Annotated in this window: 57 protein-coding genes, 1 tRNA gene and 3 other annotated features; of the genes, 14 read left to right on the top strand and 44 right to left on the bottom strand. The window is 36.5% G+C overall.

Annotated features, from left to right (window positions below; genetic code table 11):
• Window positions 1-46 precede the first annotated feature (46 nt).
• The 20 genes from rplT to rplU form a co-directional block, all read right to left on the bottom strand.
• Window positions 47-403, bottom strand: coding sequence for a 50S ribosomal protein L20 (rplT, locus tag FZC40_RS11140; protein ID WP_207724275.1), 357 nt, complete (start codon window positions 401-403; stop codon window positions 47-49).
• Between the two features lie 24 nt (window positions 404-427).
• Entirely contained in the window at window positions 428-622 is a 195-nt protein-coding gene (rpmI, locus tag FZC40_RS11135; RefSeq protein WP_148567099.1) for a 50S ribosomal protein L35, read from the bottom strand.
• A gap of 113 nt (window positions 623-735) precedes the next feature.
• Window positions 736-1,332 carry a translation initiation factor IF-3 gene (gene infC, locus FZC40_RS11130; RefSeq protein ID WP_207724274.1) on the bottom strand — a complete coding sequence of 199 codons (597 nt, stop codon included), beginning with the start codon at window positions 1,330-1,332 and terminating at the stop codon, window positions 736-738.
• Between the two features lie 132 nt (window positions 1,333-1,464).
• Window positions 1,465-2,259, bottom strand: a complete 795-nt coding sequence (locus FZC40_RS11125; protein ID WP_148604326.1) for an ABC transporter ATP-binding protein — start codon at window positions 2,257-2,259, stop codon at window positions 1,465-1,467.
• 1 nt (window position 2,260) lies between these two features.
• The gene (locus tag FZC40_RS11120; RefSeq protein ID WP_148604323.1) at window positions 2,261-3,157 is read right to left on the bottom strand and encodes an ABC transporter permease; all 897 of its coding nucleotides are present in this window, start codon (window positions 3,155-3,157) and stop codon (window positions 2,261-2,263) included.
• A gap of 40 nt (window positions 3,158-3,197) precedes the next feature.
• On the bottom strand, window positions 3,198-4,184 hold the full coding sequence (locus tag FZC40_RS11115) for an ABC transporter substrate-binding protein (RefSeq protein WP_148604321.1): 987 nt from the start codon (window positions 4,182-4,184) through the stop codon (window positions 3,198-3,200).
• Between the two features lie 89 nt (window positions 4,185-4,273).
• Window positions 4,274-4,516 (bottom strand) — a binding site (T-box leader).
• A gap of 86 nt (window positions 4,517-4,602) precedes the next feature.
• Complete coding sequence (gene thrS, locus FZC40_RS11110; protein ID WP_148604319.1) at window positions 4,603-6,519, bottom strand: threonine--tRNA ligase; 1,917 nt, start codon at window positions 6,517-6,519, stop codon at window positions 4,603-4,605.
• A 53-nt stretch (window positions 6,520-6,572) separates the two neighbouring features.
• Window positions 6,573-6,784: a binding site (T-box leader), on the bottom strand.
• Between the two features lie 59 nt (window positions 6,785-6,843).
• A complete protein-coding gene (locus tag FZC40_RS11105) occupies window positions 6,844-8,553 on the bottom strand; it encodes a B12-binding domain-containing radical SAM protein (protein ID WP_148604316.1) in 1,710 nt (569 codons plus the stop codon).
• A gap of 23 nt (window positions 8,554-8,576) precedes the next feature.
• Window positions 8,577-9,674, bottom strand: coding sequence for a redox-regulated ATPase YchF (gene ychF, locus FZC40_RS11100; protein WP_148604314.1), 1,098 nt, complete (start codon window positions 9,672-9,674; stop codon window positions 8,577-8,579).
• Window positions 9,675-9,699: 25 nt separating this feature from the next.
• Window positions 9,700-10,065 (bottom strand): FtsX-like permease family protein, encoded by a 366-nt coding sequence (locus FZC40_RS17655; RefSeq protein ID WP_148604312.1) that lies wholly within the window; start codon window positions 10,063-10,065, stop codon window positions 9,700-9,702.
• A gap of 164 nt (window positions 10,066-10,229) precedes the next feature.
• Window positions 10,230-10,373, bottom strand: coding sequence for a hypothetical protein (locus FZC40_RS17155; protein ID WP_186843814.1), 144 nt, complete (start codon window positions 10,371-10,373; stop codon window positions 10,230-10,232).
• A complete protein-coding gene (locus FZC40_RS17585) occupies window positions 10,373-10,633 on the bottom strand; it encodes an ATP-binding cassette domain-containing protein (RefSeq protein WP_279233333.1) in 261 nt (86 codons plus the stop codon). Before FZC40_RS17585 ends, FZC40_RS17155 begins: the two co-directional genes overlap by 1 nt.
• A 23-nt stretch (window positions 10,634-10,656) precedes the next feature.
• Window positions 10,657-11,001 carry a ribosome silencing factor gene (gene rsfS, locus FZC40_RS11085; RefSeq protein ID WP_148604310.1) on the bottom strand — a complete coding sequence of 115 codons (345 nt, stop codon included), beginning with the start codon at window positions 10,999-11,001 and terminating at the stop codon, window positions 10,657-10,659.
• Complete coding sequence (gene yqeK, locus FZC40_RS11080) at window positions 10,998-11,588, bottom strand: bis(5'-nucleosyl)-tetraphosphatase (symmetrical) YqeK (RefSeq protein WP_148604308.1); 591 nt, start codon at window positions 11,586-11,588, stop codon at window positions 10,998-11,000. Before yqeK ends, rsfS begins: the two co-directional genes overlap by 4 nt.
• Window positions 11,585-12,217: a nicotinate-nucleotide adenylyltransferase gene (gene nadD / locus FZC40_RS11075; RefSeq protein ID WP_148604306.1), complete on the bottom strand. Its 633-nt coding sequence runs from the start codon at window positions 12,215-12,217 to the stop codon at window positions 11,585-11,587. The genes yqeK and nadD overlap by 4 nt, the downstream gene beginning before the upstream one ends.
• Window positions 12,218-12,233: 16 nt before the next feature.
• Window positions 12,234-12,593, bottom strand: coding sequence for a YhbY family RNA-binding protein (locus FZC40_RS11070; RefSeq protein WP_148604304.1), 360 nt, complete (start codon window positions 12,591-12,593; stop codon window positions 12,234-12,236).
• 51 nt (window positions 12,594-12,644) lie between these two features.
• Entirely contained in the window at window positions 12,645-13,928 is a 1,284-nt protein-coding gene (gene obgE / locus FZC40_RS11065) for a GTPase ObgE (protein ID WP_148604302.1), read from the bottom strand.
• Window positions 13,929-14,040: 112 nt separating this feature from the next.
• On the bottom strand, window positions 14,041-14,328 hold the full coding sequence (rpmA, locus tag FZC40_RS11060) for a 50S ribosomal protein L27 (protein ID WP_148567082.1): 288 nt from the start codon (window positions 14,326-14,328) through the stop codon (window positions 14,041-14,043).
• A 12-nt stretch (window positions 14,329-14,340) separates the two neighbouring features.
• Window positions 14,341-14,673: a ribosomal-processing cysteine protease Prp gene (locus FZC40_RS11055; protein WP_148567081.1), complete on the bottom strand. Its 333-nt coding sequence runs from the start codon at window positions 14,671-14,673 to the stop codon at window positions 14,341-14,343.
• A gap of 8 nt (window positions 14,674-14,681) precedes the next feature.
• A complete protein-coding gene (gene rplU, locus FZC40_RS11050) occupies window positions 14,682-14,999 on the bottom strand; it encodes a 50S ribosomal protein L21 (RefSeq protein ID WP_148567080.1) in 318 nt (105 codons plus the stop codon).
• Window positions 15,000-15,011: 12 nt separating this feature from the next.
• Window positions 15,012-15,079 (bottom strand) — a sequence feature (ribosomal protein L21 leader region).
• Between the two features lie 168 nt (window positions 15,080-15,247).
• Here rplU and srtB point away from each other — a divergent pair.
• On the top strand, window positions 15,248-15,964 hold the full coding sequence (gene srtB, locus FZC40_RS11045; RefSeq protein WP_148604299.1) for a class B sortase: 717 nt from the start codon (window positions 15,248-15,250) through the stop codon (window positions 15,962-15,964).
• A gap of 81 nt (window positions 15,965-16,045) precedes the next feature.
• Here srtB and FZC40_RS11040 read toward each other — a convergent pair whose 3' ends face one another.
• From FZC40_RS11040 to FZC40_RS11010, 7 genes are all read right to left on the bottom strand, one after another.
• Window positions 16,046-16,528 (bottom strand): nucleoside-diphosphate kinase, encoded by a 483-nt coding sequence (locus tag FZC40_RS11040; RefSeq protein WP_148604297.1) that lies wholly within the window; start codon window positions 16,526-16,528, stop codon window positions 16,046-16,048.
• 995 nt (window positions 16,529-17,523) lie between these two features.
• The gene (locus FZC40_RS11035; RefSeq protein WP_148604295.1) at window positions 17,524-18,210 is read right to left on the bottom strand and encodes a TIGR03936 family radical SAM-associated protein; all 687 of its coding nucleotides are present in this window, start codon (window positions 18,208-18,210) and stop codon (window positions 17,524-17,526) included.
• The gene (locus tag FZC40_RS11030) at window positions 18,203-20,050 is read right to left on the bottom strand and encodes a TIGR03960 family B12-binding radical SAM protein (protein ID WP_148604293.1); all 1,848 of its coding nucleotides are present in this window, start codon (window positions 20,048-20,050) and stop codon (window positions 18,203-18,205) included. Before FZC40_RS11030 ends, FZC40_RS11035 begins: the two co-directional genes overlap by 8 nt.
• 154 nt (window positions 20,051-20,204) lie before the next feature.
• On the bottom strand, window positions 20,205-20,636 hold the full coding sequence (locus tag FZC40_RS11025; RefSeq protein WP_243135799.1) for an EamA family transporter: 432 nt from the start codon (window positions 20,634-20,636) through the stop codon (window positions 20,205-20,207).
• 14 nt (window positions 20,637-20,650) lie between these two features.
• Window positions 20,651-21,391: a protein kinase family protein gene (locus FZC40_RS11020; RefSeq protein WP_148604291.1), complete on the bottom strand. Its 741-nt coding sequence runs from the start codon at window positions 21,389-21,391 to the stop codon at window positions 20,651-20,653.
• Window positions 21,385-22,089: an ABC transporter ATP-binding protein gene (locus FZC40_RS11015; RefSeq protein WP_148604289.1), complete on the bottom strand. Its 705-nt coding sequence runs from the start codon at window positions 22,087-22,089 to the stop codon at window positions 21,385-21,387. The genes FZC40_RS11020 and FZC40_RS11015 overlap by 7 nt, the downstream gene beginning before the upstream one ends.
• A 275-nt stretch (window positions 22,090-22,364) precedes the next feature.
• Entirely contained in the window at window positions 22,365-23,621 is a 1,257-nt protein-coding gene (locus FZC40_RS11010; RefSeq protein ID WP_243135798.1) for an MFS transporter, read from the bottom strand.
• Between the two features lie 257 nt (window positions 23,622-23,878).
• On the opposite strand from FZC40_RS11010, the gene FZC40_RS11005 reads away from it, so the two are divergent.
• Window positions 23,879-24,775 carry a DUF445 domain-containing protein gene (locus FZC40_RS11005; RefSeq protein ID WP_148604286.1) on the top strand — a complete coding sequence of 299 codons (897 nt, stop codon included), beginning with the start codon at window positions 23,879-23,881 and terminating at the stop codon, window positions 24,773-24,775.
• Window positions 24,776-24,806: 31 nt separating this feature from the next.
• Window positions 24,807-25,829: a branched-chain amino acid aminotransferase gene (locus tag FZC40_RS11000; RefSeq protein ID WP_148604284.1), complete on the top strand. Its 1,023-nt coding sequence runs from the start codon at window positions 24,807-24,809 to the stop codon at window positions 25,827-25,829.
• Window positions 25,830-25,996: 167 nt separating this feature from the next.
• Here FZC40_RS11000 and FZC40_RS10995 read toward each other — a convergent pair whose 3' ends face one another.
• On the bottom strand, window positions 25,997-26,578 hold the full coding sequence (locus FZC40_RS10995) for a flavin reductase family protein (protein WP_148604281.1): 582 nt from the start codon (window positions 26,576-26,578) through the stop codon (window positions 25,997-25,999).
• Between the two features lie 154 nt (window positions 26,579-26,732).
• Between FZC40_RS10995 and FZC40_RS10990 the strand changes: the two genes are divergently transcribed.
• On the top strand, window positions 26,733-26,915 hold the full coding sequence (locus FZC40_RS10990; protein ID WP_148567070.1) for a hypothetical protein: 183 nt from the start codon (window positions 26,733-26,735) through the stop codon (window positions 26,913-26,915).
• A gap of 278 nt (window positions 26,916-27,193) precedes the next feature.
• Here FZC40_RS10990 and FZC40_RS10985 read toward each other — a convergent pair whose 3' ends face one another.
• Complete coding sequence (locus FZC40_RS10985) at window positions 27,194-27,577, bottom strand: HD-GYP domain-containing protein (protein ID WP_148604279.1); 384 nt, start codon at window positions 27,575-27,577, stop codon at window positions 27,194-27,196.
• 379 nt (window positions 27,578-27,956) lie between these two features.
• Here FZC40_RS10985 and FZC40_RS10975 point away from each other — a divergent pair, with 379 nt between their 5' ends.
• From FZC40_RS10975 to FZC40_RS10960, 4 genes are all read left to right on the top strand, one after another.
• Entirely contained in the window at window positions 27,957-28,835 is an 879-nt protein-coding gene (locus FZC40_RS10975; protein ID WP_148604277.1) for a LysR family transcriptional regulator, read from the top strand.
• Window positions 28,836-28,854: 19 nt separating this feature from the next.
• Window positions 28,855-29,433, top strand: coding sequence for a hypothetical protein (locus FZC40_RS10970; protein ID WP_148604275.1), 579 nt, complete (start codon window positions 28,855-28,857; stop codon window positions 29,431-29,433).
• Between the two features lie 328 nt (window positions 29,434-29,761).
• A complete protein-coding gene (locus tag FZC40_RS10965) occupies window positions 29,762-31,093 on the top strand; it encodes a hypothetical protein (RefSeq protein WP_148604272.1) in 1,332 nt (443 codons plus the stop codon).
• A gap of 359 nt (window positions 31,094-31,452) precedes the next feature.
• Window positions 31,453-32,835: an LPXTG cell wall anchor domain-containing protein gene (locus FZC40_RS10960; RefSeq protein ID WP_243135801.1), complete on the top strand. Its 1,383-nt coding sequence runs from the start codon at window positions 31,453-31,455 to the stop codon at window positions 32,833-32,835.
• A 267-nt stretch (window positions 32,836-33,102) separates the two neighbouring features.
• On the opposite strand, the gene FZC40_RS10955 is transcribed toward FZC40_RS10960, so the two are convergent.
• The 6 genes from FZC40_RS10955 to FZC40_RS10930 form a co-directional block, all read right to left on the bottom strand.
• Window positions 33,103-33,600, bottom strand: coding sequence for a chemotaxis protein CheW (locus tag FZC40_RS10955; RefSeq protein ID WP_148604268.1), 498 nt, complete (start codon window positions 33,598-33,600; stop codon window positions 33,103-33,105).
• A gap of 25 nt (window positions 33,601-33,625) precedes the next feature.
• Entirely contained in the window at window positions 33,626-35,920 is a 2,295-nt protein-coding gene (locus FZC40_RS10950) for a methyl-accepting chemotaxis protein (protein WP_148604265.1), read from the bottom strand.
• 370 nt (window positions 35,921-36,290) lie between these two features.
• Window positions 36,291-36,392, bottom strand: coding sequence for a universal stress protein (locus tag FZC40_RS10945; RefSeq protein WP_148604263.1), 102 nt, complete (start codon window positions 36,390-36,392; stop codon window positions 36,291-36,293).
• A gap of 47 nt (window positions 36,393-36,439) precedes the next feature.
• Window positions 36,440-37,147: a response regulator gene (locus FZC40_RS10940; protein ID WP_148604261.1), complete on the bottom strand. Its 708-nt coding sequence runs from the start codon at window positions 37,145-37,147 to the stop codon at window positions 36,440-36,442.
• Window positions 37,140-39,851 (bottom strand): sensor histidine kinase, encoded by a 2,712-nt coding sequence (locus FZC40_RS10935; protein ID WP_148604258.1) that lies wholly within the window; start codon window positions 39,849-39,851, stop codon window positions 37,140-37,142. Before FZC40_RS10935 ends, FZC40_RS10940 begins: the two co-directional genes overlap by 8 nt.
• A gap of 462 nt (window positions 39,852-40,313) precedes the next feature.
• The gene (locus FZC40_RS10930; protein WP_148604255.1) at window positions 40,314-42,209 is read right to left on the bottom strand and encodes an APC family permease; all 1,896 of its coding nucleotides are present in this window, start codon (window positions 42,207-42,209) and stop codon (window positions 40,314-40,316) included.
• A gap of 343 nt (window positions 42,210-42,552) precedes the next feature.
• On the opposite strand from FZC40_RS10930, the gene FZC40_RS10925 reads away from it, so the two are divergent.
• From FZC40_RS10925 to FZC40_RS10905, 5 genes are all read left to right on the top strand, one after another.
• A tRNA-Ser gene (locus FZC40_RS10925) sits at window positions 42,553-42,641 on the top strand.
• Between the two features lie 168 nt (window positions 42,642-42,809).
• Window positions 42,810-43,715, top strand: a complete 906-nt coding sequence (locus FZC40_RS10920; RefSeq protein WP_148604253.1) for a DMT family transporter — start codon at window positions 42,810-42,812, stop codon at window positions 43,713-43,715.
• A gap of 158 nt (window positions 43,716-43,873) precedes the next feature.
• Complete coding sequence (locus FZC40_RS10915) at window positions 43,874-44,329, top strand: ferritin-like domain-containing protein (RefSeq protein ID WP_148604251.1); 456 nt, start codon at window positions 43,874-43,876, stop codon at window positions 44,327-44,329.
• Window positions 44,330-44,588: 259 nt separating this feature from the next.
• On the top strand, window positions 44,589-45,209 hold the full coding sequence (locus FZC40_RS10910; protein ID WP_148604249.1) for a pepsin/retropepsin-like aspartic protease family protein: 621 nt from the start codon (window positions 44,589-44,591) through the stop codon (window positions 45,207-45,209).
• Between the two features lie 130 nt (window positions 45,210-45,339).
• Complete coding sequence (locus FZC40_RS10905) at window positions 45,340-46,182, top strand: pentapeptide repeat-containing protein (protein ID WP_148604247.1); 843 nt, start codon at window positions 45,340-45,342, stop codon at window positions 46,180-46,182.
• 470 nt (window positions 46,183-46,652) lie between these two features.
• Here FZC40_RS10905 and FZC40_RS10900 read toward each other — a convergent pair whose 3' ends face one another.
• From FZC40_RS10900 to cooS, 3 genes are read right to left on the bottom strand one after another with little or no spacing between them, the layout of a single operon-like run.
• Window positions 46,653-47,885 carry an NAD(P)/FAD-dependent oxidoreductase gene (locus FZC40_RS10900; RefSeq protein WP_148604244.1) on the bottom strand — a complete coding sequence of 411 codons (1,233 nt, stop codon included), beginning with the start codon at window positions 47,883-47,885 and terminating at the stop codon, window positions 46,653-46,655.
• A complete protein-coding gene (locus tag FZC40_RS10895) occupies window positions 47,882-48,331 on the bottom strand; it encodes a 4Fe-4S dicluster domain-containing protein (protein ID WP_148567042.1) in 450 nt (149 codons plus the stop codon). The genes FZC40_RS10900 and FZC40_RS10895 overlap by 4 nt, the downstream gene beginning before the upstream one ends.
• 12 nt (window positions 48,332-48,343) lie before the next feature.
• Entirely contained in the window at window positions 48,344-50,227 is a 1,884-nt protein-coding gene (gene cooS, locus FZC40_RS10890; protein ID WP_148604243.1) for an anaerobic carbon-monoxide dehydrogenase catalytic subunit, read from the bottom strand.
• An 882-nt stretch (window positions 50,228-51,109) separates the two neighbouring features.
• On the opposite strand from cooS, the gene FZC40_RS10885 reads away from it, so the two are divergent.
• Complete coding sequence (locus FZC40_RS10885; RefSeq protein ID WP_186843813.1) at window positions 51,110-52,411, top strand: EAL domain-containing protein; 1,302 nt, start codon at window positions 51,110-51,112, stop codon at window positions 52,409-52,411.
• A gap of 79 nt (window positions 52,412-52,490) precedes the next feature.
• On the opposite strand, the gene FZC40_RS10880 is transcribed toward FZC40_RS10885, so the two are convergent.
• The 6 genes from FZC40_RS10880 to FZC40_RS10860 all read right to left on the bottom strand — a co-directional run.
• Window positions 52,491-53,879, bottom strand: coding sequence for a uroporphyrinogen decarboxylase/cobalamine-independent methonine synthase family protein (locus FZC40_RS10880; protein ID WP_243135797.1), 1,389 nt, complete (start codon window positions 53,877-53,879; stop codon window positions 52,491-52,493).
• Window positions 53,880-54,190: 311 nt separating this feature from the next.
• Window positions 54,191-54,313, bottom strand: coding sequence for a hypothetical protein (locus tag FZC40_RS17580; RefSeq protein ID WP_279233332.1), 123 nt, complete (start codon window positions 54,311-54,313; stop codon window positions 54,191-54,193).
• A gap of 9 nt (window positions 54,314-54,322) precedes the next feature.
• Window positions 54,323-55,489 carry a uroporphyrinogen decarboxylase family protein gene (locus FZC40_RS10875; protein ID WP_148604239.1) on the bottom strand — a complete coding sequence of 389 codons (1,167 nt, stop codon included), beginning with the start codon at window positions 55,487-55,489 and terminating at the stop codon, window positions 54,323-54,325.
• A 145-nt stretch (window positions 55,490-55,634) separates the two neighbouring features.
• Complete coding sequence (locus tag FZC40_RS10870) at window positions 55,635-56,618, bottom strand: uroporphyrinogen decarboxylase family protein (protein WP_148567038.1); 984 nt, start codon at window positions 56,616-56,618, stop codon at window positions 55,635-55,637.
• Between the two features lie 56 nt (window positions 56,619-56,674).
• Window positions 56,675-57,301 carry a corrinoid protein gene (locus tag FZC40_RS10865; protein ID WP_148604237.1) on the bottom strand — a complete coding sequence of 209 codons (627 nt, stop codon included), beginning with the start codon at window positions 57,299-57,301 and terminating at the stop codon, window positions 56,675-56,677.
• A gap of 65 nt (window positions 57,302-57,366) precedes the next feature.
• A partial coding sequence (locus FZC40_RS10860) for a pterin-binding domain-containing protein (protein WP_475638845.1) occupies window positions 57,367-57,671 on the bottom strand: 305 nt, incomplete at its 5' end.

The following is a 57,671-nucleotide window of genomic DNA, read 5'->3' as shown; positions in this document are numbered from 1 at the left end:
AAAAACTTCCCAAGTATGGAACTACATTGAGAAGTTTTATTTAGTTTTATTGGTTCAAGTTTTTCTTAGAGATATCCACTAAGTCTTTAAAAGCATCGGCATCATTCATAGCCAAATCTGCTAAGATTTTACGATCAATTTCAACACCTGCCTGCTTCAAGCCAAACATGAATTTGCTATAGCTTAAGTCATACATTCTTGTTCCAGCATTGATTCTGGTAATCCAAAGTCTTCTAAAATTTCGTTTCTTTTCTTTACGACCGACATATGAAGATCTGAGTGCTCGCATAACGGCTTCATTTGCTGATCGGTACAACTTACTTTTAGCGCCATAATAGCCTTTTGCAAGTTTAAGTATTTTTTTATGTTTTCTTTTGGCGTTAACGCCTTTTTTTATTCGCATTATTAATTCCTCCTATCTTCAAAATTATCTTTTAATCATTTTCTTTACAACCTTAGCATCACCAGGTGCTAAACCTGTTGCTTTTCTAAGATTTCTTTTTCTCTTACGGCTCTTCTTATTAAGAATATGGCTTTTCCCAGCCTTAAACCGTTTAATAACACCTGATTTTTTTATTTTAAAACGCTTTGCAGCTCCACGGTGTGTTTTCATTTTTGGCATAACTATTTCCTCCTCCCTGTACAAGGTATCTTTTATAATAAACTATATCCGAGAAATCCAAGTCTATGTAATCCAAGTCATTACAACAGATATACTCAATTAACAACTACAACTTACTTATCTTTTTTAGGGGCTAAATACATAACCATGTTTCGACCCTCAATCTTAGGTTGCTTTTCAACCACTGCGATATCGGCAACACGTACAGCAAAATCAAGCAATACGCCTTTTCCCTGTTCTGTATAAGCCATTTCGCGACCTCGAAAACGAATAGCTACTTTAACTCGGTTACCTTGTTCTAAAAATTTGATGCAATTTTTAAGTTTGACATTAATATCATGTTCTTCGACTCTAACCGACATACGAATTTCTTTAATAACCACAGCTTTTTGATTTTTTTTAGCTTCCTTTAATCGTTGAATTTCTTCATATCGAAATTTTCCGTAGTCAAGAATCTTACAAACCGGCGGTTTGGCATTTGGCGAAACTTTTACTAGATCCAAATTTTTTTCTTCGGCTAATTGTAGGGCATCTTTTGTATTCATAACTCCTAACATTTCACCTGCTTCATCAATTACACGGATTTCGCGATCACGGATCTCGTTATTAATTTCGTGTTGAACATCTTTGCTAATAGTAATATACCTCCATATATAAAAATTGCAGGTAGATACACTCCACCTGCAAAAATACTTACGAACATTGTTCATACATATTTACCTATTCCCATAAGAAATGAGGTGAGAAGTGTAATTCCTCTACTTTGTTACTTGAATATTATACGTTCGTTTTATTCTTTTGTCAATCATTTTTTTATTCTTTTAGTAAAGTTGCTAAATCAGTTATGAAAGCAAAGCACGATCATTTGCAAATTCTTCACCGCTGGCTTGGCCAAAACGTTTTAGCAGATTTTCCACCGTCAGATCTTTTTTTTCTTTACCCTTGATATCTAAAATAACTTTTCCTTCATGCATCATGATCAAACGGTTTCCATGCTCAATGGCATGACGCATATTGTGAGTAACCATCAAGGTTGTTAAGTTACCATCTTTGACAAATTGGTCGCTCAGCTTTAAAACCTTTTCGGCAGTTTTAGGATCAAGTGCAGCAGTATGTTCATCTAAAAGTAACAGTCTGGGTTTTTTTAGTGTTGCCATTAAAAGGGTTAATGCTTGTCTTTGACCACCAGACAAAAGGCCAACCTTATCACTTAAACGATCTTCCAAACCCAACTCCAAATGACTTAAGTAATTTTTGTAGATTTGTCGTTCTTTGTTACTGATACCCCAGCCTAACCCGCGAAACTTTCCACGACGGTAAGCGAGGGCTAAATTTTCTTCGATGCCCATATCGGCAACAGTGCCCTTCATTGGATCTTGAAACACCCGGCCAATAACTTCTGCCCGTTTATATTCAGGTAGTTTTGTGACATCTCTTTCACCAATCAGGATAGAGCCCTGATTGATTCCGTATACGCCAGCTACGCAATTAAGCAAGGTGGACTTTCCTGCGCCATTTCCTCCAATTACTGTTACAAAATCTCCCTCTTCTAGAGTAAGGCTGAAATTGGACAAAGCAATATTCTCATTAACAGTTCCTTCATTGAAGATTTTTGTGATTTCTTTAATTGTCAACATTTTATAGATCTCCTCCTTTTATGGATCTTTTAATGGGACGGAGATATGATTTAAACACTGGCAAAGACAATGCAATGGCAACGGTTATGGCAGTAAATAGTTTTAAATCATTGGCAGGCATACCCATCTTTAATACTAAAGCAATGATGATACGATAGGTTATGGCACCAAGCACTAGAGAAATAAGGCAATTGAGAAAGTTCCGTTTGCCAAAAATAACTTCTCCAATAATGACTGATGCCAAACCGATAACAATGGATCCAATTCCCATTTGCACATCTGCAAAACTTTGACTTTGGGCGATCAATGCTCCACAAAGTGCCACTAAACCATTGCTGATGACCAAGCCAAGCGTAATCATGTTATTGGTATTAATTCCCTGGGCACGAGCCATTTGTGAGTTATTTCCGGTAGCTCTAATAGCACAACCAATTTCTGTGCCAAAGAACCAATAAATGATGCCGCTGATAATCAATACGCTAAGAAAGGCAAACAGCATCACTGCATTAGTAGTGCTCAACCCTAAATTTTCCAAGGGCGTGTAAACAGTATTCATGCGCAGAAGCGACAGGTTAGCTTTTCCCATAATAAGCAAATTGATAGAATACAAGGAAATCATCGTTAAAATACCAGCCAGCAATGCTGGTATTTTAAGTTTCGTATGAAGAAATCCGGTTACAAAACCTGCCGCCATCCCCCCCAACAAAGCCAAGAATGTAGCCATATAGGGGCTCATGCCGTTACTTATCGACGTTGCTGCAATGGCCGCTCCCATAGCGATACTTCCCTCAACTGTCATATCGGCAATATCAAGAATTCTAAATGTAATATAAACGCCGATTGTCAGTATTGCCCATATGAGACCTAGCGAAATGGCGCCTAGTAAAATTTGTAACATTTTTTTTCCTCTTTCTGTATTAAATTATAATGAATAACTCTTATTTAGTTACATACTGTTGAAGATCCGCTGGTATAGTAATGCCTAGCTGTTCTGCTACAGCGCCATTGATTGTAAAATCAAATTTTGTTGCCGTTTCAATTGGCATAGTAGCCGGTTTAGCTTCACCTTTAATAACCTTAACAGCCATCAAGCCCGTTTGATATCCTAAATCGTAGTAATTGATACCTAATGTTGCTAATCCTCCAGATTCAACCATTGAAGATTCACCACAGATTACTGGTGTTTTAGATACAGAAGTTACGCTTTGTACCTGAGGCATAGCTGAAGCCAATACATTATCTGTTGGAATATAAATAGCATCACACTGGCCAACGATGGTTTGAGTTGCCTGCTGAACGTCGTTTGAATTGGAAATAGTTACTTCAACATATTTAAGGCCTAACGCTTCAATCGCTTTTTTTGCAATACTTGCTTGTAAGACTGAATTTACTTCGCTTGAAGTATAGATCACCCCGACAGTTTTAGCTGTTGGTACTAATTTAACCAACAAATCAATTTGTTCTTTAATGGGATTCATGTCTGATGTACCACTGACATTTCCTCCCGGAGCATCATTGGAATTAACTAATCGAGCAGATTCATAATCGGTAACAGCAGTTGCCAGAATTGGAATCTCCGTGGTTTTTCCGGCGATAGCTTGGGTAGCAGGGGTTGCAATGGCCAAAATTAAATCTTCTTTGTTGCTGACAAAACGATCACAGATCGTTGCAAGGTTACTTTGGTCTCCTTGAGCATTCTGCAAATCAATGGTAATATTATTACCATCTTTATAGCCATTATCTGCCAAAGCGGCAACAAATCCTTCCCGGGAAGAATCCAGCGCAACGTGATCCATATACTGAATAATTCCAATCTTGAAGTTTGCTGAATTTGAGCTTTTTTCACTGCTTGTACAACCTGCTCCTAATGCAACCATTGACATAGCGAGAAGAACAATTATTATTCCTTTTCCATACTTTTTCATTTCTTTCCTCCATTTTATTTAATAATATATATTCAATCAAACCTAAATCGGTTGAATTGTTTTTATTTACAAAAAAAACGTCCCTGTATAACAGGGACGAATATAATTCGCGGTACCACCTAGTTTTCAATGTTTACACATTTATCTCAGCAAGCAACTAACATCGCTTCTCCACAATAACGGTTGGAATCCGACATAGCCTACAGGGCAATTGCCATTCGGTATGCAGCTCTCAAGATGTATTCACCGTACATATCCTACTTCCTCACACCTACCGAAAGCTCTCTATAAGGATCTTCATACAGCTACTTGTTCTAGGTCATAACTTTATAATATTTTTTATTATATTTATCATCACTGTTTTTGTCAACTGTTATTATAAGAAAAAACATTTATTTGATATGCTTTGCTTGAATTATTAATCCAATGTTAATGATTTAGTTATAATCTTCTCAGTTAATTTTTTCTTCAAATCTTCCAGACTGATGAGGCTGACATCTCCACTATCACGAACCCGCAGTGCTAAATCACCGCCTGCAGCTTCCTTATCGCCTACAACCAGCATATAAGGTGTTTTTTGCATTTGTGCATCACGTATTCTGTAACCTAATTTTTCATCACGCGTATCAACTGATGTTCGAATACCAATGGCAGAAAGTTCACCAGCGACATTTTTTGCAAAATCATGATGGACATCAGCAACCGGAATAATCATTACCTGAACAGGGGCTAACCAAACAGGGAATTTACCTGCAAAGTGTTCAATGATAATACCAAAGAATCGTTCAATACTGCCAAATATTGTGCGGTGAATAATAACGGGTCGATGTTTTTCACCATCAGGTCCAATATAATTAAGATCAAAGAGTTCCGGCATTTGAAAATCTAGTTGGATGGTTCCACATTGCCAGGTACGTCCCAAACTATCTTCCAAATGAAAGTCAATTTTAGGACCGTAAAAAGCGCCATCGCCAGGATTAATGCGATAATCAATTCCTTTTTTCTCTAAAGCTTTTCTTAATGCTTCAGTTGCAGTTTCCCATACTTCATCAGATCCAATGGAATTTTCAGGTTTCGTTGATAACTCAACTTTGTAGCTAAATCCGAATATTTTATAAATATCATCAGCCAAATCAATGACATTAATAACTTCTTCCTCAATTTGATCCGGGGTCATAAAGATATGGGCATCATCCTGGGTGAACGCACGAACCCGCATCAGTCCATGAAGAGCACCATGAAGTTCATGTCGATGAACCAGACCCAGTTCTCCCATTTTTAATGGCAAATCGCGATAAGAATGACCTTTCGTTTTATAAACCAACATTCCGCCGGGACAGTTCATCGGTTTAATCGCATATTCACTCTCATCAATTTCAGTGAAATACATATTTTCCTTGTAGTGATCCCAATGTCCGGAGCGTTTCCAAAGATCGGAATTAAGAATCGTTGGGGTTTTTATTTCCTGATAGCCCCTGCGCTGATGTTCTTGTCGCCAGAAATTTTCCAATTCATTCCGAACAATCACACCTTTAGGGTGGAAGAACGGGAAACCGGGACCTTCTTCATGCAGTGAAAAGAGATCAAGTTCTTTTCCCAATTTACGGTGATCGCGCTTTTTAGCTTCCTCTAATAAGGTTAAATACTCTTCCAATTGGCTTTTCTTAGGAAAAGCAATCCCGTAGATTCGTTGAAGCATTTTATTCTTTTCATCTCCATGCCAATATGCACCGGCAAGGCTTAAAAGTTTAATAGCTTTGATCGGACTTAAATTTTGAATATGAGGTCCGGCACAAAGATCAGAAAATTCTCCTTGTGAATAAAAACTGATAATAGCATCTTCAGGAAGGTTTTCAATCAATTCAGCTTTGTATGTCTCACCTTCTTTATTTACCTTGGCAAGCGCTTCATCACGGCTGAGCTCATAGCGATTGAGTGCCAAACCTTCTTTGACAATTTTCCCCATTTCCTTTTCAATTTTTTCCATTATTTCAGGTGTGATGATAACATCAATATCGATATCATAATAGAAGCCATTGTCGATAGCCGGCCCAATGGCAAGCTTTACCTGAGGATAAAGACGCTTAATGGCTTGGGCAAGCAAATGGGAGCCAGTATGCCAAAATGCATGTTTACCACCTTCATCTTCAAATTTCAACAAATTTAATGTGGAATCTTCGGTGATCGATTGGCGAACATCCACTAATTTCCCATTAAGTTCTCCTGCAAGGGTATTTTTTGCAAGACCTGTGCTAATGTCATTGGCAACTTCAAGTACGGTAATTCCGGGTTCATAAGTCTTTATGGATCCATCTTTTAATGTAATAGCAATCATTTCTATCTCCTTTTTGATTCTGTTCTTAAATAAAAAAAGACCCTTTGTAAAAACAAAGGGACGCATGTACGTGGTTCCACCCAATTTGATCCATAGCTATGAATCCACTTAAGTTCTGGATAACGGTCAGCTCCGAAAAACCCTACTATTTTCAGGTCTTAACTCCAAGGTGGTTTTCAATCATCTTTTGTCTAAGCAATCACAGCCAAGTTGCCTACTCTCTGAAACAATAATATAATTTACTCGTCCTTATCAACATCTTTTATTATTTAATATTTTTAATTATATCCTTTCTGAAAAAAAGAATCAATACTTTTAAGAAAATTATTCCATTAACTGATAGGTTTTTTCTTTAAAAATAATCAGACGATCCGAATTATTTTCAGAAATGGCAATTCCGGTTAAATGATGAATAAACTCACTAGAAAAACGTTGGAATTTTACTTTAGCAAAGATTTTTTTTGCAGGTAAATTGATATATTCCGGTAAATAGCGGGCAATGTTAGCCGGGCTTTTTAAAAAATCAAAAAGCCATTCTTTTTCGGGTGCGGTATCCTTCATATATTCCGGAATTTTCATTGTTCCCAAGTTAAGAAAATCAAACTTAACCCATTCAGCTAATTGCTCCCCTAAGTCACAAATCTTAAAAAATTCCAGGAGTATTTCAAAAAGCTGATCTCTGGATTTTCCAGCGTCATAATAACCATGAGTTGTCCAAAAATATGAAAAGCTTTCAAAGAAATCAAAGCTTGACTTGAAAAGTTTCTTCTTTAAAATATAGCTCATGGTTCTTTTAAAAGAACCACTGTTGAAATAACGATCAACTAACATTTCAATATCTCGGAGACGATAAATTTCGTCGCAGCTGATGTACTTATTGGAAATAATTTCATAAGGTGGAAATTTGGTATACTTATATTCATGAATTTGTTCCTCAAAACGGATTCGGGTCCCTTTTAAACACTTGAGAAATCCAAGCTGAAGCATGTCCGGTTCTAGTGCAATAATGCGATTAAAGGAAGTTTTGAAAATATCATAGGTTTCAAAGGGCAAACCCGCAATAAGATCCAAATGAATATGAATATTTTTATTCGCCAATAGTTTTTGAACATTTTCTTCTGTTTTTGTTAAACTAATTTTTCGGCCAATGGCTTCTAAGGTTGTAGAATCAGTACTTTGAACGCCAATTTCGAATTGTATTAACCCGGGAGATGCTTCTTTTAGAATTCGAACCATTTCATCATCAATAAGATCTCCCGTCATTTCAAAATGAAAATTCGTCTTTCCGCCACGAAAAATCAAATGCCTGAAAATTGCTTTTGCCCGTTTCATATCACAATTAAAGGTGCGATCCACAAGTTTAACCTGTTTCACACTTGCGTTAATAAAAAAATCAATTTCTTTGAAAACTCGTTTCAAAGAAAGCATCTCCACACCATGAATGGTTGATGACAGACAATAAGAACAGGAAAATGGACAGCCACGCATCGTTTCATAATAGATGATTTTGTTTTCAAGTTTAGGCAAATCCTCCTGAGCATAGGGAAAGGACAAACGATCTAATAAAATCGGTTTTTCGTCTAAATTTGTATTAATTCCCCCAAGCTGGTTTCTAAAGCAAAGTCCGGGTATTTGATGAAATATATTTTCAGTGTCTTCCGCTTCAAGAAGCTTTCCAAGTTTGGTTTCTCCTTCTCCCTGAATAATCAAATCAACAAAACAATAATCGCTTAAAAGGACTTGTGAGTCAAAGCTAACCTCGGGCCCTCCCAATAATATTTTCGAATGTGGCCGCGCTTTTTTTACGATCTCCGCCAGTTTAAGAATCAATTCCATATTCCAGATATAACATGAAAAACCGTAGATTTTGGACTCTGTAGCTAATAAATGCTGAACAATACGATGCAAAGAATCGTTGATGGAAAGCTCAATAATTTTCACATCGAATTGAGTAAGCTGAGCTTTTAAAGAGCGCACGGCCAGATTTGTATGAATATATTTTGCATTTATAGCAACAAGGACAAGATCTTTCACGGTAACCTCCAAGGGTAGTTTGTTTAAACGTTGAATCTAAAGAAGGTGACATCTCCATCTTTCATAATATAATCTTTTCCTTCAATTCGGGTGATGCCTGTTTCTTTGGCTTTTACATCAGAACCTGCCGCTATCAATTGATCATAGCTGGTGATTTCTGCACGGATAAAACCACGTTCAATATCACTGTGGATTTTTCCAGCTGCCTGAGGGGCCTTGGTTCCTTCGGTGACTGTCCAGGCTCGACACTCATCAGGACCGGCGGTTAAAAAGGTAACCAGACCCAAAAGCTTATAGCCTGCCTGAATGACCTGATCAAGGCCAGAGGACTCTAAACCAAGTTCGGCCAAAAATTCAGCTTTTTCTTCATCATCAAACTGAGCAATTTCCTCCTCGATTTTAGCTGAAATCTTAATAATTTCCTTATGCTCACCGGAATAATTTTCCGATATCGTTGCTTTTAGTCGTTTGACCATTTCATTATCTTCAAGCAAATCATCTTCAGAAACATTGGCAATGTAGAGAACCGGTTTGGTTGAAATAAGTTGAAGGGTCTGAATAAATTCCCACTCGTCGGGAGCAAAATTACTTTCATTGGGCATTTTACCCCCTTCAAGAATTTCTCTCAGACGCAATGCGATTTCTACATTTGCTTTTTCCTGCGCATTTGTTTTCGCGAGCTTTTTATTTTTATCAATACGTCGGTCCAGAATTTCAATATCTGCAAATATCAGTTCAAGATTAATAGTTTCTAGATCATCAATAGGATCAATTTTACCTTCAACATGAACCACATTATCGTCTTCAAAACAACGGACAACATGGGCAATTGCATCGACTTCACGAATATGGGATAAGAATTTATTACCTAGTCCTTCCCCTTTACTGGCTCCTTTTACAAGACCTGCAATATCCACAAATTCAATGGTGGTTGGAACGACTTTTCTTGAGTCATACATTTTTTCTAATACAGTTAATCGCGGATCAGGAACAGTAACAACTCCAATATTGGGATCGATGGTGCAAAACGGATAATTAGCTGATTCAGCTCCGGCCTTTGTTAGTGCATTAAAAATGGTGCTTTTTCCAACGTTGGGTAAACCAACAATTCCTATTTTCATAAATTATCTCCTTAAAATAAAGTTATTATTTAATACTGGTGGTTGACAAGCCTGCCACTGAGTTTGCAGTCAGCAAAGAAATACTAAGACTAAGCCCTGCTGACAGGACCTCCATTCCGATAACCGGAATGGCCGTTTTTCGATATGATATCCCATAAACCACGCTCAGACCAATGATGGTGATAAATATCTGCCAAATATTAAAGATGCTAAAAATGCTACCTAAAAATATAAACATATTTCGGATATCTGATATGGAGGCGCCAATAACCTTCATAATTCCGATTTCTTTGGTACGTTCATAAATAGACATGGTCATGGTGTTGACAATACCAATGCAAGCGACAAGGAGTGAGACTCCACCAATTCCACCTAATAGGATTTGAAACATCTAAAAAACACTTCCCATTGAATCCAAAATCTGTTGATGAAAAATACGGTAAAATTCAAATCTTCAATTTCGGCTGTTACTGTATTGACTACAGATGAGTCTTCAACCGTAACTAATGCTTCAGAATAGCCTTTCTTTTTAACATTGGCTTTTACTCTTGTTTGTCACTCATTTAGTTCAGTTACCAAGTTATAATCAGCGATAATAGAATGATCTTCCGATCCAACGGTTGCTTCAAAAACACCGGTAACCTTTACTTTTTCGGTACGGGTTTCATCCTCCCCGTCAGCATTCGTTTTCGTAATCACTATGCTGATAAACTTGGATGGTAGTCACAGTTCCGATGACAACACCAATTATTGTCAAAATGGTTCGAAACTTTATGCGCCAAAGATTCTCCCACTAGAACGTTTAAAAAGGTGGATTTTCCCGATCCAGAAGGACCAAGAAGCGCCACCATTTCACCTTGTTCAATGCTTAGGTTAATTCCTTTGAGTATACTTATACTATTTTTACCGAGTTTGAAATCTTTATGTAAGTCTTTGACTGTAATAAAAATTGAGCTCACCCCTTTCAAATTATAAAAACTAATTATCTGGTGATGGCGCTGCTTTCCCAGAGTTTTTCTAAATTATAAAACCCACGTTCATCAGCATGGAAAATATGAACAATAACATCATAGTAATCTAAAAGAATCCAACGACCTTCGCGCTGTCCTTCAATGCCTTTAGGAAATATATCCATTTTTTTTGTTTCATATTCAATATTGTCAGCAATGGCCTTTACTTGTCGTTCAGAGTTTCCGCTGGCAATCACAAAATAATTTGCGATCGACGACATTTCCGTGATATTGATGATTTCAATATCAAAACCATTTTTATCTTCAATCCAACCTTTAATTTTTTCAACAAATTCTTCCGGAATAATAATAATCACTCACTTTCAATTTTATTTTTTTTAATTTCTTTAATAATTAAATCATTTCGTGCACAAATGGTGCTTTTATGAATAAGTGAACCCATTTGTGCTACATGACAGATGCTGTTTGTCATAGCTTGCATAGTCGCTTTATCTAAATTAAGAAGTGCCGTCTTTCGAATCGCTTCAACACCAGGGTAGGTTCGACCTTTTTCGATAAAATCCGCCAGATAGATAATTTTATCGAGCGTTGTCATGTCTTTGCGACCAGTCGTATGGTAACAAATGGCATCTTGAATCTCTTTGTCTACAATACCGTAAAGATCCTTTGCAACGGCAGCACCGACAGGGCCATGAAGTAATTGAGGATCATTATGGCTTACCGTGTCTATTTTAATATGATGATTTTCTGCATAATACAATAATTCATCATTTGAAAAATATTTAGCACAATCATGCAGTAACGCTGCAAGAGAAGCTTTCTCCACATCGCCTCCATATTTTAAAGCTAGATATTTTGCGGCTTCAACCACATTTCTAGTATGTAGAAATCGTTTATTAGTTAGCTTGTTTTTTAAATCTGATTCAATTTCATTCCAGTTCATTTTTTACTCTCAGTTCGTGATTTTGTTAAGTATAACTGATGCACGTAGATATGCTTTTCTACAGTCTCAGGTAATAAATATCGAATGGAGTACCCATTTCTGATTCGGGAACGAATGTCTGAAGATGCGATGGCCATTTCGGTGGTGCATAATTTAAAAATTGATGCTCCATAAATTTCTCGAAGTTCTTTGATTCGGATATCGAGATTCTCATGACTGTAACCGGGTCGAAATGTTGTAATAAAGATTACTGCCTTCAAGAGTTCGGAAGCTCCCTTCCAAAGTGTGATTTCAAACATCAAATCAGCTCCTGCGATAAAATAAAGGTCACTGTCAGGATAAATTTCTTTTATTTTATTTACGGTATCAATCGTGTAGGTAAGCCCATTTTGATCAATTTCATAGGTCATTGTTTCAAAATAAGGATTGCTTGCAATAGCCAGTTCAACCATTTTAAGACGATCTCCCTTGGAAATTTCATCTTGAGACAGTTTAAAAGGATTATTCCCTGTAGGAATAAACAAAACCTTATCCAATTTATATTGATCTCTAGCCGATTCTGCAAGAAGCAGATGTCCAGTATGTATGGGATTAAAAGTTCCTCCCAGAAGTCCGATTTTTTCCTTCATCTCAAACCTTTACTTTTTAATCATTAAACTTTTTTGGAGTCCCCATTGTTTTTTTCTTAAAACGTTTTATTTTTTTCTGGTTTTTCGAGGGGACTTCAATTTTTGTTTTTAGCAAGTTCTTTTTATACAAAATGAACTTATTGCCTATTGTACATACAATGTCCGATTTTGTAGCCATTGCCAATTCTTTGGCAACATTGTCGACTTCTTCAAGTGAATTGTTTTGTACTTTTCCCTTGACCAGTTCCCGGGCAACGATAGCGTCTCGGGTTTGAATGATCACTTGAGGGGTTATCCCATCCTTGCCAATAAAAATAATATCGGGAATATCAATGGCAAGTTTTTTTAAATAACTTCTTTGTTTACTCGTTAACATTTTTTCTCTACTTTCTACGATGTTATTATAACATAAAATAAGTGGTGAAATCTATTTATAATACTCAAATTCAATCTCATCTATTCGGACCGTATCGTCATCTTTAATGTTCATCTTTTCTAGCTCTTCAAAGACTCCCTTATCCTTTAAAACGCGTTGGAAAAAGCCAATGGAATCCAAATCTTCAAAATTGACAGAATTAATCAGACGTTCGAAAAATTCACCTTCAACAACAAATGCATTATCAACCTTTTTGACGGTAAATTGTTTTTCTTTAAACTCTGGTGTGTAAATTGTTTCCTCTTCGGGTTCAAAATCAAAGATCGGCTCGACCTCACCAATTTCATCAAGCAGTTGAATGGTTCGGCTTAGAAGTTCATTAAGGCCCTGACCGGTAACAGCTGAAATGATAAAAGCCTCATAGCCCAAGTCTTCAAGTTCACCTTTTAATGTATACAGTTCTGATTGATCAGAGATCAGGTCAACCTTGTTTAAGGCAACAATTTGTACCCGTTGAGCTAACTTTGCATTATATTTTTCCAACTCATAGTTGATCTTTTTAAAATCATCCAATGGCTCCCGACCTTCACTTCCAGATGCATCCAAAAGGTGAATTAGAAGCTTTGTTCGCTCCACATGTCTGAGAAATTGATCGCCAAGACCTGTTCCTTCATGAGCTCCTTCAATCAAACCAGGAATATCAGCAATGACGAAAGGATCAAAATTACGCCATTCAACCACACCTAAATTAGGTATAATAGTAGTAAAATGATAATTCGCAATCTTTGGTTTTGCTTTCGTGATGACGGATAATAAAGTAGATTTCCCAACATTTGGGAATCCAATGAGTCCCACATCCGCCAGAAGTTTTAGTTCAAGAATAATCGTGCGTTCTTGACCTCTTACGCCACCCTGTGCAAAGCGAGGTGCTTGTCTTGTAGCCGTTGCGAAGTTCATGTTTCCACGTCCCCCTCGGCCTCCATCAACAATTTGATACTTCTGCCCATTTTCAGATAAATCGCAAATTACTCGTCCAGTTTCTTTATCTTTCACAAGAGTTCCTACAGGTACTTTAATGATTAAATCTTCACCGCTTTTTCCAGATGATTGGCCACTGGTTCCATTTTCCCCGTTTTCTGCTTTGTGTTTTCTTTTATATTTGAATTCTACTAAGGTCCGAAGGCCATTATCTGCCATTAAGATAATACTGCCCCCGTGACCGCCGTGGCCACCATCAGGTCCGCCCATGGGAACATATTTTTCTCTTCGGAAACTTACGCCTCCATGTCCCCCACTGCCAGCTACTAGAATTATTTCTGCTTTATCAACAAACATTGCTACCTCGCTTTTATTTTGGTACTTACCCAAACAACAAAAAATAAAACCTCTTATCTGTCAAAAACGAGCATAAGAGGTTTTATAGATGTATTATTTTGTAACTGGAAAACTAGATTGCTTCCCGAGGATAAATACTTACTTGTTTTTTATCTCTGCCTTTTCTTTCAAAACGCACAATACCATCTTCTAATGCGAATAATGTATCATCTCCGCCTTTTCCAACATTGGTACCTGGGTGAATTTTTGTTCCTCTTTGACGAACAAGAATATTACCTGCAAGAACGAATTGACCGTCTCCTCTTTTTACTCCAAGACGCTTGGCTTCACTGTCACGACCATTTCTTGAACTACCAACCCCTTTTTTATGGGCAAATAGTTGAAGGTTCATTTTAATCATTATGTTCACCTCCTATTTATATACTTCTTCAAACTGAATATAATCTCCATAAGCTTCCTTTATCCCCCGGATTCCCAAGAGTAAAGTTGAGATTAGTGTCTCTGTTTTCATTTTCGTTTTTTCATCTGTTATTTTCGGAATGGTAAAACGAACATATCCTTCTTCCACCATTTCTGAAAGATCTTTTCGACCAACGATTTCTGTAAGCCCATTGAGGATGCTGATGGTCAAAACCGAAACAGCAGCACAAACAATATCTTCACCTTGATCAGCAAAGCCCGAATGTCCAGATACAATTACTTCATCTACTTCATTATTTTTACCATTAATATTTACTGAAATCATAAAATAGCCTAAGCTTGAATGCTCGTGATTTTAACTCTCATGAATGGCTGACGATGACCTTGTTTTTTACGATAATCTTTTTTAGATTTATACTTGTAAATAATAATTTTTGGCCCTTTAGCAACCTCGAGAATTTCAGCTTTAACAAGGGCATTTTCGACCATTGGAGTTCCAACGACCATTTTCCCATCTTTGTTTACAGCTAAAACTTCAGTAAAAGAAATCTCTTTTACATTTTCTTCTTTGAAATTGATTTTTTCAATTTCGATAACATCATTTTCTTGAACGCGGTATTGTTTACCACCTGTTTTAATGATTGCATACATAATTTTCACACCTCCTCATACCAGACTCGCCACAAAAGGTGCTTTCGACTTAAACCTTGTGTGTGCGGCTACATAACTTTATAAATATTAACACGGGAAGCCAATAAAGTCAACTAGAATTATTTTTTTAATATTTCTGACGATCGACCAAAACCTTTTGCATAGTATGATACTTATTTATATTTTTGATTGGAAAAAGAAATGAAATCGTTTATAATATAAATTAAAAGATATTACTGGAGGTAATAATGATCGCGCAAAATCGCAACCATAGAATGAAAGTTATCGTCGGTACAATGCTCATTATTGTTGCATTATGTTGTATTAGTTATTTTCTCTACCCTATTATTACACAAAATTTGGAAAAAAACAAAATTATTACAGTAGCTCAAGCCAGCGAAACGAATCAGAATGATCGCATTGATTTTAATGGGCTGTTGGCTATTAATTCCCAAACTATTGGTTGGATTCAAATTGATGGAACGCCATTGGAGTACCCTGTAGTTCAAACGGATAATAACGATTACTATCTCCATCATAATTTTTCGAATGAAGACTCCATTGAAGGAACAATTTTTCTTGATTGCGTCTGCAACACTGAATTCACTCGGAATAATGTGCTTTATGGTCATTATATGACAAATGAATCCATGTTTGGCAGCTTGTGGCGCTATCAGGAACAGTCATATTTTACAGAACATCCGATTGTTAAGTTTGATCGTCCTGGAGACCCGGGTGATTGGGAAATATTCTCAGCATATATTACCGATGCTGATTATGATTATCGACAGCCAGAGTTCAATAATGATACTGAGTTTTTAAATTACATGAATCGATTAAAATCACTTTCACTTTATGATACTGGAGTGGTTGTTACTCCTACCGATGAGGTTCTCACACTATCTACCTGTATATATACATTTGATAATGCCCGGTTTGTGGTGAATGCCAGAAAAATTAAATAATATATTTTAATGTAAAAATGTCCTAATTACTGCTTTAATTGTGTAAGCAGTAATTTGGGACATTTTTTTGTATTGGTTATCCTAACAGGAATAGGTCTTATAGGTCTTATATGTTTTAGCATTAAACCAAAGTTTTAATTCAATCAAAAAAGATTGCGGTGAATCGCTGCAGTGAATGAGATTTTCACAACATCTGTTTTCACGATTAGCAACTTCCATTGAATCAATACCATAATCTCCACGGATGGTTCCCTTTGGTGATAAAGAAGGGTCGGTTGCACCAGTCAGAGCTCTTGCATTGTCAATGGCTTTTTCCCCATCTTGACTAAGAATTATTGGCATCATATTTTTGCCAACAAAATCGGCTATTACCATTTGTCTAAACGATTCTCCGAATTTGTCAACAACATGAGCATAATGTGTAAGGATTAATTCCTGATCTACCAGTTTAAAACCAACCATTTCAATTTGAAATTCTTCGTCAATAAAACGTTGGATGATTGTTTCAATCAACTCTGATTCTAAGGCATCAGGTTTCATAATAATTAAAGCATGAGATTTCATAAATTATATCCTTTCATTGGTAAGAAAATACAAGCAAAACAGCTCTCAATACTTACTTATTTCGTACAAATTGGAAAACATAAGTATTCAAAAGCCTTCTATCGTTATAATTTCAATCCAATTTTTTTAGGAGAGTCAACTAACGCAAAAAATGCTGAAGCTGATCCCACATTTTACTGCAGAATCAGCTTCAGTGTTCAATCTCAGATGTCATTTCTTTCGGACTCACCCCTTTCGATTTATCAAAAACCTTCTTTTCACTTTTCCAATGCAAACATCACTCTTAACTCCTTGGGTCTTCCTACTTTTTGTGAATCAGAGAATTTACACCTATTCGAACATTTTTTAAGATAATCCAGAAAGTCATTCTTTTGATTCGCAGAAACTGTTTTTCCAAACCCAGGTATTGGTTTTCTTCTAAAATTGGGAACTTATTTCGTTGATTCTGAAAATGGATTCTTTCGAATCAAAAAAATTGTTTTTCTAAATCCAGTCATTAGTCTTTATTAGAAACTGATTTCTCTAATTCTAGGAAGTTATTCTTTTAAATCTCTAAAACTGTTTTTTTATATTCAGGTATTGGTTTTCTTCAAAATATAGGAACTTGTTTCTTTAATTCCAAGAACTCACTTCACCGATTCCAAGAACTTATTCTTCTAGATTCAAGAACTTGCTCTCATGATTCAGAGGAACTGATCTTGCGACCATATTCTTTGAATCGCTTTCTCCTTTATTCATTCAATTCAGGTATTTCTTAAAATTTCACGAATTTCAGAAAAGATCTGTTCTTTGTTCAAATCTTTTCCCCGCTGGTTAGATAATCATCAGCTTATCATGAGGACTATCATCTAGTTAAGAGGCTATTTACTTTTCAATGATCGAGATCATTCAATTCAGAAAAAGATAGAGTTGATCTTTGATTTAAAACAATTATAACATCATTTTCATAGAAGTAAATAGATAATATGTAAACGGTTGTAACACTTTTGTAAAAGTTAAAAATCAGCTTTAAGAAGCAATTTATGGCGATGACATTCGATGGTTGGATCAATGATAAAAATTGCTCTGTTTAGGTTATTGATGCTCTCCAAAATGAGTTCGGGTTTAACACATTGTTGTTCAATATAAACTAAGGTCATCTTCACATTGATTAAATCATTTTTAATATCTTCCTGACAAACGGAAATGGATTCAATAAAAGGACGAATATCTTTTTCAACCATCTTTCCTTTTTTATTTCTTTTTTGTATATTAATTACAGGAAGCTCAAGATAAGACTCAATGATTTGATTTGTGCGTTCAAAATTTATTTCAGGAACAAGTTTGACTTTTAAACTATAATAACTTTTTTCAAGCAATGAAGAAAGCGATGGCGTTCCTTCATCGCAAACTTTTGCACTAATAATTTCCAGACCATTTGGTAAAACCGCATTCATTCGTGTCATAAAGTCATTGCAGTCCAATTCACCGGACACAATGACTTCTCCGTATTCCCAGTCGCTGGTTAATCCTACCGACATGGCCAATGCAAATGACATTTTAGGGTGAGGGTTGAAACCATGAGAATATTCGATATTTATATTTGCCCGGCGAAAAGCTCGCTGAAATAAGCGTTGTTGATCCAAATGTGATAAAAAACGCAAAGCTGTGGATCGTTTGAATCGATATTGTATTTTAGACATGACATTGCCATCCTTCTTTAAATTCCATAATTCCGCAATTTGAACAATTTTCCGGACAATACGGAGTAGTTAAAGCTTCCTGTGCTTTGATTGCTTCCGCTTTTAGAAATGATTTTTTCACTCCTGTATCGATAAAATCCCAAGGGAGTATCTCATCGTAGCCGCGATTCCTAAGCGCATAAAAATCAGGGTCGATGCCAGTCTCGGCAAAAGCTTCTGTCCATTTTTCTATATCAAAATATTCTCCCCAACCATCAAATCTGCAGCCTTTTTCATGTGCCCTTTTCAGGACCTTTCCTAACCGTCGGTCCCCTCTGGCAAAAACAGCTTCTAAAAAACTAACTCCGCTGTCATGCCAGCTATATGAAATCTTTCGATCTTTAATTGCCGCTTTGAGATAACGTTGTTTGTTCTTAAATTCTTCTCGAGTGTTTTGTCCCATCCATTGAAAAGGAGTAAAAGCTTTGGGTACAAAAGAGGACGCACTTAAAACTACTTTAAGACTTTTATTTCGTAGTTCTTTATCAATTTGCATATACTCATCAACAGTTTTTTGGCCTAAATCCGCAATTCCCTCAATATCTTCATAGGTTTCACCAGGTAAACCGATCATAAAATAGAGTTTCACATGTCCCCATCCTTTTTCAAAGGCTGTTCGCACTGTATCGAGAAGATTTTCTTCGGTAACTCCTTTATTGATGACGTCTCGCATACGTTGAGTTCCCGCCTCTGGCGCCAGGGTAAGTCCTGCTTTTCTTACTTTTTGTATTTCCTCCAGCATATCGATGCTCAGGGAATCAATTCGAAGGGATGGCAGGGAAATACTGACTTTCTGATCCTCATATTCTTCAACCAGGTTTTTAATCAGTGTTTCTATTTTGCTGTAGTCACCAGTACTTAATGATGAAAGAGAGATTTCATCATATCCGGTGGCTTCAATTAAAGCTCTTATTTTACTTTGAATGGTTGGAACCGTTTTTTCCCGTGTTGGTCGATAAATCATTCCCGCTTGACAAAAACGACAGCCTCGGCCACAGCCTCTGAATATCTCAAAGCTGACTCGATCATGAACCGTTTCAGTAAAGGACACGACGATTTTTTCGGGAAAATAGGAAGAGTCCAAATCATCGATGAACTGTTTACGAACTATTGTTGGCGCTTCATCAACAATCGGCAAAAATGATACGATAACGCCAGTCGCTTCATCATAGCTGACATTATATAAGGATGGGACATAAACGCCTTCAATTCCTGCCACTGTTTTTAAGAAGTCCATCCGTTTTCCACTTGTTTTTTTCCATTGACGGTAAGCTTCCATGATTTTTAAAATGACTTCCTCTCCTTCGCCAATGACAAAAAAATCAATGAAATCAGCCAAGGGTTCTGGGTTATAGGCACAGGGACCTCCTGCAATAACAAAGGGATCCCCTTCTTTTCTGTCTGCTGCTGCAAGGACGATATGACCCAACTTTAGCATATTCAAGATATTGCTGAAGCTCATTTCATACTGAAGGGTAAATCCAACGAAATCATATTCATTCAGAGGCATCATCGATTCCAGACCATATAATGTCAAATCATTGTTTATTAACTGTTCTTCCATATCTACCCAGGGGGCGAAGACTCGTTCACACCAAATGTCTTTTTCCTCATTAAGAAGTCCGTATAGAATTTTCATCCCTAAATGGGACATTCCCACCTCGTAAGTATCGGGAAAAGCAAAGGCAAAACGAATCATATCCGCATTTGGGGTTTTATGAACTGAATTAACCTCATTTCCAAGATAAGTGATTGGTTTTGTCACAAGGGGCAAGATATTTTTTTCAATATAATTATTCATTCAAATCCTCATATATTATTTATTTTTAAATTAGACGTTCCAAATGAGGTCAGTCTTAGTATTTATGATACTTTTTTTGTATTCTCGTCATCAGTTTTAAAGATCCCTGTATGCACCTGACGTTTTTTTATTGTGAGATAATAATAGATTACTTTTATTGATTAATAAAAAACAGCCCGGCCATACAGAGAATAATTCCTATCAATTGACTCATTGTGATCACTTCTTTATAAAATAAAATTCCAATGGGAACAAGTAGGACCGCCAATGCAATGTTGGCAACAACAGAACAGATACTGACATTCCAGCCAACACGGTAGGCCGTGATATATCCGAATTCCAGGGCGACTACAGAAATACCGAGGATAACACTGGACCAATTTATTTTTTCCAATGCATCAGTGAAGTTTTCATCCAGTCCAGTGACGAACAATAAAATAAGTGTCACCAGAGCCGACACAAGATAGGTTACTAATAATGATAAAAACGGATTCACCGTTTCAGGTATTGATTTTGCACAGATATTATAAAAAACGTTGGCGGCAACAATCAGGAAAACTGGTAAGTAAAATGTCAATTCTTTCAATGCTCGAAATCCCCTTAATTTATAATTTTCTGCTCATTGTTTTGATCAATGCTAAACCCATATACAAAATCTCGTTTTAGATCTTGTATATTATCATAAGGTTGCTCAATGTGTAACAGGCGTTTAACGATAATCTTTTCCTGACTATCTAAATTCAGATCATCGATGTAGAAGTCATGATGACTAAAAGTCATTTCCTGTGAAGATAAGGCCAAACGCATAAAAACATCCCCCATTCCCCAGAAATCTGGGTTGAAACGGCAAGATAAGATTGACAAATCTCTGGCGGAACCAAAATCGACTAAAGAAATTTTATTGTTTTTCCATAAAATATTTGAAGCCTTGATATCACGATGACTTATTTTTAAGGAATACAAATATTCCATCACGTCAATGAGTTGTTTTATGATTAAGAATATTTCTTTTTTTGAAAATGGGTACCCCTGGTTTAATAAGTCTTCTAAACTATCACCCGACATTCTTTCCATTATCAGACCATAGATACCATCGGTGTCTATCACTCGAATCAGTTTTGGAATAGCCGGATGATTGATGGATTTGAGGTATTTCCCTTCAAGCACTAGCTTGCGCTTGAAGCGTTTTACATCGTTTGAATTAAATATTTTAAAAACAAAAAATTTGTCGTATTGCGAGATTAAATAACAGCTGCCAAATCGTCCTGAGCCTAGAGCATCAGATAATCGATAATCAAAGAGAGAAAGCGCCCCCTTTATAGTGGAGGACACCTCTACCATTCAATTTCATCCACAGCCATCGGATTTTCATTTAAATAGCTTTCTAGTACTTTGCCATTTTTCATGATGATTACCTTGTCAGCCATGGGCGTAATGGCTTGGTTATGTGTAATTAAGATCACTGTCATTTTTTCTTTCCGGCAGGTTTCCTGGAGAAGCTTTAAGATATTTTTACCTGTGTTATAATCCAGGGCGCCCGTTGGCTCATCGCAGAGAAGTAATTTTGGACGTTTGGCTAATGCTCTTGCGATAGCGACACGCTGCTGCTCGCCGCCGGAAAGCTGAGACGGGAAATTTCCTAACCGATCTTCAAGCCCGACACTTTTTAGAACTGTTTCTGCATCCATCGGATCATGACAAATTTGAGTTGCCAGTTCGACATTCTCAACAGCTGTTAAATTTTGTACTAAATTATAAAATTGAAAAACAAATCCCGTGTCATAACGCCGATAAGTGGCCAGTTCCCGACGCGTAAGGGTAGCAACATCTTTATCCCCCACCCAAACCTGACCTTCATCACAGCCATCCATTCCACCTAGAATATTAAGCACTGTTGTTTTCCCGGCACCGCTGGGTCCAACTACAACAGCAAATTGTCCTTCTTCAATTGAGAAAGAGATGCCGTTAGCAGCATTAATAGTTACTTCTCCCATATGATAACGCTTATACACGTCTTTAAATTCAATAAAATGTTTCATAATATTAGTTTTACCTTATTCCTTTTAGTTCTTGCTTTGTGCATTTGATATAGTCTGTTATTACAGAAAATTATAAAAATTTGTCAATCGTTCTATAATATACATTTTATAATAACTCTATTTAGTATAGCTTTATAAAATTCATCCGTCAAGGCAAACCCTTGCTTCCATTTGTGTTAAAAATAGTGTATTAAAAAAGAAAGGTTTCCCTTTCTTTTTTAATCCGCCAACTATCAATTGTAAATTTAAGCTAAATAAATTTTCATTATTATATTTTAGCAATCAACTGGTACTATCACCTGCTTCATTTTTTCACTTTTTATTTTCAAAATACGATTGAGAATCAAGGCGATTCCTGCAAAAATCATAATTGCAACAAAATTCGTGCTGTAATTTCCACCGGATTTTTCCAAAAGGGTACTTGAAATCAATGGACCAAGCATCGCTGCTGGTATCAGTGAAAAATTTGTAATACTAAAATTAAGAGGGTAATTTTTCGAGCCGAAATTTGAATTAATCACCGCTGATGCCAGTGCTGGTGCTCCACCATAACAAACGCCAACAGATAAAAGGCCAATAAAGATAAAGATAACATTTTGGAAGGTTGATCCAATTAATAAAGAAAGACCGGCAATCATTAAAAGGATATTATTGATCAACATGGATTTGTTGCGACCCATCTTATCAAATATAGTTCCAAATAACACACGACCTCCGCCATTAAACACAGAAACCAACAATCCCAGTTGAGCAGGTGCACCAAAGGCTAGGGCAATAGTTGCTGCACTTCCGATAATCAGCAAACCTGAGGCATTGACCATAATGACCCAAAAGAAAAACGACCAGAATACACCAGTTTTCAGCATATCCACAGCAGAATATTCTTTAGTCTGACTTTTTTCATCCCTGACTACTATTGTCTTATTAGTAATAGCTACCGGTTTTTTCACGAAAAAAGAACCTATTGCCAGTACAACTGGCACCATCACAGCCAAATAGAAGAATGTATCCAGTACCCCAAAGATGCCAATCATGCTATTGATCAGCGTTCCGAGAATCATGCCGCCCAGACCAAATCCCATTAATAAAATACCTGATGCCATACCTGCTTTTTCTGAAAACCATGGTACTACTGCACTGATAATGGCATTATATCCCATACCAACACCCGTTCCACACAGTATCCCATAAAAAACATACAACATCATTAAACCCTGATCGGGTTGTGATACATCAATTTTTGAAACGCCAAAGAATCCAGCAAAAAGTAAACCTGCTGCAATTAATAGAATGTATTGGTTTTTAAGAATTTTGTTTAATTGTCCACTGGCAAATCCACCCAGACAAAAACAAATCATTGAAATGGTGAAATTAAGAGATAAGTCTGTTGCCGTCCATGATTCAAACACTTTATTTAACGGTGCCTTGAAAATTGACCATGCATATAATAATCCCAAAAACATTAACATGATCGTTCCTACGATTAAATATATCCATCTTTTTCTATTCTCGCTTTTCATCAGTATTTCCATCTTTTTAATAGCTGCCCCCCATATTTTTTTTATTAATTGTATCAGCTTGACGTATAATACACAAACATTATTTTACTCATAAAATGAATTTTTATGCAAAATGCAAATTTTTCTAGGACTGGACAGTATCTTTCAAAAAGCTTACAATTAACAAGATGCTATCAATTAAGCAAGTAGCCAAGCGAATGTAAAAACTTGTTTTGCAACTTCCACCCTATAAATCATTGATCATTAAATATTACATTAGGAGGAATACTATGAATCTAAGTTTTCTTATTGGCCCAATTATTGGTGCTGTTATAGGACTTATTACTAACGGAATAGCTATTAGGATGTTATTTCGCCCATTAAAACCCGTTAATTTATTTGGAAAAACACTGCCTTTTACCCCGGGGATCATTCCAAAAGAAAAACCCAGGATTGCAAAATCTTTAGGAATCGTCGTTGCCAATGAACTGCTAAGTGAAGAGGTGATTAGAACGGGCTTATTATCACCAGAAATGGATCAAAAAATCACAATCGCTTTAAACAGCGCTATTGTGAAAAAAAGCACCTGTGATCAGACGTTAAGAGAGGTGTTCTGCTCTTTTGTGGGTGAGGAGCAAGGCTTAAGCATAATGGATGAAGTCTCCCATAAAATTGTGGAAATTTCCTATGATAGAATGAAAAAGCTTGAGTTGGGCACTTTGTTATCTGAGATTGCGGCAACAGAGATTGTCAATAATCTTCAAAGCTCGATGTTTTCCATGCTTATAAATGAAGGCCTGATTAATTCAGCAAAACTAAAAATGTCAGAGATCATTGAAAAATTAATCATGGAAAAAGGAGAAGAAATATTGGACAACATTGTTCAAAAGGAAGGCAATAACCTGATGGATAAAACGGTTTGTGACCTATATATCCAATATGAAGACCGCATCTCTGAGTTTGTGGACTGGGTTATTAATACCTATCATCAATTGATTGAAAAAAATATCGGTGTATTGCTTCATGCTTTGGATTTATCCCAATTAGTTGAAAATCAGATCAACAGTTATGACGTAGTAACTTTTGAAAAGATGATTTTAGATATTATGTCAAAAGAATTAAAAGCCATTGTTTGGTTAGGGGGACTTTTAGGATTCATGATGGGATTGCTAATGCTTTTAACCTAAAATAAAAAAAATAATTATAGAGGAGTTTGAAATGAAAAAAAAAGTAGAAATTGATTGGAAAAATTTGGGATTCGATTATATGAAAACAGACCAGCGTTACTTGTCCTATTGGAAAAGCGGAAACTGGGATAAAGGTGTATTGACTGAAGATAATGTGCTCCATCTTGGAGAAGCCTCCCCCTGTCTTCATTACGGGCAACAATGTTTCGAAGGTCTAAAGGCTTACCGAACAAAGAATGGTGACATTCAACTCTTTAGAGTCAATCAAAATGCTAAACGTCTGCAGGACTCCTGCAGACGACTTTTGATGCCTGAAATACCAGAAGAAACCTTCATTAAAGCCTGTTCGGATGTGGTAAAAGCCAATGAAGCCTACCTGCCACCTTATGGAACCGGTGGTTCCCTTTACATTCGACCGATGGTGATCGGTGTTGGAAATAGTATTGCCGTTAAACCTGCAAGTGAATTTTTGTTTACTGTTTTCTGCATGCCGGTTGGCGCTTATTTTAAAGGTGGCATGACACCGGTTAACTTTATGATTTCCGCTTATGATCGTGCCGCATGTTATGGAACAGGACAGCAAAAAGTCGGCGGAAATTATGCCGCCTCTTTAATTGCCCATAAAATCGCAGTTAAAAAAGGATTTGCCGATTGTATTTATCTGGATCCGACGACTCATACAAAAATCGAAGAGGTTGGCGCCGCTAATTTTTTCGGAATTACAAAAAACAATCACTTCGTAACACCTAAGTCTTCTTCAATACTCCCAAGTATTACAAAATATTCACTATTATATTTGGCAGAAAATGTATTAGGGCTAAAGACTTCGGAAAAAGATGTTTATATCGATGAATTAGATGAATTTTCAGAAGCTGGTGCCTGTGGAACTGCGGCAGTGATTACCCCTATTGGCGGGATTGAATATAAAAACAAGCTTCATGTGTTTTTCAGCGAGACCGAGGTTGGACCGATAACCACGAAGTTATATGACACATTAACTGCTATTCAACTTGGCGATATTGAAGGACCGGAGGGTTGGATAACCAAGCTTTAAACCATTGGGTTAAAGCTCCACTAGTCGATTAACTTATGAGATAACAGATTTGAATAGTTATTTGATGTAAAAAAAAGTTGTATTATTTTCGGTTGCCGTCACAGATGATATACTCATAAAAAATAAAATGATAACCGTTACGAACACCAAAACAAATACTGGATTTTTCATTTATTACCTTTTTTTTTCTTCTTTTTTCTGACTGTATAACCAAAAGTTCCATATTTCGTTCCCAGACCAAAGTATTCTCCATGAACGTATGCAAGAAGCTCTGCTTTATCCAAATGTAATTTGCCATTGGTGTCAATCAAAGTTTCTTGCACATGTACCGCTAAAATTTCAGATATAAACAAATCGTGGGTTCCCAGAGAAATGATTTCTTTAACTCTGCATTCCATACTCAACGGGCTAGCAGCCAACATAGGCGATTTTACTGAATCACCGGGGTTTAGTTCCAATCCCATGAGCTCTATTTTATTCACATCACGACCGGATCGCACTCCACAGAAATCAACGGCTTTCACTAAATCAACGGTGGATAGATTAATGGTGAACTCTCTTGTTTCTGAAATGATTTCATGAGATAAGCGGCTTGGTCTCAAAGAAATATACGTCATAGGCGGTTTTGTGTTAAGAACCCCTACCCACCCGACGGTTAAAACATTAATTGTTTCATCTTCACCGCAGGTTACTAATACAGGTGGTACCGGAGCCAACAAAGCACTTCCAGGCCATTTTATTTTATTCATTGATCAATTTTCTCCTTCTTTTAAGACTGTAACGTATATTATATCAGCTTGCACTATAAAAAAGAAGAAATTCAATTAATACGCAGTTTTGTCTTGCAATTTCTAATGAACATAGCTAATATATATATAGCATAACAGTATGAACAGGAGAAATATGAAAACAGAATTATTATTTTTAGTAAAGCGTCTATGTGATCTTGAAGAAGAATTTATTGACCTTACTGAAGAAGAAAAAGAAATCGTTGTTACAACAGCGGAAGGCATGACAGGGAATCTTTTGTATTTGTTTGAAGCCCTTGAAGATTATTGTATTTACGGCTTTGACGATGAAGATTAACATATTATGAAAAAAGCTCTAATTAATGCGTTTATCAGAGCATCAAATTAATAAGGCAGAAAAATAGAAACAACCGTTTTTATTTTCAGTATGGTAGCATTTTGAGATGAACATCTTTAGCTTAGTATTATTACCGTTTCAAAAATAATATGATAAAGAATAATCCGTATAGAAAGGAGCACCTTCAAACAAGTTGCTCTTTTTTTAGGCGGATTATATGCAATTTTTAATTGCTATAAGCGCTGGTTTAATGTTTCTAAACGCCGGTCTTGCGAGAGTCAAAATGGTATTGATTTACAATTAAACTGACCGCCTTGCTTTGTCATTGAAACGCTTTTGAAATCGTAGAGCGGAATATTCCTCAAAAAAAGCATTAATACTTGATTATCCAGAGTCTTTCTTCCCTCATTGCTGAGAAATTCAATAGCTTCGATAAGTTTTGCCCCTTTTTTATAAACTCGGTCAGTTGTCATTGCATCATAAACATCTGCTACAGCAATTATTTTAGGCAAAACCCCGACATAATCTGATGCCGCATTAAGGGGATATCCGCTACTATCAATACTTTCATACATATGAGCAAGATATTCTGTAACACGGGAATATGTGTAATCCTTTTGAAATATAAGATTACTTAAATTTTTTTTTAATTCCAGCAGCATTTCCCTTGAAAGCTCATCTGTTAATATTTCACTTAGATTACATATAGGTTCTAGTCACTATGCGACGATCATCAATAATACCACCTATTATTCTTGTCTTTTCAAGCATGACATTTGCACATCTAATTAATCATTTTTCGTTATACCTAATTTGCTCATAACTTCAATTAATTTATCTGTATCAATAGGTTTTGCTGCATATGCTTCACAACCGAGTTCAAATGCCTGGTGCACATAATCAGTATCGGCCAAAACGGTTATGATTATGATTCTAGCCCTGTTTTCCGGTAATTTATTCCGTATCTTTTTTATCAATTTATTAAAAACAATTGCAAATTTATGATATCATTAATATAAATAATTTAACCTGAGGTGACTTATGAGATTAGCATACTTAAATACATTTGTTAAAGTAATACAACTTCAAAGTATTTCAAATGCTGCGGAAGAATTATATCTGACTCAACCAGCTGTTACGAAACAGATAAAAGCCTTAGAAGAGTATTATGGTGTGGTATTAACACAAAGACAAGATAATAAAACAATACCGACTCGAGAAGGTAAAAAGCTATATTGCTGTGCGTTAAATATATTAACCGAAAACCATGAGCTACTGCGTGAATTTAAAAATGAAATTAATAACTCTTCTGGTCATATAGACTTGATTTCCAGCAATTATCCTGCTCATTATATTTTACCGGAACTACTTAACGCGCATTCAAGCTTTTGCGAACATATTACTTACAGTATAAAAGCTACCCATAGTCAGGATGTTTACTACAATGTAAAGAATGGTATCTATAATTTTGGCTTTGTAGGAATAAAGAAAGACATACCAAATATCGAAAGTTTGGAAATCGCTACTTCCAATATGGTATTGGTAGGCGTGAAAAAAAAATATAGTTTTCTGATTAATCACCCAGAAAAAATAAAAGATCAAAACTTTGTGTTAAGAACTAAAGGATCCGCTACGTTACAAGAGGTAAAGAAACACCTGAACCTATTAAAGATGGAGCGTATTAATACTTTTATGGAATGTGATAGTAATGAGATGGTAAAAGAACTCATTCTTTCAGGAACAGGCATTGGATATTTTTTCGAAAATGCACTAAAAGATCACCTTGAAAATAATACTTTGATTATCCTTGATGACAAGAAAATAATACGGCATTTTTATTTTATTTACAACACTCAACGGTACAAGTCTATTCCTGAAACGTCTTTTTACGACTATGTAGTCAATAAATATTCTAAATAACACCAATAAGGAGGATTCTATGATCCCAATCATTTGCCCAAAATGTGGTAGTGAAAACATCATTATAAACTTTGATCCAAAAGCTTTATATAATGATGTTTCTCAGAAATCAAAAAATCAAGAAGATACCTCGCTATTAACAAATCCATTCTATCATTGCAACCACTGTAAAAAAAACTTTGGCAGGGACTATCGCCATTTAGAAAAGTCCACCATTCGAATTGATGTAAACACCTATAAAACAGGGACAGTCAGCCAAACAATAACTTTTTATAAAACCACATCTGGGGCTACTTTTGAAGGCCCTTTTCAGTGTTATTATCCTGAGCTTCCTGAGCTTTACTTCAACCAGGAAGATTGTTCCCGCTTTTTGAAAGATTTTTACAAACTCAATGTTATTGACTGGGAATTAGACTATGGTGAAGTAGGTTCTTCCCATGCTTTTGGCTGGGATCTTACCATTAAATTTAGAGATCTCCAAACCTTTCAATCCAAGGGAAACGATTTCTATCCTCCTTATTGGAACGGCCTTATGGATCTTTTTGTGAGTTTTGGCCTTCCTAATATAATGAATGAACTGGGACAGAATTTTTTATAATTATTTAGACTAGTTTTCCCTTTAAAACAACACTTTATATTCAGATGTTTGTTATTTTGCAGAGTGATATAAAGTCCTTTCTTACCTCCATTTTAACCTGAATTATAAATTCAAGTCCGCTATTCTAAAATATTTCATACAGTATAAGCATAGACATATTTTCATGTTTATGTTATTGTATTGTTATAATATTGATTTTTCTTTGAATCAAAAGTGCCTACATTTACACATCACAATCGATCAATATCTATAAATATAGGCATTAGTTCCCATTTAAAAATAGTTTAGTAGATAAGATGCAAACGTTTCACAAATGGAGGAATAACACATGAAAAAATTATCTAAATTAATGTCCCTGATGACGGTTATGGTTATGATGTTTATGCTCGTTCCCGTCTCCGCCCTGGCCGCTAGTAGTCAAGAAACTGCATCAGTTGCAGATAACAGTAACATCGTTATATCAGAGGTTGTAATTGCTGATACCACTACTGTGACTAATACAAAAACGGTTGCAGAACCGACTGTTACTGCCGACAAAATTGTTGAAACATCCGTTGGTACAGAACAACCGGCAGTCACAGCATTTCAAGATCCCGTTGCTGCCGGACCCCCGGTCAACAATACAGTGGAAACGCCCATTGTTACAGAGGAAACCCTTGAGGCAACGGCCGTTCCTTTTATGGCTTTATATAAAACTGACGGATCAGAAATCAATGTTCTTGCCATCAACTCAGGAGAAGGCTATGCTTATAATACGGAAACCAACGCGTTGACGCTAAATAATTTTACAGGAAAATCGCTATTGTCAAAACTAATGGGCGATAATTTTGCCATAATACTACAGGGTACCAATACCCTAAAAACAGATAATGGCTTTGCCATAGATATTAAAGGCGATGTAAATTTAAGCGGACCTGGTACTCTGGTGGCTGAAGGAGAGTCGACAACGGATTCAATGGGTGGCGGCATTAATGTTATTGGTAATCTAGCTATTGACAGTGGAACTTATAATATCACTGCAATTGGCAATACTGATGACAGTTCTGTTGTTGGGATTCTTACCGGTTACAATGATTCAGATGCAATCGCATCTGGTAATTTAACCATCAACGGTGGCAATGTTAACGTCGCCGCAAGCAATGCCGGTACAGGCGGCGCCTTTGGTCTATTTGCTTATGGCAATAACGTCATTAATGACGGAAATATTGATGTTTTTACAGATTGTTCAAATTCTTTCAGTTCAGGCGTTGGATCTTATAATGATCTTGTCTTTAATGGTGGCGATACTACCGTGAATGCGGTTACGAATACTGGCACAGCTGTCGCGCTATTCTCTTATAGCGGCATAAAAATCAACCACGGTATTTTGGATTTGTCTGCAACAGGCGGTATTAGTCCCTTGGCTCTTTCATCCAAAAAAAGTGTTCAAATTAATTCGATTTATGGGGATGTAGATGTGACGGCATCCAGCTTGTATCTAACTTCCAGTAAAGTTAAATCATATGAAACCGTAGGAACATTTAAACATTCAGAATCTTCCTCTGCCAATCCAAAAACAGGTATAAGAAACTCCTCTGGAGATGTTTTGATGGCGAGTATGCTCATCTTATCTCTTATCGGAGTAGTATTTGCAGTACGCAAACGAGATGTAAAATCTTAAAAATACATCATATTTAAAACAAAGGCACATAAAAAAAGAACTCCAACTTCTGATGGGTTTATCAGAGACATGGAGTTCTTTTTTTTTTAAATTAAAATAATAATACCTTATTAATAAAATTAAAAAGGCATTATTTTATTATCGTATAATAAATTTAAAACCTTTATTTAAATTTTTAGAATAATTTGAATAATATTTTTTATTACGGGTAATTAATAATCAATGTAGCATTGAAATTAAAATACAGTTGTTTTACACAATGCTATGATTTCAAAGAAAGGAGGTCTAAATTCCAGTTAGAATAGAGTTGGTTCAAAATGTAAACGATTCAGAAAGGGAGGAATAGTAAAGTGATAAAAATGTCCAAGAGAAAAATGTCCAAATTGATGTCGTTGTTGATGGTTATGGCCATGATGTTTATGCTTGTTCCCGTCTCTGCCTTGGCCGCAAGTGGTGAAGAAACTACAACGGTTGCAAATAACAGTAACGTGGTTGCATTGGAGGTTGTAACAACCGGAACAGTGGTGGCGGCTACTACAACTACTACAGATACAACAGTTCCTACGACAAAAGCAGCTGATGTAACCACTACCACTACGACAACAGATGTAGCAGCCGATAAAACAGCTACTACAGAACCTGTTGTTACAGCCGATAAAATTGTAGAAACACCCGTTGTTGCAGAACAACCGGCAGTCACTGCAGTCCAAGCTCCGGTTGTTGCAGAACAACCGGTAATTGCCACAAGTGAAGCACCCATTGTTACAGAACAAAATATTGAAGTAACAGCGGTTCCTTTTATGGCTTTGTACAAAACTGACGGATCAGAGATTAATATCCTAGCCACCAACTCGGGTGAAGGATACGCCTATAATACGGTAACCAATGCCTTGACGCTAAGCAATTTTACAGGAAAATCGCTATTGGCCCAATTGATGGGCGACAATTTTGCGATCGTACTTCTTGGAACAAACACACTGAAAACAGATAGTGGTTTTGCTGTTAATGTTGATGGTGATTTAAACTTAAGCGGCACTGGTAAACTGATAGCTGAAGGACAGCCAACAGCTACCACATTAGGCGGCGGTATTAATGTTACCGGTGATCTGGTTATCAACAGTGGTGAATATGATGTTACCGCAGTTGGAAATGCTGGCGATTTAACAGCTGTTGGTATTATGTCGAATGATTTAACCGTCAACGACGGAAATATTGACGTTTCAGCAATCAATACCGGAACTGAAGGCGCTTATGGTATGTATGCTTACGGTGATCTAGTCGTAAACGGCGGAAAAACTGATGTTCTTACAAGCTCCACATCTGGGACAAGCACAGGTATCGGAGCCATAGATGATATCGTGTTTAACGGCGGAAAAACTACCGTTAGTTCCAACACGATTACTGGTGTAGCCACAGCTGTATCTGCAGCTAGCTGGCTGGTAATTAACCATGGTATTCTCGACCTGGCTGCAACAGGCGGGACTAATCCTTTAGCCATTTATGGCGGAGAAGGTATCTATATCGATCCTTCTTACGGATATGTAGATATTACAGCATCCAGTTTATATCTTGATTACGGCCACCATCAAGGTTTTCAGCATTTCAATCATCATATGACTGCTTCTTCTAATCCTAAAACAGGTGTCGATACTTCAGCAACTGATGCAATGGTAGCTGGTTTAGCACTTCTGTCTCTTATGGGCTTGGCAGTTTTACTGAACAAACGAGACACTAAAGCTTAATGCTCACATTAATTAAAACAACAAAATAAGCACTGGTATTCAATTCACCAAGTAATTGAATTCTGACTCATTACTTTGGTGAATAGAAAAAAAGAAAAGAGCTCCAATTCCTGATGAATATAAGCGAATCATCAGTGAAAATGGAGTTCTTTTTATAACTGAATTGATAGAAACTATTAAAATCAATTCTCTAAATTTAGGGGCATTTCATTATTTTTGGCAGTGTAAATAATTTTGTGTTTTCTTTCTTCAAAATACGCTGCTCAATTATTCTAGAAGATCATTGGCTATTTCCATTTCATCGCTTTTTAACAAACTCGCACAATCAAGAAGTAATTGAACCTTTCCACCAGATTTCCCTATTCCTTTAATAAAACGATTTTCAAAACCAGATTTACTTGATGGCGGAGCTGAGATCTCTTCATCTTCAATAGTTATTACTTCATCGACACTATCTACAATTAATCCAACCGATACTGAGTCAATATCAATGACAATGATACAGGTTCGATCATTATAATCCACTGGTTCTTTCCCGAACTGTAACCGTACATCAATGACAGGTATAATTTTGCCTCTTAAATTAATGATTCCTTTTATATGTGGTGGCACTTCGGGAACCTTCGTAATTGACTGCACTCCAATGATTTCCGTCACATATTTAATCTCAATACCGAAGACTTCTTCCTCTAAAGCAAAAGTTAAAAATCTGCCATGTTGGGTATCTTCTTCCAAATAGTCTTTTTCTACAACATTTTCGGTCATATTGATTCTCCTTCAATTTAAATTTTTATCTTCTTCTTAGTTGGAATCGACCAATCATTTCTTTTAGCATTTCTGCCTGGCTGGACAGTTCCTCGCTTGCAGCCGCACTTTCTTCCGCAGTTGCCGAGTTTTGCTGAACAACCTGCGCGACTTGTTCAATTCCTGTGTCAATCTGTGCAATTCCGGTTGCTTGTTCATTTGAAGCTTCAGCAATGCTACCCACTAAATTAGTTACTTTTTCAATGCCATCTACTATTTCAGATAGAGCTGCTGCTGTTTCGTCCGCTATTTTTGTACCTGCCTGAGCCTTGGCAATCGAACCTTCAATTAATAAAGTTGTTTCCTTAGCGGCTTCTGCGCTGCGTGCTGCCAGTGTTCGAACTTCTTCTGCCACCACTGCAAAACCCTTGCCATGCTGACCTGCCCTCGCTGCTTCGACCGCTGCATTTAATGCCAGAATATTCGTCTGGAATGCAATATCATCTATGACTTTTATGATTTTCGAGATATCTTTTGATGATGTATTAATGTCTACCATAGAATTTTGCATTTCTATCATTTGAGTATTCCCTATTTCAGCATTATCATGGACAATGGTTGCCAATTCTTTAGCCTGATTTGCGTTAACTGCATTGTTTTTTGTCTCAGCTGCAATTTCAGTAATAGATGCTGTCAATTCTTGTATTGAACTAGCCTGTTCTGTTGATCCCTGGGCTAAAGCCTGACTGCCATCTGACACTTGATTTGAGCCGGCGGATACCTGTTCTGTGGCATCATTTATATCTCTCATCAATATATTTAAAGATTCAATGATGGTATTTAATGCATTGGATATACCAACATAATCTCCAAGATATACACGTACATTTTCTAAATTGAGATTTCCATTTCCAATTTCACCCGTTACCGTCGCTATTTCACTAACAATCATATTCAAATGACTTACAGTAACATTGACAGACTGTTTTAGCTCGTCAAATTTACCTTCATATGAGCCATTAACGCTAACCTGTAAATTGCCATTGGACATTTCATTCATTACTTTTGAAACTTCCTGAATAGGTTTTTCAATTTCTACCAAAATATTATTCATATCACCGATAAGTGTCTTCCAGGATCCTTTGAACTTGGTTTCATCTGCTTTTAATTCCAGTTGCCCTTTTTTAATGGCATTCGTAATAAAAGTGGCATCGCCAATCAGATCACCGATTGATTTTTTTACTTCAGATAGGTCTCTTCCGATTCCTTTAAATTGCTCACTTCTAGCCACCGTAAATTCGTCTGGATCTTCAATATTCATATCAAAATTCAAATCACCTTCTGCCAGGCCTTTCAAATTGTCTTCCAATCGTTTTAATTCCGTATTTGTATAGTTTGCTAAACTTATTTCTGCTGACATATCGCTTACGATTTCAACAAAGCCGACCTTATCTCCATTTCCATTTATTAGATAAGCCGTATCCTGCTTAAAGTTTTTCCCAACCCATTCAAAATGACTATCGGTCAAACCCTGCTCGACCAATCGTTTAATTCCACAACCATCTGTATTGCAGATCGTAGCATTTGCACTACAGCAAGGTTTACCACAAGCGTCATCTCGATCCTTGATGACACTATTGGCAATCATTAAATCTGCAAATGGTTTATTCAGGAATGACCAGTTCATATTATTGTCAATAACATGAAGCGGGAATGGAATCGCATCTAGAATTCCTTCATACCACATCATCTTATCAATAACAATTTCCATTGTTTGGTTAACACCATTGATTGCCTTTTTGTAATCGCCCAAAAGCCCATTGCCATCATCTTTCTTATCAAAAATGCCCTTTTTTGCAAACTCAAAAAGCTTTGAGGTATCTGTTTCAAGGCGTTTTACAGAATTTCTGATTCCTTCCAAACTTACTCCAAGTAAATCTTTTTCGGAAATCGGCTGTATTTCAATCGCTAGATTCCCAGCTGCTATCTCTTTTGCTGCAATAGCATAGGAATTGGTATTCTCAGCGATGGTTGCAATCGCCAGGGTAAGTCCCCCCAATTCGTCATGAGAAACTTCGGAAGGCATGTTCAATTCTATCTCCACATCACCGTCGGCAAGCCGAATAGCTTTTTTGGCGAGTTTAGATATTTTTTTTGCAAATCTCTTAACAGTTAAAAAGATTGTAAAGATCATGACAACTAATCCCACTCCTGAGGTTAATATCATTTGATCTTGATTAATTCCACTAAATGATATACCGATTACAATAATAAATATAAACACAGCCGGAACCCCAATGGTTAAAAACATTTTTGTTAACAATCCCTTATAATCTCTCATCTTTTTCTCCTTGACATTTAAATTCTATTCCAAATACCAACATTTTACATTTCATCATGTCGAATAACGATTACTTTTTTCTACTCTTTTCGCTTTTTTATTATCCCTTTCATTTTTTATTTCCATGCTTTAATTTTTCAGTACTTCATTTCTTGTTTCAAATTATATTATCGTCATATTCAAGAAATACTTTATGCTATTTTGCAAATATTGACAATATTTACAAGTTGTATTTTGATTTTTAAATCTGTCTTTACTTTATAAACATTTCTGATATTTTTCAAAAATTAACGGTTATACGAAAATATCTAAAGCCGACCCCACAATTATAATTGCAGAATCGGCTCAAATTGAGTAGTTTATAGAATAATTAATCAACAATATCTTCATGAATTGCCAATACTGGACATGGCGCCTCTGAAATCACTCTTTGGGTAACAGAACCTATAAAAATCGGAATTAGTAGTTTCATAGATATTGAACTCCCTTTTTTAGAATTTATTTTATTATATCTTAGTTTTATTGTTCCAATTCCTCAACCATGCGATAACCAACACCAACCTGGGTAACGATATATTTGGGTTCAGCTGGATTTTCTTCAAGTTTTCTACGAATGTTTGCCATATTGACACGTAGCGTCTGTATTTCATTTGTATATGGTCCCCAAACTTCTTTAATAATAAAATCATGGGTCAGTACTTTCCCAATATGTTTGGACAATAATACGATGATTTTATATTCAATTGGGGTAAGATGAATAGCTTTTTGGGAAATGGATACCAGTCTTTTATTATAATCAATTTCAAGCTCACCAACAGAAGTTTTACTGATATCTCCCGAATTTTCATTAGGATACTTTTTACTATGACGAATTCCCGTCCTTATCCTAGCCAGGAGCTCTGATGTTCCAAATGGTTTTGTAATATAATCATCTGCGCCTAAGTCAAGTGCTTCTACTTTTTCACGTTCATATCCCCGAGCAGAAACGACAACAATCGGAATAGTTGACCATTCTCTAATCGTTTTTAGTACGTCCACCCCATCCATATCCGGCAAACCTAAATCAAGCAAAATTAAATCTGGAGAATAGGATGCTGTCATAGAAATGGCTTCTTTTCCTTTATCTGTCTTAATTACTTTATAATCATTTGCTTTCAATATGGCTGAAATAAAATTTGCGATGCTTTCTTCATCTTCAACTATTAATATTACTGATTTATTATCCATTATCTTCACTTTCTTCTAATGGCAGTGTAAATCGAAGCACTGCGCCACCGCCCTTTTTATTTTCTGCCTGCATTTTTCCATGATGCGCTTTGATGATGGATTTACAAATAGATAAGCCTATTCCCATTCCTCGGGACGAATCAGAGCTTCGTTTTTTTTGAGGGATACATTCCTCAAATAAATATGGGAACTCTTCATCACTTATACCTGATCCATCGTCACTCACTTCAAATACTGCATTATTCCCTGCTCTTTTTACTTCTACTTTAATAATTGAATCCTCTGGTGAATGCTTTATTGCATTTTCGAGAAGATTAATGATGACTTGTTCAATTAAGGTTCCTTCCATGGGTACCATTAAAAGATCGTCCGGGACTTTTACCGATATTTTTCGATTGGGAAACCATTTATGAATATGACTGTTGGCTTCTGCTAGGATTTCTTCAGCGGCCTCTGGTGTTTTTGTGACATTCATAGGCCCTTCATTAATACGTGTTACAGATAAAAGATTTTCTACCATCCGTATGAGCCACTGTGACTCTTCATTAATATTTAAAATCAAAGCTTTATTGGTTCCATCATCTAAATTTATTCCATTTTCTAAGATGGTAGAACTTGCTCCCAATATACCGGTAAGTGGCGTCCGAAGATCATGAGATATAGCACGAAGGAGATTACTTCTCATTTTTTCTTTTTCAGATTCAATGGTCATACGTCGTTGTTCATTTGAAAGCACATGCCGTTCTAAAGCAATCTCCACTTGTGAAGCAATCACACGCAAAAACAAACGGTTATTTTGATTTAACTTTCCATTTGCACATGACAAACCGATGACACCCAATACTTTGGTTGAAGAAACGATCGGCATATAAAAAGCTCCGGCACCCATTAGTGTATCAGATCCGGCTCCTGCGCATTTTTTGTTCATAAATACCCAATGAGCCACAGCACGCTCGTCTTTTGATAATAAAAATGAGGCATCTGGGTCTGACGGTGACTGCAAAAATTTTTCAGTTAAACTGTTTTCCGGATCTTGTGTATAAAGAATTGATGATCGTCCGAAAATTTTCACCATATATTCATTAACCAATATTACTGTTCCGTCAAGATCGTTTGATGCCAACAACTTTTTATTGATCTCATAAAGAATTTCGGTACGGTGTTCTTTTTCTACGGCAAGTCGTATATGAGTTTTAATGCGAACCGTTAGAGCGCTGGTTATTAAAGCAACAAGCAACATAATAAAAAAGGTAATGGGATAGCCTTTTTGTATTGAATGAAATGTAAAATAAGGTACTGTAAAAAAGAAATTAAATGTTAAAACGCTTAATACCGATGCAGCAATACCGTAAACATAACCCATGGTTATTCTTGAAATGACTTGTACTGATAAGATGTAGACCATAATAATATTTTGATTACCAATATTTAGAGTATTGAGCCCCCATGAAAAAAGGGTTGCAATCATTAATAATCCCACCGTTTTAAATGCATCTTGCCAGGATAGATATAAATTTTTCCCAATTCGTATTTTACGTCGTTTGTATTGTGATGCCTTATGTCTGGACATGTTGCCTGGGATAATATGAATTTCAATACTTGCCAACATTTCAATAAGCTGATCTTCAAGACTCGATTTAAATAAATTGCCAATTGTTTTTTTATTTCTGCTTTTTCCTATGACAATGTTTGTAATTCCTGAAAGTCTTGCATATTCAGCAATCACAGTAGCAATATCATAACCATTAAGGGTGACAATTTCTGCCCCTAATCGCTCTGCTAAAGCTAAGTTATCTCGGATACTTTGCTTTTCCAGATCCGTAAAATAATCACTTTCCATGGTATCAACATAAACAGCTGTCCATGGAGCATGAAAAGCTTCGGCGGTTCTTCCTGTCCAACGGATACATTTGGTTGAGGATGGAGAAGCGCTGATGCAAACCAATAGTTTGATATTTGCCATTTTTTGAGACAAATGCGGTTCATTCTGATTCGCATAACTAATCCTGTTTGCGACTTTCCGCATAGCGATCTCACGCAGAAGACGAAGATTTTCTTTCGTAAAAAAATTTTCGCGTGCTTTTTCAGCACGTTCTTGTCGATAAACTTTTCCACTCGCAAATCGATTCAATAGTTCTTCTGGTTCAATATCAATCAGCTTGATTTTATCGGCATTATTAAAAATATAATCCGGTATAGTCTCTTGTACATTAATTTGGGTAATGTTCTCTACAATGTCGTTTAGACTTTCAAGATGCTGGACATTAACGGTTGTAAAAACATCAATTCCGGCATTGAGAAGTTCTTCGATATCTTGATATCGTTTTTTATTCCGCACACCGGGAGCATTTGTATGAGCCAACTCATCCACCAGAATTAATTTTGGCTTTCTTTTAAGGGCCGCATCTAAATCAAACTCTTTTAGTTGAATATTTCGATACTCTATAATCTTTGGTTGCAGAATAGGTAATCCATTCATTAGTTGAATCGTTTCTGGCCTAGTATGTTGTTCTATATAACCTACCAGGACATCGATGCCGCTCTTCATTTGTTCCTGGGCATCATCAAGCATCGCGTAGGTTTTCCCCACCCCTGCTGCATATCCAAAAAAAATTTCAAGACGACCTTTTTCATTTTCTAAATTCGAAGATAAATCTTCTAAAATATCATCAGGATTTGGTCGTCTATCACTGAAATCAACCATTTACTCACCACCTTAAGTCGCTTTATTTATATAAAATTAATTCGTTAAATGCAAAATTACTTTTATCACATTCACAAAAAACGTTAGCCAAATTCCCTGCAATTTATTTTTGTGTACCCTCTTGTAATCTTATAGTCATAATACTACCATTTGCCTCTTTTGGAAATAGATTTTAATTAATATTTCTTGTGATTGCCAGAAAGATACATCCATGATCACGTTATTATAACAAAACACGATAATACGGTTATAGAGTCTTCAATATCCTTGCTCTTTTAATCACACTAAACTACATATATTAGGAACATGTCAAGCAGTTAAATTATAAAAAAGGAGGCCATAAGCCCCCAATCATAAAGATTTTATTTTTATCATGTACCCATGCAAAATGTCTCAAAGTAAGATTTATTTTGCATGGGTTAAATTTATTTTCGTAATTTAAATAGTGAACATTCAAGCCTTTTAGTCCTCATCAATATCTGTCTTTTTTTCAACAATTGTATCAAGTGAATAGTGATAAGGTATCAGAATAGTCGTTACATTTTTGAAATGGCTAAGATTCTGTTCCAGGAAGGCCGTTGTCTGATTGTGCAAAACGACATCATACCAATGGTTGGCAATATATTTGATCATAATAACCGTCAGATTTTCACCATGGCCAAGGTTCTTTGCTCTTTTGTAAACATAACATTTCAGAGTATTGGAAGTATCTCGGTATGGATTTTCTATTATTTCGAGTTTCAGTGGGATCTGCAGTTCTGCCCATTGCGCACGTAATTGTATAGCATGCTCTGGATAGCGGCAGATATGGAGCACCGTAATGTCGTCAGAAATGGTATTTGCATAGTTGAGGGCTTTTAAAGTTGCCTTATTGATGGACTGAAGCAATACAATACAGGGTGTTCCCTTTCCACCGGATGGTCGCGGGTAATAGGGAGCAAATTCTTTTAGTTCCACCTGCTTTTGGACTTCGGCATAGTGATTTCGGATATAAATCATGACTAGGATAATAATCGGCATGGCAATGGCCAATAACCAGGCACCTTGGAGAAATTTCGAATAAAATATGACAATCGATCCAATCCCTGTTACAATCGCTCCAAATATGTTGATGAGGGATTTGTATTTCCACCCTTTATCTTTTTCCCGAAGCCATTTTCGAAACATGCCGTATTGCGACAATGTGAATGAAATAAAAACACCGACAGAATAGAGCGGGATTAAGTTGTGTGGATTGCTGCCAAAGACAATAACCAGGAAAATGGCGATGACCATAATAAATACAATCCCATTAGAAAAGCTCAGTTTGGCCCCGCGCTGGGAAAATTGCTTTGGTACATAACGGTCTTGCGCCAATAGATAGAGTAAAGTCGGCAGGCCATTGTAGGCAGTATTGGCGGCCAGAATCAGGATTAATGATGTCGTTATTTGGATTATATAGTAAAAAAAGTTCCGTCCGAAAATCGTCTGGGCTATCTGGGCAACTACCGTTGTCCCGGATAGTGGAACAACATGCAGGCTCACGGCAAGAACGGTCGTGCCGCCGAAGATCAACACGATAATACCGGCCAGCAGATACAGGACATGGCGGGCATTATACTGTGACGGATCTCGGAAAGATGGCACCGCATTGCTGACCGCCTCGACACCGGTTAATGCCGAACACCCGGATGAAAATGCATGTAAAACGACGACAACCAGAAGGCCCTGGAATGCTTCAGTCGGTAAAACACTGGTCAACTGGTCGGCTGAGTAGGTGATCGGTGCAAGCGTTCCGGAAAACAATCGGAAAAGACCAATGGCAATCATAATGCCCATTGAAAAGATAAAAGCATAAGTTGGAATACCGAAGATTTTGGATGATTCCCGCATCCCTCTGAGATTGACAATCGTGACCAGGACAATACAGGCAACTGAAATGAGGACAGCATGATGAGCAAGACTTGGTACCGCTGCCACAATCGCCATGGTTGATGCTGAAATACTGACAGCAACCGTCAGAATATAGTCCACAATCAAGGCGGCGGCCGAAATCAAAGCCGGCATCTCCCCGAGATTTTCTTTTGAAACAATATAGGCCCCACCGCCACTGGGGTAATGGGAAATAATTTGCGAATAAGAAAAACACAGAATCAGCAGTAAAAGAATGATGGCGGCAACAACCCCTGGAACATAGCCAAAAGCGGCAAAACCAAGTAATGGAACCAGAACGAGTAATATTTCTTCAACGGCATAGGCGACGGATGAAACAGCATCGCTGGCCAGAATTGGCAAGCCCCAGAGTTGTGACAGCCGTTCTTGTTTGATTTCATCTGTACGTAATGACTTTCCTAGCAGTGCTTTTTTAACTTTAAACAAAATGAATCACCTGTTTCTTTATAAAATAGTAAAAATATTTTTTTTTTACAACTTGTATAAAATATCACAATTGGTATAAAGTTTGTATAAAGAAAATATGATTTCGCATAAATTTAGTGTTAAATTCATAAAGAACGCAAGATAGCAACTAAGATAGTATTCGTACAATCGTCATTTTGACCATGTCTGTTCCTAATGATCTCATGACATCGCAAAGGAATTGTGATGCGATTCTAAAAAGAAGGGAAAAATGCAATATATAATGTTCTAATGTTTTTGTAGTTGTAATGATATTAAATTAAGGGTATAATTATATAAACAATTTATAAATTTAAAACTATTTGGAGAAGTATCGAAGTGGTCATAACGAGCCGCACTCGAAATGCGGTTGCCTGCAAAGGCACGTGGGTTCGAATCCCACCTTCTCCGCCACAAAATATCATACATCAAATTCGAATTTTGATAAACACTGCTGCTTTAGTAGCAGTGTTTTTATATAGTTGGATAAAATAATTAAATAATGCTTTCGCGTTTCAGAATAAACTATCTGTTAAACAGGTCGCATAGATTATATATTGTATTCCTGCCAAAGGAGGATAAATGACGACTAGTAAACTACAAAATAAAGGCGTTGTGTTTGCATTAGCAACATTCTGCTGCCTCTTGTGGGGAAGTGCCTATCCCGGAGTAAAAATAGGATACAGTCTTTTTAACATACAGACCACTGGTGCCCAGGTTCTGTTTGCCGGATATCGTTTTACACTAGCAGGAATCCTGACCTTGATTATGACCAGTATTTTCTACGAAAAATGGATCATACCAAGGAAAAACGAGTTAAAGGGAATGATAACACTGGGACTTGTGCAAACAACCCTTCAGTATATATTTTTCTATGTTGGTTTGGCCAACACATCTGGTGTTAAAGGCGCAATCATCAATGCATCTTCCACATTCTTTGCCATTCTGTTTGCTCACATTCTCTTAAAAAACGAAAAGATGACACAAGCAAAAGTACTTGGATGCGTTCTGGGAATGATCGGAGTACTCATCATACAGGTCAGTGGCCCAAAAATTGACAGCAGTTTTTCTTTGATAGGTGATGGTTTTCTTTTTTTAGCCTGTATAGCCTCTGCATTGGGTATAGTGCTGACTCGAATCTTTACCAAAAAATGTGATTCTATGATATTAACCGCCTATCAGCTGATTATCGGCGGCGTAGTACTTGTCATCGTCGGCTTGACAATGGGAGGCGAAATAACCCAGATAACAATTCAGGGAATCTTATTGCTTCTTTATTTGGCATTTCTGTCAGCAGTAGCCTTTACAATCTGGGCGGTACTCTTGAAGCACAATCCTATCGGGATCATAGCCATTTATGCCTTTATGATCCCTGTATTTGGCGTTGTTTTATCTGGTATTTTTCTTGAAGAGCAGTTTCTAACCCTGCATATATTGTTGGCTCTTGTCAGTGTAAGTATTGGTATATGGATCGTTAATAAAAAATAGAACTTTATTGACATCGATTGATAATTGGCGATAAATGAGTTTTTTCGGCATATTGAAATAAACAGATCCTTATCAAAAAGGTTGAAATAATTTACTAAATAGGTTACAATTAAGATATATTATTTTTGAAAAACATATTACCAAATGGAGGGATAAATATGGAAAATGCGTCAATTTATGAAGTGTTGCAACTGGCTATTAATTTAGAAGATGAAGGCATTAAATTTTATGAAAAATGGGCTGCTACTACAAAAGGAAATGTAAAAGAAGTACTTGAAAATTTAGCAAAAGACGAAATGAAACATGCATCCTATTACAGAAGCTTATATAATGACTTAAAAGAAAAACCAGATGTTGATTATCTTTTTGAAGAAGAAGTAACCGCATATTTTAAAACTTATGCGAATTCAGCTGCATTTAATAGAAAACAAGTAAAAATAACCTCTATTAAGGATGCTATTGAAGAAGGTATAGTAACAGAGAAAAATTCTATTGAGTATTATCAGTTTTTATTAAAACATTCAAAAGAGAAAACAAAAGAAATGCTTGCAACCATAATTAAGGAAGAAGAAGGACATCTGGTTATTCTTAAGAAATTGTTAGCAGAAGCATAATTATAAGTGTGCCTTACTAATAGCTTTTTTAAGTTATAAATCGATGCCTTATTTCTCTTTATCGAAAAGGAAACCGAAGCTTCTCAATATTTTACTGGGAAATCTTCAGTTTCTTTTTTTAATATTCTTTCCATTACTATCAAATCTAAATTTGATCAATCGTTAATAAGTGTAAAATTGTTACGATGAATGAATTCCTTAATTACACCCAAATAAAAGCATCGAAAAATCACAAAATTATAGTGAAGGAGTTTTACTTATGCAAGAATATCGATTTACTGATAATGATGTAGAGTTTGTGCTTGAAAATTTACAATTAGATCAATATGACCACCTTGTTTGCAAACTTAAAATGGATAACCAATGTTTTAATTCTGAACTTTCAGAACATTCTAAAACAATGTCTCTTGGAGAAATTAACTTTGGAGGAAAGACTCAGATTAAGCTACCCGATAATATTTTCAACGAATTGGATGCTCTTAAATCCAGGTTAATAACTGAAAAATCCGACTTGATAAAAAAAACGGCAAAGGCGATTGCTGCTGGCGAAATGCTAATTGATATTACTGTTGATACATCCCCTCTGCACTATCATCCATGGTTAAGTGAATTACGTGGAAGTTTCAACAATAAAAGTCCAATATATTTAGATGCGCAACTTGTTCTGGATGAGGCGGTTTTATCTTACTCTAAACGTGGCACTCTTCGCCTTTCAGGTGAGAATGTTTTAGAGAACGCATTAAATGGCAATGTAAAACAACTAAAAAAAGATATTGGCAAACATGCAATAGATCTGGTATTTGATGAAAATAACATTATGATCAGCTTCAAAATTAAATTGGAAGATATTACCGTAATTAATATCATGAAGATATTATAAATAAGTAGAGTTTGAAAATAACCCCAACCGGTAGACACGTAAAACAATAACGAACATAAATCAGATATTTTCAACCTAACGCATGGATGATATAATTTTATTTGATTTATAATATGAGGTGATAACTATAATGATTAAATTTGTAGATCCGCGTCAAACAGAGTTAAGGGCTGACTGCGAAAAATGTTTCGGCTTCTGTTGTGCAGCCCTGTATTTTTCGGCTTCAGAAGGCTTCCCCACCGATAAAGACGCCGGTACTCCCTGTATAAACTTGAAAGAAGACTTTACCTGCAAAATACATAAAGATCTCATTAAGAAGAAGCTAAAGGGTTGTACTGCCTACGACTGTCTAGGTGCAGGGCAGAAGGTCGCCCAGCATACTTTCCATGGCCTTGACTGGCGGCAGGTGCCAAAATCTGCTAAAAAAATGTTTAAATCCTTTCTGACTATGCGGCAGCTTCATGAAATCCTGTGGTATCTTGCCGAATCCTTTGCTCTCCAGGATGAACCCATTATCAAGGAAAAAATCGGTCTATTGCTGGAGAAAACAGAAAATTTAACGCTTCTTGAAGTTGATGCCCTACTGACAGTGGATGTGGATGAGCATCGAAACGAGGTGAAGAGATTCCTGCAGAATACGAGTGATCGTGCAAGAAAACAAGCTCGGATCGGAAAGCACAAATATTCAAAAAATATCAAAAGCCATCAATGTGACTATTTTGGCGTTAATCTTAAAGATTTCGACCTGATAGGTGCAGATCTCAAAGGAGCCTGCCTCATTGCAGCAAATCTTAAAGATCAAGATTTGAATGGCGCCAATCTTATTGGTGCCGATTTACGGGATGCTGATATTAGTGGAGCCAATCTAAAAAACAGTCTCTTTCTTACTCAGGGACAGATCAACTCAGCAAAGGGTGATTCCAATACAAAGTTGCCCAAGATGCTTCGAACTCCGGATCATTGGCGGAAGTGACCTGCACCTGATAAAATACTGTTTATTATTGATTAAGCCATGCCATATATCAATCGGTTATTATAGATTTCAGTTTCAAACATGTTTTCTCGAGATCTTGTATTAGATTTGAAATATCCTCGATTTTATCCTGTGGAAATGTTTCATCGATAACAAGATTTTCATTGCGCAGTTATAACCAAGTATGTTTTTACGGTGTTTGCAAAAGACTTTTTTTTATCTTCAATACACTCCTTTCTGAAATAGTTTGACATATTACTGTTTTTCATATAATTTCAGCGTTTCGAGTGGAAGTACCTTCTTACAGATAAAAATACCCTGTTAAAGAAAATAAAAACAAATATCGTTAGCATTAGGACTTATTGCAAAAAAAAACAATTATGTATCAATTATAGACATTAAGCCAAACAAGAAACGTCGGTCAAAAAAATGATGTCTACAATGATATATAATTGTCTCTCAGTAGAAAATTATATGGCGTAAAGGTATTCTCCGCTTATAGAATCTACTTTATAAAAGTCAGCATAACTTAAATCAAAAACGTCTTTGTCAATGCCAGAAACATCGATTTTGTTTTTAATAAGATATTGCCAGAATCCCGTACTGTTTATATTTCCCTGAATTATGACACCGAGAATTATACCGTTTTTCATGACAACCTTTTGATAATTGTTTCGATCTTCTCTTATTAAAACATCGAAGCTTTCTTTAGGTTTTGGATTAATATTGCCCAATGAAAGTGTGGTGAGTCCATAAAAATTAGTTGTGTTTTTAAGAGCATATCGATCTTCGTATCGGAGTTTTTCTCCAAGCATATTGATTGCTGCAATTTTCCCCTGCTTCATGGCATTTGGCCAAATTCCAGAAATTCCTATTACATCGCCGGCGGCATAAATGCCTTTTATATTTGTCTGTAAATCATCACCGACCAGAATCGCATTTTTAGTCGCAATATCTGATTTTTCTACAAAATCAAATGAAGGACGAACCCCAGCGGCAATAACAATAACGTCCGCACAAACTGATTTTCCGCTGGCAAGATGAATCGTCCTGCCCTTCCCTGCTTCATCAATATTAACAGACGTGACCTTATCCGACAACAGGAATTCAGCCCCATGTTCTTCAAAAAGCTGTTGGTAAGCTTCGGCTGATTTTTCATCAAGCTGTAAACCCATAATGCCGTTCATCATTTCAATAACAGTCACTTTTAAACCGCGCTCCAATAGGGCTACGGCAGCATCCATTCCAACCAGTCCGGCACCGATAACCACAGCGTTTTTTGCAGTTTTGCATTCCGAATCAAGCAGTTGAGCATCTTTTAAATCTCTGAAACCATAGACGTTTTTGGCCTCTCTCAATCCTGGAATCGGCGGAATAAAATAAGAAGCTCCGGTGGCAATAAGCAGTTTATCAAAATATATCGCTTGGTTGTCATTCGTTCTTACAAACTTTTTATCGGTATCCAAATCAACAACTGTGGTATTTTTCAGCCAAGTGATATTGTTTTCCGCAAAGAAATTCTCATGTACAAAGTTAATTCCCTTGGCATCCCGTTCATGCCCCAAATATTTATGGAGCATACAACGGGAATGGATACTGTCTTCTTTTGAAATGACAACTATTTGAGTATCAGGTTCTGCAACCTTTATTGTTTTAGCGGCACTTATTCCGGCAGCGCTGGCTCCAATAATCACAATTTTCATCTACTTACCTCCTTCACTTCAATGGCTTGCTTTGGACATGCTTTAACACAACTTGGCCCATCTTGTTTTTCTTCACAGAAGTCACATTTTATAACTTTGGTACGGGTCTTATTATCCGGCTTTAAAACCCCAAAAGGACAGTTCATGACACACATGTAGCAGGCAGCGCATTTACTTTCGTCATACTTTACATGCCCGGTTACCGGATCTTTTTCCATAGCACCACTCATGCAAGACAAAACACATTCCGGTTCGTCACAATGGCGGCAGAAGATAGGTGTGTAACCGGTTTTTGCATCAAATTTTATAAAGTTACGGGTTTCAGAATCCACACTCCCAAGATTAACGGTGTAAAAATTACTGCCTTCTTCATGGGCACTAATACAAGCGACATTACAGTTTAAACAACCATCGCATTTTTCACGATCAATGATGATTCGTTTCATGATTACACCTCCTTAGATGTTTAATTCTTTTCTTTTCTGTTCGATGATTCCATTGAGGGTATTTGCTGCAGATTGAGCATTGTCATCAATGATCAATTGTCCTCCGGTAAGATTTAACATATCCTGAGTGAATACCTGCACTGCTACAGGACTTCCTGTAACAAAAGGCGGTAATCCTAAGTGGAGTGGTAACCCAAGGGCTAAACCAAAAGCTCCATCGGCTAAGGCCTGTTCTTCCAACCATTGTGGAGCTGATAAAACAAGAGGCAATTGCGGTAAATCAATGCCAATTGCTTCTGCTAATTCAGTTGCAACTAATTCTAAACGACCAATAGCTAAACAAGGACCAAAATTGAGAACCGGTGGAATACCAAGACTTTCACAAACAGCCCGAAGTTTTGGACCGGCAAGCGAAGCAGCTGAAGGTGACATCAAACCAACGTTTTCCAATCCGCCTGATGAACAGCCTGCTGACAATACAAGAATATCTTTAGCAATTAGTTCCTTAACCAGACCAACAGTGAGAACATCATGTCCCCCAGCAGTTAGACTTGAGCATCCTACAATCCCTGCGATTCCTTTGATTTCACCACTGACAATTAAATCAATGAGCGGCTTCCATGTTCCCCCTAGAAAAGACTTTAAAGAACCTTCGCTGACACCGGTTAAAGTATCGTCATTGCCATGATCTGGCAGCATATTTAATGTAATTTTACCCCGACGAGTTTGGTATGATTCAATAATTGAATTAATAATTTCATTACTTTGATTTTCTTTTTCTTCGAATACAAAAGGTTTCATTTCCGCATTGGCTTTTTTGGAGACATCATCCAAACAGATTTGCTTGATTTTCAACTCATCACAAATAGGCTCAATCCCTGGCAAAGTACAGTTGAATTCAGATAAAACAGCATCAATGGCACCAGTGGCAAGGATGGCTTCACTAGTGAAGTTGTTGCCCGCATGTCCGTTGAAAATTTTCTGATAATGTTCACCACGTAATTGAAGATCCTGACCCACACAGGTGCAACCCACTAATTTGAAACCCTTTGCTCCAACTGCCTTTGCTTTGGCAATGACATCATCTTCAATCAGGCGATCCTGTAAATATGCAAACATGGCATGCTGATGGCCGGTGATCATAATATTGATATAATCAGTATCAATTACCCGCAAACCGACTGATGCCAAACGAATGGAAGGTTCTCCCAGCATTATGTCATTTAAAAGATTGGTCAAAGTTAAGCCATAAAGCCCGGTTGAAATACCCAGTTTCAGGCAATTTAGGTACATATCAACTGGATCTGAGTTTAGATTTGTTGATGTTTTGACAACTCCGGTAAATACTTCTGATTTTGCCCCACCGGGTAATATTCCTAATTCTTTCCAACGATCAAATCTTGGTTTGTAAGCCATTTTTTCAACAAGTTCCATTTTTACATAATCTGGTTTATATAGATCGGCTAAAACCATATCCGCAATTTTACCGGCGCAGATGTGCTCATCGCTTTCATCGATTTCAAATAATGAGGCAAGTTTGGCTAGTGCCTGTTTTCCTTTAAGGACACCATTGCTTTCGGCCGTCTTTTTTAATAATCGAGCAGTGTTTTCGACGATGTGGATATAACAACCAGAACCAGCAGAAACTGCTCTTAAAAAATTTCGCGCAACAATTGTATCTGCTGTGGCACCGCAAACACCCTTTTGAGCATTAGGCGTGATTCGACAGGGACCGTTTGAACAGAGACGACAGCAAATCCCTTGCAATCCGAAACCGCATTTTACACTTTGTCCCTCCATTCGGTGATGGGACGTTTCCTGACTTAAATTAGAGATAAAGGTTTCCAGCTTTTGATCCGCACTTGCACAGGTTTTACAGTTAAAATTTGAATTCATTTGATACCCTCCATAGATTTAAAATTTTAATTCCTAATAATTGTGATTTTTTTCATAAGAAATAACTCAAGGCAATTGTAATTTTCAGAATACAAATTTGGCATTGTCAATTCAGTAATGAGAATTGTTTGTATTACATGAGTTGATCAGATAAATTTGGTATATCTAACCTGGGACATAAAATAATCAATTTATGAAATTAGAATGTTGGTTATTTTATAACTTAATTTAAAATAGTATAACTTGGTTGAAAGAATCACATTCATTAAAAATATATTATAATCATTATAATTTACTGATAAGTATCTGTCAAGAATGATTCCTGATAAAATTTAGCCTTATTCTTTGAATTTAATAAAGGATTTATTTGTATCCTTCAATTTATTATAGATTGAAGGAATTTACTATCCTAAAAAGTATTTAGAATTTTAATATAAATTGAAAGCTATCATTATGAAAAACATGAACATATATTTTAATGATAACTATACGAGATTTTTTGAAGCGTGTTTTTCGGAATTATTAATAACTGTTGAAGGTAAGTTCAATTAGTAAAACTTGTGATAGATTTGAACATGCTTATAGAATCGTTTTTCTGTTTGAATGACGAAAATGATTGAATAAATACTCATTAAACAGTAAAATAACGATATAATTGTTCTGGAAAACTAAATTAGTATATTCAATATAAAGCATTGACGTAAAAGATTAACTATTTTTTTAAGAATACACAATTGTAAATGACATTTAATGAAAATTGGTTTTAAGACTAGTTAAGTGAATTTTTATTTAAATGATAATTTTTTAAATCGTTGCAACTACGCATATAGATGTTTTAGTTGAATTTTAAATATAAAAATGTTGGGAATTTGGAGAGAAGAATTGAGAATAACAGAAAGAGAAAATTTAACAATAGAGAAAGAACTTAATATTAGTCAAATCATTCAGCAAAAAAGCCTGTTGGCTTACTTTCAACCCATCATGTCTGTAACTGGAAATAAAATAATTGGCCTTGAAGGCTTAATCCGCGGGATTATACCCGGAACAACGCAAATCATATCACCACTACTTTTGTTTGAAGCCGGCAATAAAGAAGGATTGGCAAAAGATCTTGATCGAGCCTGCAGAGATAAGGTTTTAGCAGCCTTTAAACCTTTCTATCAATCAGACCAGGATCTTTTATTATTTTTAAATTTGGATACTTCGATTATCGATGAAGTTGGATGTTCCAACTATCTGAATGATCAGGTTAATCAGAATGGGATTAATGTCAAGAACATTGTCATTGAAATTAATGAATCCAAAGCAAAAAATACGTTGGCACTTATGCAATTCGTAGATACTTATAAAAATTATGGTTTTCTAATTGCTCTGGATGACGTTGGAGCCGGCTTTTCAAATATGGATCGAATTGCAGATCTAAAGCCAGATATCATTAAAATTGATCGTGCTATTGTTCATAAGATGGATTATATTTATCATAAACAGGAGGTTTTTAAATCGCTTGTCAATTTGTCAAATAAAATTGGTGCCTTAGTCATTGCAGAAGGCGTTGAAACAAAACAAGAGGCCATACAGGTGTTAAACCTTGGCGGACAGCTTATACAGGGCTTTTACTTTTCAAAGCCAGTCGAAGAGTTTGTTTTCAGCGAAGCGCTTTTAGAAAAAAATATTGATATAGTTGAGGAGTACAAAGCATTTTTGCTCAGGGAGCTAGAGGATTATAATCGGAAATGTCTCAAGTATTCTCAAACAGTGAATCGAATGATAAAATCCATCACAACTTATGATGTGTCTAAATTTAATTTTCAATTATTAAAATGCATCCAAGATTCCGTATTGATAGACTGCGCCTATGTTCTGGATGAATCTGGAATTCAATGCAGTGAAACAGTCGGAGCAAAATACTCCAGTATTTGTGATAAACTTGTTTTTCATTCTGCAAAGATCGGTGTGGATCATTCAATTAAAAAATATTATTACAATTTAATTAGAAGAAAACAAAATACTTACGTGACTGAACCTTATTTATCAATGGCAACTGGCAGTCTATGCATCACCTATTCAAAAATTTTTAAGCATACAAATAAAAAATATATATTATGTGTGGATTTTCTGGAAAAAGAGAAGCCAATATCTGTTAGTAATGAAGAATCCGACTTTAAAATAACAAATAACATGTAAATATAAAAGACTGCCAATTTTCATTGACAGCCTTCAAATTATATCCAAATGGAATCAGTGATTTTTAAAACATATAAACTTAAATCAGCAGATTCATATAGAAACGAAAGACTTCCAAGCTATATCGTTCGAAATTTGCTTTGGCAAAATCTGGTGTCAAAGGATAATTTGTTTTGAATTCATCCCAGTTGAACAAGTATTGTGATTGCGGCAGGGCAACTCGGTTTGCATCGAATTTAAATCCTTCGCTATTTAGCGGCGTACCGAAAGATTCTCCGGCATTGTCGTATTTTGAATAATCACGTACGAATTTCATCAATGCCGCCAATGTATCCATTCTTACCTCATTAAGTGTCAGTGGTCCCTTGTCCAAGCCGAAGATATAACCGCCGCCGGGAAGCATGATGTCCAGGAATTTCTTCGCCCGGTCGACAATCTGCTCCGGCGTATCCGTCTTAAGCGCACTGCTTGGGAATAAACCACTGATCAAGAATTTCTTACCGAGTTTGTCTTTGATGGTTTGTGGATCCCCGTATTCGAACATCAACTGGGAACCGGCAGGTATTTCAGACAACAAAACATCGAGGAACCGCATCCAGTTGTCTTCGCAGAACATTTGAGGTCTTACGCCAATAGCGGCGTATTGTTCGAGCATCGCTTTGTAGGATGGTATATACAATTCAAGAAAGTCTTTCTCCCGCATGAAAGTTGGCATATGAAGCGGGATGAATACCCCACCTTCCGGTTGCGGATTTGCTGGCAGCCCCCATTGGAAGGTTAGCGGCATGACGGCATCAGCAGCTTCCTTTATTTCTGATCGATGTCTTCTGATATCCATACTCATACCGGAGAAGCTTCGGAGCTGATCCGCAATAAAATCGAAAGGAGCTTCTGTAAAAGTGAAGGAACCCATGGGGCTTCCGGTATAGTAACCGTGAGTTTGAATTAATTCCAGAAAGGTTGGAAGAAGAGACATCATATCATCATTCAGAGCAGATTTTCCCATTTGAATCGCAACTGCCATTTTGATGGGATTGGCTGGATCAAGATTTTTATGCTGTCTTGGGATGACTGTTTCCACAAGAAAGTCGAAAGTTTTTTCAATCAATTGGGGATATTCATTATCAATCATGCCAATAACTTCAGGATGCTGAACAAAACCACCCTTTCCCATGACAAAAGACTGAGAACCATACATCTGATACATTGAAGGCGTTCTCGACAAAAGAAAATCAGCTGGAAGTACTGGACAACTGTCAGAGTAAATTTTTTTACATAATTCTTTTGCCGGTTCAGCAAGTCTTGAATAGTCAAATTGAAAATCGAATAGATTCTGTCCGCCGTATTCAGCAATCAGATGCTGTGGCAAAGTTATACTGGCTGGCATTCTTTCCGGTATTTTGTTTGAATAGAAATCAGAATATATTTTTCCACGTTCCTGCTGTAATGCTGCGGTATCTTTCATCATTATTACCTCCAAAATTTGAAATTGAATTGACAATTTTCTTTTTTCTCAATCGTTTTGCCGAATGCTAAAAAAGCCATTGCCTTTGTCGTAAATATTATTATACTATGTCGATTTGGCATGATCAATAAACCTGTTTAGATTGAAATTGCAGTTGGAAATATAACGTTTGCATTAATGAGACTATCCTAACACAAAGGAAAGCACTTTTCTGTATCTTAAAATACATTCAGAAGTAAAGCTGAAAAATCATTTGAAAAATGATATTGTAAGTCCATTTAATCTCCTAAACAACCGACGATAGAAGCGTATCATTAAAAAAGCAATGAAAAAATCATTTCATCAATAATGATTTCCAGTGAGTCCTCATCCATTTCATTTTTATGTTTGTTTTTTAAGTCTTCAAATAATATTTCAACACTCTTTATTTCTTCCATAATACACTCCTAATATTTTGCGTAATCATAAACGAATTCATGAACAGCTCTGATATTTTCAAAACAACCATCATCCAAAGACAGGAGTATCTTATCTGTGGAGAAAATGTATCCTCCACCAGGAGCACATTCATCGATGATTCTTTTTGCCGTATCAATGCATTCTTTTTTAGTGCCGTATGATAACTGACTAATGGGCATTCCCCCAATGATGCAGATTTTATTGCCAACTTTTTTTTTGATTTTTGAAAGATCTCCATATTCAAAAATTCCAAGGATTTTTCCGTCAGGAAACGAATCAAAATATTCCAAGTAAGGTGTCCAGTCATTTTCAAAAAACAAACATACCGTGTAATTGTTTTTAGTATACATCTCCAATAACTGATTAAGAAATGGCAGATAGTATTTTTCAAAATCTTTTGGCTTTAAATAGCTTCCAAGATGAAGCGGTAGTAAAATGAAATGCCCGTCTTCAGGGGTATTGTAAATACGCATTTTAATATTGGTAATAAACAAATTGAGCGCCGATGAAGCTTTTAAAAAAAGTTGGGGAATCCGGTTAATATCAGTGATAATTCCTTCAAATCCCCTGAAATAATCCAGCAACATATCGGGTCCGGAAAAAGCTAAGGTTCTTGCAAAAATCGGGATGCCTAAAACGTTTTCAGTTTTATCGATAAGTTTTAAATTGGCTTGTCGATAATTAACAAAAGCATTATACGCATGTTCAAGTGCCTGAGCAGATATTGTGTCACCAGATTCAAGCACTTTAAATTTTTTTGGGAAAAACTCATTTAGAATATAGTGGCCAGGATTTTTTATCAAGGAATTATAATCATCAACATCCATATAACAACTAATTTTATCTTCATAGTTGACGATACCATCCGTCAATTTGTAACTTCCTGAGTTATTGAGGGCGTCAAAGATGGGTTTAATCCATAAATTTCCCAGTCCGTATAACCCATCGATGTAAATTTCAGAAAACGTTTTTTCAAATGCCTTGTAAAACAGAAGCGGATTTTTTAAAACTTTTTCCGCTGATAAACCACAATGATGAACAGGCCACATTTCGGACATAAACAAAATGGGAACTCGATCAGGTGTATCTCTTTTAAAGGCAAGATTGAAACGATCAATTTTTTCTGTATAAGTTGTTTGTATTGATGAATCCATATTGAACCCCTTAAAGTTATTTAACAGGTCAATTATAACATATTGGATAAAAAAAGGTATAAAAATCGCTCTATTCCATTTAAATCAGATAGAATTAAAAAGAACAGAACGATAATTATACTATAATTATTAAATTGATTTGATTTTAGAACATTTTTTTTGTCATATTATCAATTTCTACGTCAATTGCTTCATAAACACCTGGGAATGAACTGATGTTTAAGCCTTGGCTTGCGCCAGGAATAAAATACAATTTTCCACATTCTCTGCAGGCATGTTCTACATTTTGGGCAATGACTTCCTGTGACCAGTCCGGGGTATCAATTTTCCCACTATCAATATCACCCCAGAAAGTAATTTGTTTGCCGTATTTTTTAATTAATTCAGGAACGTTATTGGTTGACATTACACCCTGCCATATATCGATTCCCATTTCAATCATAAAAGGAACAAGATTTGCTGCGTAGCTGTCGCTGTGATGAATAATCAACTCTACTCCATTCGCTTTGTAGAATCCGTAGATTTTTTTATAGGCAGGTAATAAAAACTCCTCAAAAGTTGCAGGTGAAATAAATGAGGAAATCTGGCTACCCCAATCATCATGATGGAAAAGTGCATCTGGATGAAGGTGATCAATGACTTGTTTTGCATATCTTATTTCCCAGTCGGTGATGTAGTCAATCAGTTCATGCATCGCTTCTGGTTCTTCATAAAAAGCCATTAATCCCTCTTCCATACTCATCAGGTAATGTGTCAGTTCAAAAACACCGGGTGCCACTAAAGTTGTTACATATTTTTCGTTGCGATCAACTGAATTGACATGTTCTATCGCTGCCGTCCATCTTTCTTCAGGATAGTCAACTGAAGGGGCTTTAACATATTTTCGCCATTCAGTGATATCTTTCAGAACGATGTGTTCAGCATCATGTACTGGAAAAGAACCGATTTGACCTTTAGGCCATCTAACAGTAACTCCCCAAGAATTCACTATTTCTGTACCTGGTCCAGGACATAGAGCCAGTTCCATTGGTGTTTCCATGATAATATCAAGAAATTCATATTGCTTTACAAATCGATCCGGATTTCCGCCTTGTATTGTTTCTAATAAATTTTGTTTTATCGATAACATATTATTTCCTCCTTGGAATTGTAGTTGTTAATTTTTGAATAATCATAATGGTTATATTAAGCGACTAATTCTTTTGCTTTCACAGCAGCACTGCCGGCATCAGGCGCATAGCCATCAGCTCCAATTTCAGCTGCGTATTCTGGCGTAACCGGTGCGCCGCCAACAATAACTTTCATATCCGGGAAGGCGGCTTTAACGGTTTGTACCGCTTCTTTTAATGCCGGCATGGTCGTGGTCAACAGACCTGAACAGGCTACCAATACGACATTTTTATTCTCTTTAATGGCTTCCACAAATTTCTCGGCCGGTACGTCGACGCCCAAATCGATCATGTCAAAACCAGCGCTTTCCAGCATCATCACAACCAGGTTTTTACCGATATCGTGCAGATCTCCAGCAACGGTGCCCATGATGCAGGTTCCCAATGAGTTTGAGGTGTCGCCGGCCATTACTGGTTTCAGTACTTCCACCCCCTTAGACATTGATTTGGCAGCAATCAGCATTTCCGGTACGAAGATTTCTCCGGCTGAGAACTTATCTCCGACGACACTCATGGATGCAACCATGGCGTCCAGGATATCCTGCGCTTTATCTCCGGCATCCAGGGCTTCCTGTACGGCTGCAGCAATCTTCTTTGATTTCCCGGCTTCTACCAGGGCTTTTACTTCTTCAATTTTCGACATTTTGTTTTCTCCTTTTTTTCTTTAAATGATTATTTCTTAACGATGTGTGTCGTTAATTATTAAAATTATTTTTTCTGACCAAAAATACCTTCACGATAGGCGCCGATATATTCCATGCAGTAATCATCTTCACCCAGCAGCGCTTCGGTGGCAAACAGCATCCCCATCAGATCCTGATTCAGCGGATCCAGGATAAAACTGTCCATTCCGGCGTTCATCGCCAGTACGGCAAAGGCCTGGTTGACGATTTTTCGGGCGGGCAGGTTGAAGGAAATATTGCTGACGGCACCGGTGACATGAATGGTGGGATACTGTTCTTTAATGCCCCTGATGACTTCGGTTACCATGCTGATGCCTTCTTCTGAGGTGC

Source organism: Acetobacterium tundrae (assembly GCF_008086615.1).
Taxonomy (GTDB): Bacteria; Bacillota; Clostridia; order Eubacteriales; family Eubacteriaceae; genus Acetobacterium; species Acetobacterium tundrae.
The sequence above is the reverse complement of the archived record's forward strand: the minus strand, read 5'-3'. Positions and strand labels throughout refer to the sequence as shown.

Excerpts from the sequence above, each read along its gene's own strand:
- rplT (WP_207724275.1), bottom strand. The coding sequence starts at position 403 with ATGCGAATAAAAAAAGGCGTTAACGCCAAAAGAAAACATAAAAAAATA.
- rpmI (WP_148567099.1), bottom strand. The coding sequence starts at position 622 with ATGCCAAAAATGAAAACACACCGTGGAGCTGCAAAGCGTTTTAAAATA.
- infC (WP_207724274.1), bottom strand. The coding sequence starts at position 1,332 with ATGAACAATGTTCGTAAGTATTTTTGCAGGTGGAGTGTATCTACCTGC.
- FZC40_RS11125 (WP_148604326.1), bottom strand. The coding sequence starts at position 2,259 with ATGTTGACAATTAAAGAAATCACAAAAATCTTCAATGAAGGAACTGTT.
- FZC40_RS11120 (WP_148604323.1), bottom strand. The coding sequence starts at position 3,157 with ATGTTACAAATTTTACTAGGCGCCATTTCGCTAGGTCTCATATGGGCA.
- FZC40_RS11115 (WP_148604321.1), bottom strand. The coding sequence starts at position 4,184 with ATGAAAAAGTATGGAAAAGGAATAATAATTGTTCTTCTCGCTATGTCA.
- thrS (WP_148604319.1), bottom strand. The coding sequence starts at position 6,519 with ATGATTGCTATTACATTAAAAGATGGATCCATAAAGACTTATGAACCC.
- ychF (WP_148604314.1), bottom strand. The coding sequence starts at position 9,674 with ATGAAAATAGGAATTGTTGGTTTACCCAACGTTGGAAAAAGCACCATT.
- FZC40_RS17655 (WP_148604312.1), bottom strand. The coding sequence starts at position 10,065 with ATGTTTCAAATCCTATTAGGTGGAATTGGTGGAGTCTCACTCCTTGTC.
- yqeK (WP_148604308.1), bottom strand. The coding sequence starts at position 11,588 with ATGAACTGGAATGAAATTGAATCAGATTTAAAAAACAAGCTAACTAAT.
- nadD (WP_148604306.1), bottom strand. The coding sequence starts at position 12,217 with ATGAAGGAAAAAATCGGACTTCTGGGAGGAACTTTTAATCCCATACAT.
- FZC40_RS11070 (WP_148604304.1), bottom strand. The coding sequence starts at position 12,593 with ATGTTAACGAGTAAACAAAGAAGTTATTTAAAAAAACTTGCCATTGAT.
- obgE (WP_148604302.1), bottom strand. The coding sequence starts at position 13,928 with ATGTTTGTTGATAAAGCAGAAATAATTCTAGTAGCTGGCAGTGGGGGA.
- rpmA (WP_148567082.1), bottom strand. The coding sequence starts at position 14,328 with ATGATTAAAATGAACCTTCAACTATTTGCCCATAAAAAAGGGGTTGGT.
- FZC40_RS11055 (WP_148567081.1), bottom strand. The coding sequence starts at position 14,673 with ATGATTTCAGTAAATATTAATGGTAAAAATAATGAAGTAGATGAAGTA.
- rplU (WP_148567080.1), bottom strand. The coding sequence starts at position 14,999 with ATGTATGCAATCATTAAAACAGGTGGTAAACAATACCGCGTTCAAGAA.
- srtB (WP_148604299.1), top strand. The coding sequence starts at position 15,248 with ATGATCGCGCAAAATCGCAACCATAGAATGAAAGTTATCGTCGGTACA.
- FZC40_RS11040 (WP_148604297.1), bottom strand. The coding sequence starts at position 16,528 with ATGAAATCTCATGCTTTAATTATTATGAAACCTGATGCCTTAGAATCA.
- FZC40_RS11035 (WP_148604295.1), bottom strand. The coding sequence starts at position 18,210 with ATGTCTAAAATACAATATCGATTCAAACGATCCACAGCTTTGCGTTTT.
- FZC40_RS11030 (WP_148604293.1), bottom strand. The coding sequence starts at position 20,050 with ATGAATAATTATATTGAAAAAAATATCTTGCCCCTTGTGACAAAACCA.
- FZC40_RS11020 (WP_148604291.1), bottom strand. The coding sequence starts at position 21,391 with ATGGTAGAGGTGTCCTCCACTATAAAGGGGGCGCTTTCTCTCTTTGAT.
- FZC40_RS11015 (WP_148604289.1), bottom strand. The coding sequence starts at position 22,089 with ATGAAACATTTTATTGAATTTAAAGACGTGTATAAGCGTTATCATATG.
- FZC40_RS11010 (WP_243135798.1), bottom strand. The coding sequence starts at position 23,621 with ATGGAAATACTGATGAAAAGCGAGAATAGAAAAAGATGGATATATTTA.
- FZC40_RS11005 (WP_148604286.1), top strand. The coding sequence starts at position 23,879 with ATGAATCTAAGTTTTCTTATTGGCCCAATTATTGGTGCTGTTATAGGA.
- FZC40_RS11000 (WP_148604284.1), top strand. The coding sequence starts at position 24,807 with ATGAAAAAAAAAGTAGAAATTGATTGGAAAAATTTGGGATTCGATTAT.
- FZC40_RS10995 (WP_148604281.1), bottom strand. The coding sequence starts at position 26,578 with ATGAATAAAATAAAATGGCCTGGAAGTGCTTTGTTGGCTCCGGTACCA.
- FZC40_RS10990 (WP_148567070.1), top strand. The coding sequence starts at position 26,733 with ATGAAAACAGAATTATTATTTTTAGTAAAGCGTCTATGTGATCTTGAA.
- FZC40_RS10985 (WP_148604279.1), bottom strand. The coding sequence starts at position 27,577 with ATGCTGCTGGAATTAAAAAAAAATTTAAGTAATCTTATATTTCAAAAG.
- FZC40_RS10975 (WP_148604277.1), top strand. The coding sequence starts at position 27,957 with ATGAGATTAGCATACTTAAATACATTTGTTAAAGTAATACAACTTCAA.
- FZC40_RS10970 (WP_148604275.1), top strand. The coding sequence starts at position 28,855 with ATGATCCCAATCATTTGCCCAAAATGTGGTAGTGAAAACATCATTATA.
- FZC40_RS10965 (WP_148604272.1), top strand. The coding sequence starts at position 29,762 with ATGAAAAAATTATCTAAATTAATGTCCCTGATGACGGTTATGGTTATG.
- FZC40_RS10960 (WP_243135801.1), top strand. The coding sequence starts at position 31,453 with ATGTCCAAGAGAAAAATGTCCAAATTGATGTCGTTGTTGATGGTTATG.
- FZC40_RS10955 (WP_148604268.1), bottom strand. The coding sequence starts at position 33,600 with ATGACCGAAAATGTTGTAGAAAAAGACTATTTGGAAGAAGATACCCAA.
- FZC40_RS10950 (WP_148604265.1), bottom strand. The coding sequence starts at position 35,920 with ATGAGAGATTATAAGGGATTGTTAACAAAAATGTTTTTAACCATTGGG.
- FZC40_RS10945 (WP_148604263.1), bottom strand. The coding sequence starts at position 36,392 with ATGAAACTACTAATTCCGATTTTTATAGGTTCTGTTACCCAAAGAGTG.
- FZC40_RS10940 (WP_148604261.1), bottom strand. The coding sequence starts at position 37,147 with ATGGATAATAAATCAGTAATATTAATAGTTGAAGATGAAGAAAGCATC.
- FZC40_RS10935 (WP_148604258.1), bottom strand. The coding sequence starts at position 39,851 with ATGGTTGATTTCAGTGATAGACGACCAAATCCTGATGATATTTTAGAA.
- FZC40_RS10920 (WP_148604253.1), top strand. The coding sequence starts at position 42,810 with ATGACGACTAGTAAACTACAAAATAAAGGCGTTGTGTTTGCATTAGCA.
- FZC40_RS10915 (WP_148604251.1), top strand. The coding sequence starts at position 43,874 with ATGGAAAATGCGTCAATTTATGAAGTGTTGCAACTGGCTATTAATTTA.
- FZC40_RS10910 (WP_148604249.1), top strand. The coding sequence starts at position 44,589 with ATGCAAGAATATCGATTTACTGATAATGATGTAGAGTTTGTGCTTGAA.
- FZC40_RS10905 (WP_148604247.1), top strand. The coding sequence starts at position 45,340 with ATGATTAAATTTGTAGATCCGCGTCAAACAGAGTTAAGGGCTGACTGC.
- FZC40_RS10900 (WP_148604244.1), bottom strand. The coding sequence starts at position 47,885 with ATGAAAATTGTGATTATTGGAGCCAGCGCTGCCGGAATAAGTGCCGCT.
- FZC40_RS10895 (WP_148567042.1), bottom strand. The coding sequence starts at position 48,331 with ATGAAACGAATCATCATTGATCGTGAAAAATGCGATGGTTGTTTAAAC.
- cooS (WP_148604243.1), bottom strand. The coding sequence starts at position 50,227 with ATGAATTCAAATTTTAACTGTAAAACCTGTGCAAGTGCGGATCAAAAG.
- FZC40_RS10880 (WP_243135797.1), bottom strand. The coding sequence starts at position 53,879 with ATGATGAAAGATACCGCAGCATTACAGCAGGAACGTGGAAAAATATAT.
- FZC40_RS17580 (WP_279233332.1), bottom strand. The coding sequence starts at position 54,313 with ATGGAAGAAATAAAGAGTGTTGAAATATTATTTGAAGACTTAAAAAAC.
- FZC40_RS10875 (WP_148604239.1), bottom strand. The coding sequence starts at position 55,489 with ATGGATTCATCAATACAAACAACTTATACAGAAAAAATTGATCGTTTC.
- FZC40_RS10870 (WP_148567038.1), bottom strand. The coding sequence starts at position 56,618 with ATGTTATCGATAAAACAAAATTTATTAGAAACAATACAAGGCGGAAAT.
- FZC40_RS10865 (WP_148604237.1), bottom strand. The coding sequence starts at position 57,301 with ATGTCGAAAATTGAAGAAGTAAAAGCCCTGGTAGAAGCCGGGAAATCA.